General features: G+C 60.7%; 59 protein-coding genes, 1 tRNA gene and 1 pseudogene (1 of these 61 cut by a window edge). 23 read left to right on the top strand and 38 right to left on the bottom strand.

All coding sequences use genetic code 11. The annotated features are described in order from the left end of the window. On the top strand, positions 1-706 hold the 3' portion of the coding sequence (locus tag HX839_RS27635; RefSeq protein ID WP_063033153.1) for an MFS transporter. It extends 512 nt beyond the left edge of the window; 706 of the gene's 1218 nt are visible here — the last part of the coding sequence; the start codon falls outside the window, past its left edge; its stop codon occupies positions 704-706. Positions 707-814: 108 nt separating this feature from the next. Here HX839_RS27635 and HX839_RS31485 read toward each other — a convergent pair. Further along, positions 815-934 (bottom strand): annotated as a pseudogene (locus HX839_RS31485) (RNA polymerase subunit sigma); the annotation flags it as partial. A 124-nt stretch (positions 935-1058) separates the two neighbouring features. Here HX839_RS31485 and HX839_RS27630 point away from each other — a divergent pair. Further along, positions 1059-1283: a hypothetical protein gene (locus tag HX839_RS27630; protein WP_087693771.1), complete on the top strand. Its 225-nt coding sequence runs from the start codon at positions 1059-1061 to the stop codon at positions 1281-1283. Between the two features lie 368 nt (positions 1284-1651). Here the strand turns inward: HX839_RS27630 and ychF are convergent, their stop codons facing one another. The 8 genes from ychF to HX839_RS27590 all read right to left on the bottom strand — a co-directional run bounded on the left by ychF (position 1652) and on the right by HX839_RS27590 (position 8561). Next, on the bottom strand, positions 1652-2752 hold the full coding sequence (ychF, locus tag HX839_RS27625) for a redox-regulated ATPase YchF (protein ID WP_010177033.1): 1101 nt from the start codon (positions 2750-2752) through the stop codon (positions 1652-1654). Positions 2753-2775: 23 nt separating this feature from the next. Beyond that, a complete protein-coding gene (gene pth, locus HX839_RS27620; RefSeq protein ID WP_003208389.1) occupies positions 2776-3360 on the bottom strand; it encodes an aminoacyl-tRNA hydrolase in 585 nt (194 codons plus the stop codon). Positions 3361-3525: 165 nt separating this feature from the next. Next, positions 3526-4125: a 50S ribosomal protein L25/general stress protein Ctc gene (locus tag HX839_RS27615; RefSeq protein ID WP_003208391.1), complete on the bottom strand. Its 600-nt coding sequence runs from the start codon at positions 4123-4125 to the stop codon at positions 3526-3528. Positions 4126-4263: 138 nt separating this feature from the next. After that, positions 4264-5205 carry a ribose-phosphate pyrophosphokinase gene (locus tag HX839_RS27610; RefSeq protein ID WP_003208392.1) on the bottom strand — a complete coding sequence of 314 codons (942 nt, stop codon included), beginning with the start codon at positions 5203-5205 and terminating at the stop codon, positions 4264-4266. A gap of 45 nt (positions 5206-5250) precedes the next feature. Further along, positions 5251-5325, bottom strand: a tRNA-Gln gene (locus HX839_RS27605). 36 nt (positions 5326-5361) lie between these two features. Further along, positions 5362-6213: a 4-(cytidine 5'-diphospho)-2-C-methyl-D-erythritol kinase gene (gene ispE, locus HX839_RS27600; RefSeq protein ID WP_003208395.1), complete on the bottom strand. Its 852-nt coding sequence runs from the start codon at positions 6211-6213 to the stop codon at positions 5362-5364. A gap of 1 nt (position 6214) precedes the next feature. After that, on the bottom strand, positions 6215-6832 hold the full coding sequence (lolB, locus tag HX839_RS27595) for a lipoprotein insertase outer membrane protein LolB (RefSeq protein ID WP_008432261.1): 618 nt from the start codon (positions 6830-6832) through the stop codon (positions 6215-6217). 4 nt (positions 6833-6836) lie between these two features. Next, the gene (locus tag HX839_RS27590; protein ID WP_008432263.1) at positions 6837-8561 is read right to left on the bottom strand and encodes a tetratricopeptide repeat protein; all 1725 of its coding nucleotides are present in this window, start codon (positions 8559-8561) and stop codon (positions 6837-6839) included. Between the two features lie 274 nt (positions 8562-8835). On the opposite strand from HX839_RS27590, the gene hemA reads away from it, so the two are divergent. From hemA to HX839_RS27560, 6 genes are all read left to right on the top strand, one after another. Further along, complete coding sequence (hemA, locus tag HX839_RS27585; RefSeq protein WP_008432265.1) at positions 8836-10125, top strand: glutamyl-tRNA reductase; 1290 nt, start codon at positions 8836-8838, stop codon at positions 10123-10125. After that, the gene (gene prfA, locus HX839_RS27580; protein ID WP_003208405.1) at positions 10122-11204 is read left to right on the top strand and encodes a peptide chain release factor 1; all 1083 of its coding nucleotides are present in this window, start codon (positions 10122-10124) and stop codon (positions 11202-11204) included. The genes hemA and prfA overlap by 4 nt, the downstream gene beginning before the upstream one ends. After that, positions 11205-12032, top strand: coding sequence for a peptide chain release factor N(5)-glutamine methyltransferase (gene prmC, locus HX839_RS27575; RefSeq protein WP_003208408.1), 828 nt, complete (start codon positions 11205-11207; stop codon positions 12030-12032). Then, positions 12029-12784, top strand: coding sequence for a molybdopterin-synthase adenylyltransferase MoeB (locus HX839_RS27570; RefSeq protein ID WP_177068008.1), 756 nt, complete (start codon positions 12029-12031; stop codon positions 12782-12784). The genes prmC and HX839_RS27570 overlap by 4 nt, the downstream gene beginning before the upstream one ends. Further along, the gene (gene murI, locus HX839_RS27565; RefSeq protein WP_003208413.1) at positions 12777-13571 is read left to right on the top strand and encodes a glutamate racemase; all 795 of its coding nucleotides are present in this window, start codon (positions 12777-12779) and stop codon (positions 13569-13571) included. The genes HX839_RS27570 and murI overlap by 8 nt, the downstream gene beginning before the upstream one ends. Positions 13572-13683: 112 nt before the next feature. Then, positions 13684-14202 carry an acyloxyacyl hydrolase gene (locus HX839_RS27560; RefSeq protein WP_003208415.1) on the top strand — a complete coding sequence of 173 codons (519 nt, stop codon included), beginning with the start codon at positions 13684-13686 and terminating at the stop codon, positions 14200-14202. Positions 14203-14339: 137 nt separating this feature from the next. Here the strand turns inward: HX839_RS27560 and HX839_RS27555 are convergent, their stop codons facing one another. The 12 genes from HX839_RS27555 to HX839_RS27500 form a co-directional block, all read right to left on the bottom strand. Further along, complete coding sequence (locus HX839_RS27555) at positions 14340-14645, bottom strand: YkgJ family cysteine cluster protein (protein ID WP_003208416.1); 306 nt, start codon at positions 14643-14645, stop codon at positions 14340-14342. 54 nt (positions 14646-14699) lie between these two features. Further along, the gene (locus HX839_RS27550) at positions 14700-15191 is read right to left on the bottom strand and encodes a DUF2878 domain-containing protein (protein WP_102604721.1); all 492 of its coding nucleotides are present in this window, start codon (positions 15189-15191) and stop codon (positions 14700-14702) included. Then, positions 15184-16455 carry a cyclopropane-fatty-acyl-phospholipid synthase family protein gene (locus tag HX839_RS27545; protein ID WP_087693767.1) on the bottom strand — a complete coding sequence of 424 codons (1272 nt, stop codon included), beginning with the start codon at positions 16453-16455 and terminating at the stop codon, positions 15184-15186. The genes HX839_RS27550 and HX839_RS27545 overlap by 8 nt, the downstream gene beginning before the upstream one ends. Further along, complete coding sequence (locus HX839_RS27540) at positions 16442-17248, bottom strand: DUF1365 domain-containing protein (protein ID WP_087693766.1); 807 nt, start codon at positions 17246-17248, stop codon at positions 16442-16444. The genes HX839_RS27545 and HX839_RS27540 overlap by 14 nt, the downstream gene beginning before the upstream one ends. Then, positions 17245-18492, bottom strand: a complete 1248-nt coding sequence (locus HX839_RS27535) for an FAD-dependent oxidoreductase (RefSeq protein WP_177068007.1) — start codon at positions 18490-18492, stop codon at positions 17245-17247. The genes HX839_RS27540 and HX839_RS27535 overlap by 4 nt, the downstream gene beginning before the upstream one ends. Further along, positions 18489-19271, bottom strand: a complete 783-nt coding sequence (locus HX839_RS27530) for an SDR family oxidoreductase (RefSeq protein ID WP_008432280.1) — start codon at positions 19269-19271, stop codon at positions 18489-18491. The genes HX839_RS27535 and HX839_RS27530 overlap by 4 nt, the downstream gene beginning before the upstream one ends. Next, positions 19268-19690, bottom strand: a complete 423-nt coding sequence (locus tag HX839_RS27525) for a nuclear transport factor 2 family protein (protein ID WP_003208426.1) — start codon at positions 19688-19690, stop codon at positions 19268-19270. Before HX839_RS27525 ends, HX839_RS27530 begins: the two co-directional genes overlap by 4 nt. Beyond that, the gene (gene phrB, locus HX839_RS27520) at positions 19683-21128 is read right to left on the bottom strand and encodes a deoxyribodipyrimidine photo-lyase (protein ID WP_177068006.1); all 1446 of its coding nucleotides are present in this window, start codon (positions 21126-21128) and stop codon (positions 19683-19685) included. The genes HX839_RS27525 and phrB overlap by 8 nt, the downstream gene beginning before the upstream one ends. Beyond that, positions 21129-22058: a MerR family transcriptional regulator gene (locus HX839_RS27515; protein ID WP_177068005.1), complete on the bottom strand. Its 930-nt coding sequence runs from the start codon at positions 22056-22058 to the stop codon at positions 21129-21131. Between the two features lie 3 nt (positions 22059-22061). Beyond that, on the bottom strand, positions 22062-23033 hold the full coding sequence (locus tag HX839_RS27510; RefSeq protein WP_008432288.1) for a DUF523 and DUF1722 domain-containing protein: 972 nt from the start codon (positions 23031-23033) through the stop codon (positions 22062-22064). Positions 23034-23145: 112 nt separating this feature from the next. Next, positions 23146-23361, bottom strand: a complete 216-nt coding sequence (locus HX839_RS27505) for a TIGR02450 family Trp-rich protein (protein WP_008432289.1) — start codon at positions 23359-23361, stop codon at positions 23146-23148. After that, the gene (locus HX839_RS27500) at positions 23358-24344 is read right to left on the bottom strand and encodes an NAD(P)/FAD-dependent oxidoreductase (RefSeq protein WP_003208434.1); all 987 of its coding nucleotides are present in this window, start codon (positions 24342-24344) and stop codon (positions 23358-23360) included. The genes HX839_RS27505 and HX839_RS27500 overlap by 4 nt, the downstream gene beginning before the upstream one ends. A gap of 209 nt (positions 24345-24553) precedes the next feature. On the opposite strand from HX839_RS27500, the gene HX839_RS27495 reads away from it, so the two are divergent. Both HX839_RS27495 and hemH read left to right on the top strand, forming a co-directional pair. Next, positions 24554-25453: a TIGR01777 family oxidoreductase gene (locus HX839_RS27495; RefSeq protein ID WP_177068004.1), complete on the top strand. Its 900-nt coding sequence runs from the start codon at positions 24554-24556 to the stop codon at positions 25451-25453. Positions 25454-25467: 14 nt separating this feature from the next. Further along, positions 25468-26493 (top strand): ferrochelatase, encoded by a 1026-nt coding sequence (gene hemH / locus HX839_RS27490; RefSeq protein ID WP_134325751.1) that lies wholly within the window; start codon positions 25468-25470, stop codon positions 26491-26493. A gap of 752 nt (positions 26494-27245) precedes the next feature. Here the strand turns inward: hemH and HX839_RS27485 are convergent. The 3 genes from HX839_RS27485 to algW all read right to left on the bottom strand — a co-directional run bounded on the left by HX839_RS27485 (position 27246) and on the right by algW (position 31352). Continuing rightward, positions 27246-27965: a DUF4198 domain-containing protein gene (locus tag HX839_RS27485; protein WP_177068003.1), complete on the bottom strand. Its 720-nt coding sequence runs from the start codon at positions 27963-27965 to the stop codon at positions 27246-27248. 12 nt (positions 27966-27977) lie between these two features. Continuing rightward, complete coding sequence (locus HX839_RS27480; RefSeq protein ID WP_177068002.1) at positions 27978-30089, bottom strand: TonB-dependent siderophore receptor; 2112 nt, start codon at positions 30087-30089, stop codon at positions 27978-27980. Positions 30090-30197: 108 nt separating this feature from the next. Beyond that, positions 30198-31352, bottom strand: coding sequence for a Do family serine endopeptidase AlgW (gene algW / locus HX839_RS27475; protein WP_003208442.1), 1155 nt, complete (start codon positions 31350-31352; stop codon positions 30198-30200). Positions 31353-31455: 103 nt separating this feature from the next. On the opposite strand from algW, the gene HX839_RS27470 reads away from it, so the two are divergent. The 3 genes from HX839_RS27470 (at position 31456) to cysN (ending at position 35296) form a co-directional block, all read left to right on the top strand. Then, positions 31456-32214, top strand: coding sequence for a Nif3-like dinuclear metal center hexameric protein (locus tag HX839_RS27470; protein WP_003208444.1), 759 nt, complete (start codon positions 31456-31458; stop codon positions 32212-32214). A 256-nt stretch (positions 32215-32470) separates the two neighbouring features. Continuing rightward, positions 32471-33388: a sulfate adenylyltransferase subunit CysD gene (gene cysD, locus HX839_RS27465; RefSeq protein ID WP_003208447.1), complete on the top strand. Its 918-nt coding sequence runs from the start codon at positions 32471-32473 to the stop codon at positions 33386-33388. A 9-nt stretch (positions 33389-33397) separates the two neighbouring features. Beyond that, positions 33398-35296 carry a sulfate adenylyltransferase subunit CysN gene (gene cysN / locus HX839_RS27460; RefSeq protein ID WP_003208449.1) on the top strand — a complete coding sequence of 633 codons (1899 nt, stop codon included), beginning with the start codon at positions 33398-33400 and terminating at the stop codon, positions 35294-35296. Between the two features lie 169 nt (positions 35297-35465). On the opposite strand, the gene HX839_RS27455 is transcribed toward cysN, so the two are convergent. The 3 genes from HX839_RS27455 to HX839_RS27445 are packed head-to-tail and all read right to left on the bottom strand — an operon-like array spanning position 35466 to position 38864. Then, entirely contained in the window at positions 35466-36365 is a 900-nt protein-coding gene (locus tag HX839_RS27455) for an acyltransferase (RefSeq protein ID WP_177068001.1), read from the bottom strand. Further along, entirely contained in the window at positions 36366-38465 is a 2100-nt protein-coding gene (gene pta, locus HX839_RS27450) for a phosphate acetyltransferase (RefSeq protein WP_177068000.1), read from the bottom strand. A 60-nt stretch (positions 38466-38525) separates the two neighbouring features. Then, positions 38526-38864, bottom strand: a complete 339-nt coding sequence (locus HX839_RS27445) for a DUF3565 domain-containing protein (RefSeq protein WP_003208456.1) — start codon at positions 38862-38864, stop codon at positions 38526-38528. Here HX839_RS27445 and HX839_RS27440 point away from each other — a divergent pair. The 3 genes from HX839_RS27440 to HX839_RS27430 all read left to right on the top strand — a co-directional run bounded on the left by HX839_RS27440 (position 38833) and on the right by HX839_RS27430 (position 41271). Then, positions 38833-39318: a peptidylprolyl isomerase gene (locus tag HX839_RS27440; RefSeq protein WP_003208457.1), complete on the top strand. Its 486-nt coding sequence runs from the start codon at positions 38833-38835 to the stop codon at positions 39316-39318. The genes HX839_RS27445 and HX839_RS27440 overlap by 32 nt on opposite strands. A gap of 135 nt (positions 39319-39453) precedes the next feature. Then, positions 39454-39936: a glutathione peroxidase gene (locus HX839_RS27435; protein WP_003208462.1), complete on the top strand. Its 483-nt coding sequence runs from the start codon at positions 39454-39456 to the stop codon at positions 39934-39936. A 231-nt stretch (positions 39937-40167) separates the two neighbouring features. Beyond that, positions 40168-41271: an NADH:flavin oxidoreductase gene (locus HX839_RS27430; protein WP_177051807.1), complete on the top strand. Its 1104-nt coding sequence runs from the start codon at positions 40168-40170 to the stop codon at positions 41269-41271. Here HX839_RS27430 and HX839_RS27425 read toward each other — a convergent pair. Beyond that, the gene (locus HX839_RS27425) at positions 41240-42442 is read right to left on the bottom strand and encodes a glycosyltransferase family 1 protein (protein WP_008432296.1); all 1203 of its coding nucleotides are present in this window, start codon (positions 42440-42442) and stop codon (positions 41240-41242) included. The genes HX839_RS27430 and HX839_RS27425 overlap by 32 nt on opposite strands. Before the next feature lie 64 nt (positions 42443-42506). Continuing rightward, positions 42507-43262 carry a sulfate transporter CysZ gene (gene cysZ, locus HX839_RS27420; RefSeq protein WP_003208468.1) on the bottom strand — a complete coding sequence of 252 codons (756 nt, stop codon included), beginning with the start codon at positions 43260-43262 and terminating at the stop codon, positions 42507-42509. Between the two features lie 293 nt (positions 43263-43555). Between cysZ and trxB the strand changes: the two genes are divergently transcribed. Continuing rightward, complete coding sequence (gene trxB / locus HX839_RS27415; RefSeq protein WP_003208470.1) at positions 43556-44518, top strand: thioredoxin-disulfide reductase; 963 nt, start codon at positions 43556-43558, stop codon at positions 44516-44518. A gap of 182 nt (positions 44519-44700) precedes the next feature. On the opposite strand, the gene HX839_RS27410 is transcribed toward trxB, so the two are convergent. From HX839_RS27410 to HX839_RS27385, 6 genes are read right to left on the bottom strand one after another with little or no spacing between them, the layout of a single operon-like run. Continuing rightward, positions 44701-45042, bottom strand: a complete 342-nt coding sequence (locus HX839_RS27410) for a HopJ type III effector protein (RefSeq protein ID WP_008432300.1) — start codon at positions 45040-45042, stop codon at positions 44701-44703. Further along, positions 45035-45331 carry a DUF1244 domain-containing protein gene (locus tag HX839_RS27405; RefSeq protein ID WP_008432302.1) on the bottom strand — a complete coding sequence of 99 codons (297 nt, stop codon included), beginning with the start codon at positions 45329-45331 and terminating at the stop codon, positions 45035-45037. The genes HX839_RS27410 and HX839_RS27405 overlap by 8 nt, the downstream gene beginning before the upstream one ends. A gap of 23 nt (positions 45332-45354) precedes the next feature. Continuing rightward, positions 45355-45726 carry a dihydroneopterin triphosphate 2'-epimerase gene (gene folX / locus HX839_RS27400; protein ID WP_003208474.1) on the bottom strand — a complete coding sequence of 124 codons (372 nt, stop codon included), beginning with the start codon at positions 45724-45726 and terminating at the stop codon, positions 45355-45357. A 2-nt stretch (positions 45727-45728) separates the two neighbouring features. Beyond that, positions 45729-46289: a GTP cyclohydrolase I FolE gene (folE, locus tag HX839_RS27395; RefSeq protein WP_003208476.1), complete on the bottom strand. Its 561-nt coding sequence runs from the start codon at positions 46287-46289 to the stop codon at positions 45729-45731. Between the two features lie 20 nt (positions 46290-46309). Further along, positions 46310-47020: a dihydromonapterin reductase gene (gene folM, locus HX839_RS27390; RefSeq protein ID WP_177022707.1), complete on the bottom strand. Its 711-nt coding sequence runs from the start codon at positions 47018-47020 to the stop codon at positions 46310-46312. 57 nt (positions 47021-47077) lie between these two features. Next, positions 47078-47638 (bottom strand): antibiotic biosynthesis monooxygenase, encoded by a 561-nt coding sequence (locus HX839_RS27385; protein WP_008432309.1) that lies wholly within the window; start codon positions 47636-47638, stop codon positions 47078-47080. 215 nt (positions 47639-47853) lie between these two features. Between HX839_RS27385 and HX839_RS27380 the strand changes: the two genes are divergently transcribed. Next, entirely contained in the window at positions 47854-48810 is a 957-nt protein-coding gene (locus HX839_RS27380; RefSeq protein WP_043225723.1) for a MerR family transcriptional regulator, read from the top strand. A 2-nt stretch (positions 48811-48812) separates the two neighbouring features. Here the strand turns inward: HX839_RS27380 and HX839_RS27375 are convergent, their stop codons facing one another. Together HX839_RS27375 and HX839_RS27370 are read right to left on the bottom strand one after the other, a co-directional pair. Then, complete coding sequence (locus HX839_RS27375; protein ID WP_003208483.1) at positions 48813-49418, bottom strand: hypothetical protein; 606 nt, start codon at positions 49416-49418, stop codon at positions 48813-48815. Positions 49419-49476: 58 nt separating this feature from the next. Continuing rightward, on the bottom strand, positions 49477-49944 hold the full coding sequence (locus HX839_RS27370; protein WP_003208484.1) for a PAS domain-containing protein: 468 nt from the start codon (positions 49942-49944) through the stop codon (positions 49477-49479). Positions 49945-50057: 113 nt separating this feature from the next. On the opposite strand from HX839_RS27370, the gene HX839_RS27365 reads away from it, so the two are divergent. Next, a complete protein-coding gene (locus HX839_RS27365; protein ID WP_003208486.1) occupies positions 50058-50513 on the top strand; it encodes a flavodoxin in 456 nt (151 codons plus the stop codon). On the opposite strand, the gene HX839_RS27360 is transcribed toward HX839_RS27365, so the two are convergent. Further along, positions 50494-51390: a LysR family transcriptional regulator gene (locus HX839_RS27360; RefSeq protein ID WP_003208487.1), complete on the bottom strand. Its 897-nt coding sequence runs from the start codon at positions 51388-51390 to the stop codon at positions 50494-50496. The genes HX839_RS27365 and HX839_RS27360 overlap by 20 nt on opposite strands. A 99-nt stretch (positions 51391-51489) precedes the next feature. Here HX839_RS27360 and HX839_RS27355 point away from each other — a divergent pair, with 99 nt between their 5' ends. The 4 genes from HX839_RS27355 (at position 51490) to HX839_RS27340 (ending at position 54386) form a co-directional block, all read left to right on the top strand. Further along, positions 51490-51876, top strand: coding sequence for a CidA/LrgA family protein (locus tag HX839_RS27355; protein ID WP_008432321.1), 387 nt, complete (start codon positions 51490-51492; stop codon positions 51874-51876). Beyond that, positions 51866-52552: an LrgB family protein gene (locus HX839_RS27350; protein WP_102368140.1), complete on the top strand. Its 687-nt coding sequence runs from the start codon at positions 51866-51868 to the stop codon at positions 52550-52552. Before HX839_RS27355 ends, HX839_RS27350 begins: the two co-directional genes overlap by 11 nt. A 149-nt stretch (positions 52553-52701) precedes the next feature. Further along, positions 52702-53484, top strand: coding sequence for a class II aldolase/adducin family protein (locus tag HX839_RS27345; protein WP_003208491.1), 783 nt, complete (start codon positions 52702-52704; stop codon positions 53482-53484). After that, the gene (locus HX839_RS27340; RefSeq protein WP_003208492.1) at positions 53484-54386 is read left to right on the top strand and encodes an alpha/beta fold hydrolase; all 903 of its coding nucleotides are present in this window, start codon (positions 53484-53486) and stop codon (positions 54384-54386) included. The genes HX839_RS27345 and HX839_RS27340 overlap by 1 nt, the downstream gene beginning before the upstream one ends. The last annotated feature ends 143 nt before the right edge of the window (positions 54387-54529 follow it).

Genomic DNA, 54529 nt, shown 5'->3' with positions numbered 1-54529 from the left:
CATCATTCCGTTCGGCCAGGGCAATGTGGCCTGGTTCGGCCTGTTCGCGGTGTTTGCGTTGTTTGTGCTGTATGCGATCAGCCGCTGGTACGCGCACCACTTGAACCTGTTCAAGCTCAAACAAGGCCAGGCGGCCACTCACGGCCTGTCCAAGGGCCGGGTGCTGAGCGCGCTGGTGGTGCTGGGGCTGCTGGTGTTTTCCAAGTACTTCTACATGGCCAGTTTCACCAGTTACTTCACCTTCTACCTGATCGAGAAGTTCGACCTGTCGGTGGCCAGTTCCCAGCTGCATCTGTTCCTGTTCCTCGGCGCGGTGGCGGCGGGCACGTTCTTTGGCGGGCCGATTGGCGACAAGATCGGCCGTAAGGCAGTGATCTGGTTTTCGATCCTCGGCGTGGCGCCGTTCACCCTGATTCTGCCCCATGTGGACCTGTTCTGGACCAGCATCCTGAGCGTGGTGATCGGCTTTATCCTGGCTTCGGCGTTCTCGGCAATTGTGGTGTACGCGCAAGAGTTGGTGCCGGGCAATGTGGGGATGATCGCCGGGGTGTTCTTCGGTCTGATGTTCGGTTTTGGCGGGATCGGTGCGGCGCTGCTGGGGCACCTGGCAGACATCCACGGCATCGAGTACGTGTACACGCTGTGCTCGTTCCTGCCGCTGTTCGGGGTGTTGGCGATTCTGTTGCCGCGTACCAAAAAGGCCTGATACCAGATCAATCGAGTCGGGCAGATATCCCTGCTGCCCAACGCTTGCGTCAAACGGGTAAATCAACTGCTCCTGCAAAGGGTGTCGGCGTTGCGCCGGTGCGCTGATTTACGGTTGTAGCGGGTTGTAGGTGGCCCGCTTGAGCTGTTCTCGCGCCCGGGACAAACGTAGGCGCACCGTGCTAATGGGGATGTCCAAGGTGTCGGCGGTGTATTGGGCGTTTCCATCGGCAAGTGCTTGTTGCTGTACTAAGTCAGCAGGTTCCAGCCGCCGGTAGATATGCTTTCCATGAAAGTGATTCCGAGTGATTAAGGCGTCGGTGCTACGCTTGCTCAAAACACGGAGAGCCGCCATGACGGATATCAAACTGATTGCTAGCTTGTTTGATCGCCTTAATCAGAACCAACTCGCCCTAGGCGCCGCAGTTGAAGAGCTTTCCAAGTGGGTCGAACAACGTGGGTCGGCAGAAATTGCCAACAACGTGCGCGGTGCGCTCGAAACACTGGATGAGAACCTTGTGTTTATTCGTCAGGGAATTGCTGAGCTAACAGTCACAGGGAGTTTAGGAAAGCTGTGACGGTCTGGAGCAGTAGAAGGTCCGGCTGTCTAACATCGAGGCAAGTAGTCCGATTCCGCCCAGGTGCCGTCGTTAGCAGTAACGGCAGGGTAGGCCGCTTACTAGCTTACAACGGCGCCCTATCGCAGGGAGGCGCTTCCCCAGGGGCATGCGCACGTTGGTAGCGAGCTGGACTGCCTACCGGGCTGGTGATTTTTCATATCTACCGAATCGAATTCTGAAGTTCTCGCTGCTAATTTTAGAGATGGGACTGGCTCTAACAATATTGAATACCGAAGTTTTTTTCGGTGGCGGGGAAGTGAGCGCCCACAAAAAAGCCGATGCAGTGCATCGGCTTTTTGTTTTGCGGCATAGGCCGCAGGTAAAGCTTATACGTTGAAGCGGAAGTGCATCACGTCGCCATCCTTGACGATGTATTCCTTGCCTTCCAGGCGCCATTTACCGGCTTCCTTGGCACCGGCTTCACCCTTGAACTGGATGAAGTCGTTGTAGGCGATGACTTCGGCGCGGATGAAGCCTTTTTCGAAGTCGGTGTGGATCACGCCAGCCGCTTGCGGGGCAGTGGCACCGACCTTGACGGTCCAGGCGCGTACTTCTTCAACACCGGCGGTGAAGTAGGTCTGCAGGTGCAGCATTTCGTAGCCGGCACGGATCACGCGGTTCAGGCCAGGCTCTTCCAGGCCCAGGGCCTCGAGGAACATGTCTTTCTCTTCGCCGTCTTCCAGCTCGGCGATTTCCGCTTCGATCTTGTTGCACACTGGAACAACCATCGCGCCTTCTTCTTCGGCAATGGCCATGACCACGTCGAGCAGCGGGTTGTTCTCGAAACCGTCTTCAGCCACGTTGGCGATGTACATCACCGGCTTGGTAGTCAGCAGGTGGAAGCCCTTGATCACCGCCTTTTCGTCGGTGCTCATGTTCTTCATCAGGCTGCGTGCCGGCTTGCCCAGAGTGAAGTGGGCAATCAGTTGCTCCAGCAAGGCTTTCTGGACCACTGCGTCCTTGTCGCCGCCCTTGGCGTTACGCGTGACCTTTTGCAGTTGCTTCTCGCAGCTGTCGAGGTCGGCGAAGATCAGCTCCAGGTCGATGATCTCGATATCGCGTTTCGGGTCGACGCTGTTGGAGACGTGAATCACGTTCTCGTCTTCGAAGCAGCGGACCACGTGGGCGATGGCATCGGTCTCGCGGATGTTGGCGAGGAACTTGTTGCCCAGGCCTTCACCTTTCGACGCGCCGGCTACCAGGCCCGCGATGTCGACGAACTCCATGGTGGTCGGCAGGATGCGCTTTGGATTCACGATGGCCGCCAGGGCGTCCAGGCGTGTATCGGGCATCGGCACGATACCGGTGTTCGGTTCGATGGTGCAGAAGGGGAAGTTCTCCGCCGCAATACCGGATTTGGTCAGGGCGTTGAACAGGGTGGACTTGCCGACGTTAGGTAGGCCGACGATGCCGCAATTGAATCCCATGGTGTTTCCCCTCGGGTAAAGAGTCAGGCCTTCTGGCTGTGCAGGTTTTTCATCGCACGGTTCCATTCACCGGCGAAGATATCCGGCAGCACGCCGAGGGCAAAATCGATGCTGGCATCGAGTTTTTCCTGTTCGGCGCGTGGCGCACGACCCAGGACGAAATTTGAAACCATACTGGCAACGCCCGGGTGGCCAATGCCAAGCCGCAAGCGGTAGAACGTATTCTGATTGCCCAACTGCGCGATGATGTCGCGCAGGCCATTATGCCCGCCATGGCCGCCGCCTTGCTTGAGCTTGGCAACGCCGGGTGGCAGGTCTAGTTCGTCATGGGCCACCAGGATTTCTTCGGGTTTGATCCGGAAGAAGCCCGCAAGCGCCGCGACAGCCTGGCCGCTGCGGTTCATGTAGGTGGTGGGAATCAACAGACGAACATCCTGACCCTGATGCGAAAAGCGTCCGGTCAGGCCAAAATATTTGCGATCGGCCACAAGATTGACGCCTTGGGCGTGGGCGATACGCTCAACAAAAAGGGCCCCCGCGTTATGCCGGGTCTGTTCGTATTCGGCGCCTGGATTTCCCAGGCCAACGATCAGTTTAATGGCAGTCACGACAGGGGCCCTTCCTTTGGAGTTGTGGATAACATCGCCGTTGGTGCGGCGAAAGTGGACGACAAAAACTCATTAACCGTTAGAGGCCAACTTCGCATTCTCGCCCGCTTTCTCGCTACGTTCCGGTCCGCGATGTTTCCTCAAGCTCCGGCATTACAGAGTGAATTACTCTGCAGCGCCTTCTTCAGCTTCTGGTGCAACGCGTGGAGCGTGTACGTTTGCAACAGCTTTGTCGTCACCGTGAGCCAGTGCAACGAACTCAACGCCTTTAGGAGCCTTGAGGTCGGACAGGTGAACGATTGCGCCGATTTCCAGAGCCGACAGGTCGACTTCGATGAACTCAGGCAGGTCTTTCGGCAGGCAGGTCACTTCGATCTCGGCGATAACGTGCGAAACTTCGCCGCCTTTCTTGACCGGAGCTTCTTCACCAACGAAGTGCACAGGCACGATAGCGGTCAGTTTCTGACCAGCTACTACGCGTACGAAGTCAGCGTGCAGCACGTGGCCTTTAGCTGGGTGACGTTGCAGTGCCTTGATGATGACGTTCTGCTTGGTGCCGCCAACGTTCAGCTCGATGATGTGGCTGTAAGCCGCGTCGTTTTCGAGCAGTTTGGCGATTTCTTTAGCCAGCATGCTGATGGATTCAGGGGCTTTTTCGCCACCGTAAACTACAGCTGGAACCAGGCTTGCGAGACGACGCAGGCGGCGGCTCGCACCTTTCCCCAGGTCGGAACGCAGTTCAGCATTCAAAGTAAAATCGTTCATGTTGTATCTCCAAAATAACCACATTCGCCCTAGCGTTTGCGACCAGCGCTAAAGGCGATATGGGCAAAAAAGCCCCGCCCCAACAGAATGCTGGGGCGGGGCGCTTTTCGTCAGGTTGATGCTGCTAAGGTTTGACCCTTAACGGAACATCGCGCTGATCGATTCTTCGTTGCTGATGCGGCGAACCGCTTCGGCAACTACCGGTGCGATATCCAGTTGACGGATACGCGAACAGGCTTGAGCGGCAGCGGACAACGGGATGGTGTTAGTCACCACCAGTTCGTCCAGCATTGAGTTCTCGATGTTCTCGATCGCTCGGCCCGACAGCACAGGGTGTGTGCAGTAGGCGAAGACTTTTGCTGCACCGTGCTCTTTCAAGGCTTTCGCCGCGTGGCACAGGGTGCCGGCGGTGTCGACCATGTCATCAACCAGAATACAGGTACGCCCTTCGACATCACCGATGATATGCATCACTTCAGAGTGATTGGCTTTCTCGCGGCGTTTGTCGATGATCCCGAGATCCACGCCCAGGGATTTGGCAACAGCCCGTGCACGCACGACGCCACCAATGTCCGGGGACACGATCATCAGGTTTTCAAAGCGCTGGTCTTCGATGTCATCCACCAGGACGGGGGAGCCGTAGATGTTATCTACCGGAATATCGAAGAACCCCTGGATTTGGTCAGCGTGCAGGTCAACCGTGAGAACACGGTCGATACCTACCACGGTCAGCATGTCAGCAACGACTTTCGCGCTGATAGCCACACGTGCGGAACGCGGACGGCGATCCTGACGGGCATAACCAAAGTAAGGGATTACAGCTGTGATTCGAGTCGCTGAGGAGCGGCGGAAGGCATCAGCCATCACGACGAGTTCCATCAGGTTATCGTTGGTCGGAGCGCAAGTCGGCTGAATAATGAAGACATCTTTACCGCGGACGTTTTCATTGATCTCGGCTGTAATTTCGCCGTCGGAGAATTTACCGACAGAGATGTCACCGAGAGGGATATGCAGCTGACGTACAACACGCCGAGCCAGATCGGGGTTAGCATTCCCCGTAAAGACCATCATCTTGGACACGCGCAGTACCTAGAGGCTGAGGGTAACCTGGATGAGTATAGAAAATGGCAGGGGCGGCTGGATTCGAACCAACGCATGGCAGGATCAAAACCTGCTGCCTTACCGCTTGGCGACGCCCCTGTATCTGTTGCAACGAGTACCCAGTACTCGGTTCCTTTAGAGCAGACTTTGCAGCTTGCGATGCAACATCGAAACGTTGCTTCCCTTTGCTACAAACCCTGTAAGGGTCTCTGTAAGAAGGGCCGAGACTTTATCAGCTTCAGCTTTGCTTGGGAAGCCCCCAAACACACAACTTCCAGTTCCGGTTAATTTTGCTTCGGTAAAATTACCTAACAAATTCAAAGCGTTACGTACATCTGGATAACGCCTTGCTACAACCGGTAAGCAGTCATTTCGACTGTTTCCCTTGGGAACGGGGCGCACTTTAATGGGAGGAGAGTTACGTGTCAACAGTGGATCTGAAAAAATTTCTGCTGTACTTACAGATACTTGCGGAACAAGCACGACATACCACGGCTCTTCGGGGTCTACAGGGGTGAGTTTCTCCCCCACGCCTTCGGCAAAAGCGGCGTGCCCACGCACGAAAACCGGGACGTCCGCGCCCAGTGTCAGGCCCAGCGCCGCCAGGCGATCGTGGTCCCAACCCAGTTGCCACAAGTGATTCAGGCCGAGCAATGTCGTTGCGGCATTTGAGCTGCCGCCACCGATGCCGCCGCCCATGGGCAGGATTTTTTCGATCCAGATGTCGATGCCCAATGGGCAACCGGATTGTTCCTGGAGTTTTTTCGCGGCCTTCACAATCAGGTTGCTGTCGTGAGGCACGCCGTCGAATTCGGTGTGCAACTGGATCACGCCGTCATCGCGAACGGCGAAGGTCAGCTCATCGCCGTAGTCGAGAAATTGAAAAATCGTCTGCAACTCGTGATAGCCGTCTTCACGGCGACCGAGAATGTGCAGCATCAAATTCAGTTTGGCCGGGGAGGGCAGGGTCAGGCGTTGCTCGTTCATCTCACTGCCCCAGCTTGCGCGGTTGCCAGTCCTTGATCACCAGCGTGACGTCAAGGTCGGTGCCATGCAGCTTGATGCGCTCGGGCAGCCAGTAACCGTTCTGTTGCACATAGCTCAGGTATTCGACCTGCCAGCCATCCTGTTCCAGCGAAGCCAGGCGGCTGTCGCCATTGAGGCTCAGGCGGCTCTTGCTGTCTGGCGCAGGAAGACCGCGTACCCACCACACCAAGTGCGATACGGGGAGTTTCCAGCCCATCTGTTCTTCCAGCAGGGCTTCCGGCGTTGGCGCTTCATAGCGGCCCTGATTGGCCACTTCCAGGCTGACTTGCCCCGGCCGGCCGGTCAGGCGAGCCGCACCGCGGCCCAGCGGGCCAGACAGGCGAATGTCGTAATAGTCCTGGCGTTGCAGCCAGAACAAGGTGCCGCTGCCCGAATCTTTCGGGGCGCGAATGCCCACCTTGCCCTCGATCTGCCAGCCATCAAGGCTGCTCAGTTGATCCTTGTGCTGCTGCCACTGCGCCGGGTTGCCCGGGCCTTCGACAGATTCACGGGTGCCAAGACCGGAACAGCCGGCAAGCAGGGCAATAAAGCTGAAAACGATAACGTGGCGCAAAAACATAAAATTAAAGGGTCTCGGATCCGGTCAGGCGCTTGATGGTGCTGCGCAGGATTGGGCTTTCGGGCTGTTCCTTGAGGAACTTCTCCCAGATTTGTCGCGCTTCACGCTGCTTGCCATTGGCCCAGAGCACTTCGCCCAGGTGTGCGGCGACTTCCTGGTCGGGGAAGCGCTCCAGCGCCTGGCGCAGCAAGCGTTCGGCTTCGTCCAGGTTGCCCAGGCGGTAATTCACCCAGCCGAGGCTGTCGAGTACGGCCGGGTCTTCCGGGTTGAGCTGGTGAGCCTTTTCAATCAGCTCCTTGGCTTCGGCGTAACGCGTTGTACGGTCGGACAAGGTGTAACCCAGGGCGTTCAGTGCCATGGCATTGTCCGGATCGCGCTTGATGATCAGGCGCAGGTCTTTTTCCATCTGCGCCAGGTCATTGCGTTTTTCCGCCTGCATGGCGCGGGTGTACAGCAGGTTCAAGTCGTCCGGATATTGCAGCAAGGCTTGCTGGAGGATTTTCCAGGCGCGATCGCCCTGCTTGTTGGCCGACAAGGTCTCGGCCTGGATCAGGTACAGCTGGATCGCGTAGTCCGGTTCGGCATCCCTTGCGGCAGCCAGGCGTTTTTCCGCCTCGTCGGTGCGGCCGTTGTTCATCAGGATATCGGCCTGGCGCAGTTGCGCCGGCAGGTAGTCATTGCCGGCGCCGACCTGGGCGTATTCAAGCAATGCAGCCTGCGGGTCGTTACGCTCTTCAGCGATACGGCCCAGGTTCAGGTGCGCCGAATCCACGTGGCTCTCGCGGGCGATCAGGTCTTCCAGGTAACCCTTGGCCTCATCCCAGGCCTTGGCTTCCAGGCACACCAGCGCCAGGGAGTAGCGCAATTCGTCATCGTCCGGGTATTGCTGCACGAGGTTGGCGAACTGCACCTTGGCGTCTTCCATGCGGTCCTGTTCGACCAGCATGCGGGCATAGGTCAGCAGCAGGCGCTTGTCGCCCGGGTACTTCTTGATGCTTTTTTCCAGCAGCGGAATCGCTTCCTTGCCGCGGTTGAGGTTTTGCAGCAGGCGGGCACGCAGCAGGATCGGCGCGATCTCGCCCTCTTCCGGCGGGTGTTGCTCCAGCAGCTTCAGCGCAGCCTCGGGCTCATCATCCTGTTGCAACAACAGCGCCTTGCCGAAAATCAGCTGGCTGTTGTTCGGGTGTTTTTGCAGCAGGCGGTCGAAACTCTTCATCAGGCCGTTGCGGGTGTCCTGATCGGTGTCGGCGGCCGACAGCGCGAGGAAGTCGAAATGCGTGTCGCCCTTGCCCTGCAGGACCTTCTCCATATACACCATGGAGTCGTCATAGCGCCCGGCGCGGGCCAGTTGAATGGCCGCTGCCCGTTGCGCCTCGAGATCGTCCGGGGCGTTTTTCGCCCAGATCAGCGAGGAGTCCAGGGCCGCCTGATCGGCGCCCAGGTACTCGGCGATGCGAAACGCCCGCTCCGAAATCCCCGGATCCTGAGTATTGATGGCCTGGGTCACGTAGTTATCCAGGGCAATGTCGAAACGATTGCGCTGGCCGGCCAGCTCCGCGCTCAGCAGGCTGAAGATCGTCTCTTCACTGAACGAGGAATAAACCTTGGGCTTTTCAGGGGCGGGGGTGCTGTCTTCTACCGGCGGCGTACCGTCCGGCGACACGGGTGCCATGGCCTGGCAGCCGCTGAGAAAGACAAAAGCAAGGAGCAACGCGGAAGATCTATTCATATAGGAAGAGGACGACTAACCTGCGGTCGGATCATCATGACACAAGCCTTCGGCCAAACATAACCGTGTAGGAGCGAGCTTGCTCGCGAAGAACCAGAGGACAACGCGTTTTATCCCGTAAGCCAGCGTTATCGTTAACGACCATCGCGAGCAAGCTCGCTCCTACAGATGGCCTTTATAGGCGTAAGCTACTAGGACAATAGCCTACGGTGGTTGTTCTGAATCATTCGAAGTAGGACAATTGTCGGCTTCCCGACATCATCAGCGATATTGAATGGCCTTCCTTGCACTCGGTATTAACCACAAGACTGCTTCTGTAGACGTCCGCGAGCGCGTGGCTTTTACTCCCGAGCAGTTGGTTGAGGCCTTGCAGCAGCTCTGCCGGCTCACCGACAGTCGCGAAGCTGCGATCCTTTCGACCTGTAATCGCAGCGAGCTCTATATAGAGCAGGAACATCTTTCAGCGGATGTGGTGCTGCGCTGGCTGGCCGATTACCACCATTTGAGCCTCGATGAGCTGCGCCAAAGCTCATATGTGCACGAAGAGGATGCGGCAGTTCGTCACATGATGCGCGTCGCCTCCGGGCTGGATTCGCTGGTGTTGGGCGAACCGCAGATTCTCGGCCAGATGAAGTCCGCCTACGCCGTGGCCCGCGAGGCCGGCACCATCGGCCCGCTGCTGGGGCGCCTGTTCCAGGCCACCTTCAACTCCGCCAAGCAGGTGCGCACCGACACCGCCATCGGTGAAAACCCGGTGTCCGTGGCGTTTGCCGCCGTCAGCCTGGCCAAACAGATTTTCAGTGACTTGCAGCGCAGCCAGGCCCTGCTGATCGGCGCCGGCGAGACCATCACCCTGGTCGCCCGCCACCTGCACGAGCTGGGCGTAAAGCGCATCGTCGTCGCCAACCGTACCCTGGAACGCGCCAGCATCCTGGCCGAGCAGTTCGGTGCCCACGCGGTGTTGCTTTCCGACATCCCGGCCGAGCTGGTGCGCAGCGACATCGTCATCAGCTCTACTGCCAGCCAGTTGCCGATCCTCGGCAAGGGCGCGGTGGAAAGCGCCCTGAAACTGCGCAAGCACAAGCCGATCTTCATGGTGGATATCGCCGTTCCCCGGGATATCGAGCCTGAAGTCGGCGAGTTGGACGATGTTTACCTCTACAGCGTCGACGACCTGCACGAAGTGGTCGCCGAAAACCTGAAGAGTCGCCAGGGCGCTGCCCAGGCTGCCGAGGAAATGGTCAGCACCGGTGCCGACGATTTCATGGTGCGCCTGCGTGAACTGGCGGCAGTGGACGTGCTCAAGGCCTACCGTCAGCAAGGCGAACGCCTGCGGGACGAGGAATTGATCAAGGCCCAGCGTATGCTCGCCAACGGCAGCAGCGCCGAAGACGTGCTGATGCAGTTGGCGCGCGGCCTGACCAACAAATTGCTGCATGCTCCCAGTGTCCAGTTGAAAAAGCTTACCGCCGAAGGCCGCCTCGATGCGCTGGCCATGGCCCAGGAACTCTTTGCCCTCGGTGAGGGCGCGACAGAAAGCTCTTCGGATAAAAAACCGCAATGAAAGCGTCACTGCTCAATAAACTGGACGTCCTTCAGGACCGTTTCGAAGAACTGACCGCCTTGCTCGGCGATGGCGAGGTCATCTCCGATCAGACCAAGTTCCGCACCTATTCCAAGGAGTACGCGGAAGTTGAGCCGATCGTGGGCACCTATAAACAGTTGCTCAAGGTTCAGGCTGACCTCGAAGGCGCCCAGGCGCTGCTCAAGGACAGCGACCCGGACATGCGCGAAATGGCCGTTGAAGAAGTGCGAGAGGCCAAGGACAAGCTGATCGAACTGGAAGGCGACCTGCAACGCATGCTGTTGCCCAAGGATCCGAACGACGGGCGCAACGTATTCCTTGAAATCCGCGCCGGCACCGGCGGTGACGAAGCGGCGATTTTCTCCGGCGACCTGTTCCGCATGTATTCGCGCTATGCCGAGCGTCGCGGCTGGCGTGTGGAGATTTTGTCCGAGAACGAAGGCGAACACGGCGGCTATAAAGAAGTCATCGCCCGGGTTGAGGGCGAGAATGTCTACGGCAAACTGAAGTTCGAATCCGGCGTGCACCGCGTGCAGCGGGTGCCGGCCACGGAATCCCAGGGCCGTATCCACACCTCGGCGTGCACCGTGGCCGTGTTGCCCGAGCCCGACGAGCAGGAAGCCATCGAGATCAACCCCGCAGACCTGCGGGTCGACACCTACCGCTCATCGGGCGCCGGTGGCCAGCACGTCAACAAGACTGACTCGGCGATCCGTATCACTCACTTGCCTTCGGGCATCGTGGTGGAGTGCCAGGAAGAACGTTCCCAGCACAAGAACCGTGCGCGGGCCATGTCCTGGCTGTCGGCCAAGCTGAATGACCAGCAGACCAGCGCCGCCGCCAATGCGATTGCCAGCGAACGTAAGTTGCTGGTGGGCTCGGGCGACCGTTCCGAGCGCATTCGTACCTACAACTTTGCCCAGGGCCGGGTCACCGACCACCGCGTCAACCTGACGCTGTACTCCCTGGACGAAATCCTCGCCGGTGGCGTCGATGCGGTAATCGAGCCGTTGTTGGCCGAATACCAGGCCGACCAGCTTGCGGCGATAGGTGAATAAATGACCATTATTGCCAGTTTGTTACGCGCCGCCGACCTGCCGGACTCGCCGACTGCGCGCCTGGACGTGGAATTGTTGCTGGCCGCTGCCTTGGGCAAGTCCCGCAGCTACCTGCACACCTGGCCGGAAAAAATCGTCAGCAGTGAACACGCGCTGACCTTTGCCGACTACCTGCAACGCCGTCGTGCCGGCGAGCCCGTGGCCTACATCCTCGGCCAGCAAGGCTTCTGGAAGCTCGACCTGGAAGTGGCACCGCACACGCTGATCCCGCGTCCGGAAACCGAGATGCTGGTGGAAGCCGCCCTGGAATTGCTGCCTGCCACACCGGCCAAGGTCCTGGACCTGGGCACCGGCAGCGGCGCGATTGCCCTGGCCCTGGCCAGCGAACGCCCGGCCTGGCAAGTCACGGCGGTCGACCGCGTGCTGGAAGCCGTGGCCCTGGCCGAACGCAACCGCCAGCGCCTGCACCTGAACAACGCCACGGTGCTGAACAGCCATTGGTTCAGTGCCCTCGAAGGCCACACTTACAACCTGATCATCAGCAACCCACCTTATATAGCCGACACCGACCCGCACCTGGTGGCCGGTGACGTGCGCTTTGAACCGGCCAGCGCGCTGGTATCCGGGCATGACGGCCTGGACGACCTGCGGCTGATCATCGCCCAGGCGCCTGCGCACCTCGACGCCGCGGGTTGGTTGCTGCTGGAACACGGTTACGACCAGGCGCCCGCCGTGCGCGACCTGCTGCTGGGGGAAGGCTTTGAAGAAGTCCACAGCCGCATCGACCTGGGCGGCCACGAACGCATTACGTTGGGACGCCGCCCGTGATGAACGACCAGGAGCTGTTGCGCTATAGCCGGCAGATTCTGTTGCAGCATGTCGACATCGAAGGTCAGTTGCGCCTGAAAAACAGCCGCGCGCTGATCGTCGGCCTGGGTGGCCTCGGTTCGCCGGTGGCGCTGTACCTGGCGGCGGCGGGGGTGGGTGAGCTGCATTTGGCGGATTTCGACACTGTCGACCTGACCAACCTGCAACGCCAGATCATTCACGACACCGACAGCGTCGGCCTGAGCAAGGTCGACTCGGCGATTCGCCGCCTGAGCGCGATCAATCCTGACATACAGCTGGTTGCCCATCGCAGCGCGCTGGATGAGGATTCCCTCGCGGCCGCCGTGGCGGTGGTCGATGTGGTACTGGATTGCAGCGACAACTTCTCCACCCGCGAAGCGGTCAACGCTGCGTGTGTCGCTGCCGGCAAGCCTTTGGTGAGCGGTGCGGCGATTCGCCTCGAAGGCCAGCTGTCGGTGTTCGACCCTCGTCGCGCCGAAAGCCCCTGCTACCACTGTTTATACGGGCACGGCAGCGACGCCGAACTGACCTGCAGCGAAGCCGGTGTCATCGGCCCGCTGGTGGGTTTGGTCGGCAGCCTGCAAGCCCTGGAAGCCTTGAAATTGCTGGCCGGTTTCGGCGAGCCGCTGGTGGGGCGGCTGTTGTTGATCGACGCCCTGACCACGCGTTTTCGCGAGTTGCGGGTCAAGCGCGATCCCGGCTGCAGCGTCTGCGGTAGCCAACATGGTTAAGGATGCGCCGATTGGTGTGTTCGACTCCGGTGTCGGCGGCCTGTCGGTGCTGGACGAAATCCAGCGCCTGCTGCCCCATGAGTCGCTGCTGTACGTGGCGGATGGCGGGAATATCCCCTACGGCGAGAAAACCCCGGCGTTCATCCTCGATCGTTCGCGACAGGTGGCGGCGTTCTTCCGTGAGAAGGGCGCCAAAGCGTTTGTGATTGCCTGCAACACGGCGACCGTTGCGGCGGTTGCCGATTTGCGCCAGGACTATCCCGACTGGCCATTGGTGGGCATGGAACCGGCAGTCAAACCCGCGGCTGCCGCGACCCGCAGTGGCGTCGTCGGCGTGCTGGCGACCACCGGCACCCTGCAAAGCGCCAAGTTCGCCGCCTTGCTCGACCGCTTCGCCACCGATGTGCGGGTGATCACCCAACCCTGCCCGGGCCTGGTGGAGCTGATCGAAACCGGCGACCTGGACAGCCCGGCCCTGCGCCTGCTGTTGCAAGGCTACGTGGAGCCGCTGATTGCGGCCGGTTGCGACACCATCATCCTCGGCTGCACCCACTACCCGTTCCTCAAGCCCCTGCTCGCCGAGATGCTCCCGCCGACGATCATTTTGATCGACACCGGGGCGGCAGTAGCGCGTCAATTGCAGCGTCTTTTGAGTGATCGCGAACTGCTGGCCACTGGCAATCCGCCGCCTGTACAGTTCTGGACCAGCGGCGATCCGCAGCATCTAAGAAATATCCTACCGACCCTATGGAAATCTCCCGGAGTTGTGCGTAGTTTTGGCGTGTGAAAAAAACGTGAAATAACGCCTTTATCCGCTGAACTTCTGGCTATACGGCAGCTTCTATAGCAAGTTAGCCGGTACAAAATCATACAACTTCGTTCGGAAGGGATGTTTCTCTATGAAGCGCTTGTTCTGTTTGGCTGCGATTGCGGCCGCAATGTTGGGGCACTCTTTTTCCGCACAGGCGGCAGGCCTGGAACTTGGGGTGGGAAGTACGAGCGATTCGACCATGACCTATCGGTTGGGGCTGACCTCGGACTGGGATAAAAGCTGGTGGCAGACCGATACGGGGCGCGTGACCGGGTACTGGAGCGGCGCCTACACCTACTGGGACGGTGACAAGCGGGCCAGCGTCAGCAGCCTGTCGTTCTCACCCGTGTTTGTGTATGAGTTTGCCGGGGAGAGGGTGAAGCCGTACATCGAGGCCGGCGTGGGTGTGGCCGTGTTCTCCCGCACGCGGGTAGAAGACAACAATATCGGCCAGGCTTTCCAGTTTGAAGACCGGCTGGGCTTTGGCTTGCGCTTTGTCGGTGGCAGTGAAGTGGGGATTCGGGCCACCCATTACTCCAATGCCGGGATCAGCAGCAATAACGATGGTGTAGAGAGTTATTCGCTGCACTACACGCTGCCGTTGTAGTTTTTTAAGCACACTGCAAAACCATTGTGGGAGCGGGCTTGCTCGCGAAAGCGGTATATCAGCCACGAATCAGTTGACTGACACACCGCTTTCGCGAGCAAGCCCGCTCCCACATTTGCTACTCATTGGTTCCGAAATCAGCGATACACCGTCGCAATCCCCTGGCGCTCATCGATGCACTCCGGCGCGCCCATCTCGAATTCCCGGCAGATCAGCGGCCGCTTCTCGTAAATCGTGCACATCATCGTGTCGCGGTCCAGCGCCGCGCACCAGCCGTCATCCAGGCGCAGCATGACTTCGCCGCCCCAATCGTCGGTATCGATAAAGCGATCGGGCACGCCGGTGTCGGTGATCAGCATGACTTCCAGCTGGCAGCAGCACGCGGCGCAGGTGGAGCAGGTGACGGCAGGTTCGGCGATTTGGGTATGGGGGATGTTGGTCATAGGCGCGCAGTGTAAGGCAAGCGGCTCATAGGTGTGTGAAAGGCCTGACGGACGTCAATGTGCCAACTGCCTGGCGACCCAATGCAACAACGGAAAAATCATCCCCCAGAGTAACGCCAGGCCGATGACGGTCGGCACGGTGCCATAGCCGAAACTCACCCCCGCCAGTTGGCTGCCCGCGTAATAGGACAACGGCCCGCCCACCGCCCCCAACAAGCTCGCACGCCACCAGGGCTGCGCGCTCCAGGCCAGGCAATGGCGCAGCGTAGTCGCCAGCAATGCCCACAACAGGATCAGCCACAATGGCGCCAACGGCCCGGGCAGGCTGAAATGAAACACGCCGAATGCACGTAGCACGGTGTCGATCACGGTGCCCAACAAGGTGACGGCAACAATCACCTGGCCTTCCGCTGACCACGAACTTATCCACAGCAGGTGGATTACCAGCACCGCCAACCCCACCAACAGCCACAGACTGTCGCCGCCCAGCACACAGGCAAACCAGCCGCACTGGAACAGCACGGCATTTGCCAGTGGTTTAAGCATCAAAGCGCCCGAGCAGTGGCTGGGTCAGCGCCGCCGGCTTGGCCAGCAGCATCTGCGCGGTGCCGATGGTGCGCTCCATAAAGCCGCCTTCGCAGTAGCACAGGTAAAACTCCCACAGCCGCAGGAAGTATTCGTCGTAGCCCATTTCCGTCAGGCGGCTGTGGGCGCGACGAAAGTTCTCATGCCACAGGCGCAGGGTTCGCGCGTAGTGCAGGCCGAAGTCCTCCATGTGCAGCAGGTTCATGTCAGTGTCGCGGCTGACGACCTCCAGCATCTTCTGTACACAGGGCAGGGCGCCGCCGGGGAAGATATAGCGCTGGATAAAATCCACGCTGCTCTTGGCTTGTTCGTAGCGCTGCTCGCGAATGGTGATCGCTTGCAGCAACATCAGGCCGTTGCTCTTGAGCAACTGCGCGCACTGTTTGAAATAGGTCGGCAGGAAGCGGTGGCCCACGGCTTCGATCATCTCGATCGACACCAGCTTGTCGTACTGCCCGGTCAGGTCGCGGTAGTCCTCCAGCAGCAACGTCACCTGATTCTGCAAACCCAGGGCCTCGATGCGTTTTTCAGTGTAGGCAAACTGCTCTTTGGACAGGGTCGTAGTGGTGACCTTGCAGCCGTACTGCTGCGCGGCATAAATCGCCATGCTGCCCCAGCCGGTGCCGATTTCCAGCAGGTGGTCGGACGGTTTCAGCGCGAGCTTCTGGCAGATGCGTTCCAGTTTGTTCAGTTGTGCCTGTTCCAGTGTGTCATCGGCGGTGAGGAACTGCGCGGCCGAATACATCATGGTCGGGTCGAGGAATTCCTCGAACAGGTCGTTGCCCAGGTCGTAGTGGGCGGCAATGTTTTTCTGCGAGCCCTTGCGCGTATTGCGGTTGAGCCAGTGCAGGCCCTGGGTGAAGGGCCGCGCCAGTTTGGCCAGCCCACCTTCCAGCGCATCCAGCACGTCGAGGTTGCTGACCATCACCCGTACCACGGCGGTCAGGTCCGGGCTGCTCCAGTAACCATGGATAAATGCCTCGCCGGCGCCGATGGAGCCGTTGGCCGCCACCAGCCCCCACACGGCTGAATCGAGGATCTGGATCTCCCCCAGCAGGTGCGCTTCCCGTGCGCCGAAGACTTGCCGTTCGCCGTCCTCGATCACCACCAACTGGCCGTGGCGCAGTTGGCCGAGCTGGCGCAGCACGGCTTTGCGCAGCAGCGCGGCGGTCATGCCGTTGACGTTCAAGCGGTTGGATTTGACCGATAAGCTAGGGGATTTCATGGCGGCGATCCTTGGTGTAACCGACTGCGGTGCGAGAAGCGCCTTCGGCGGCGTGATGGGAAAAAATCGGCGTGCGTTTAAGCAAGAGGCGCAAGGCCTGCCAATAAATGGCCAGGCAGGTCTTGGCGGTCATCCACGGGAAGCGCCACAGGTAGCGGTGCAGGCTGGCGCGGTTCAGGGCTTCGCGTTGCAGGCTTAAGGTGGCGTCAAAGACTTTCAGTTCGCCCTGCCAGTCGGCCATGTGCACGCCGAGCCTGGCGGCGGGCGGGCTGAAGCTCATGCGGTATTCCAGGTCCCGGGGCAAGAACGGCGACACATGAAACGCCTTGGCCACGGCGAAGTGCTGATGCTCACCGGCAGGCAGCGCCTGGGCCGGCAGCACGTAGTGATAGCGCTCGCGCCACGGGGTGTTGGTCACTTCACAAAGGATCGCGGCCAGCGTTCCGTCGGCCTCGAAGCAGTAGAAGAAACTCACCGGGTTAAAGGCCAGGCCCCAACTGCGGGCCTGGGTCAGCAGGCAGATAACGCCCGAGGGGATGCGCCCCAGGGCCTTGCCGACTTCTTGGCGTACGGCATCGGTCAAGCTCATGCCGTGACGGGTCAATTCACGCAGGTAATCCTGCTGGCGAAACGCGAACGGCGCCCAGCGCTCGCCCGCCAATGGCGACAAGCCGAACACTTCGTCCTGTTCGCTGAGGTCCAGGTACAGCAGGCCGATCCGGTACCGAAAGGCATGGCCCTTTGGCGTAAACCGCCGATGGGCGATCCAGCCGCTGTACAGGGCGCTGTTCACAGGATTTCCCCGAACGCCTTGGCCACGCGCAATGCGCTGACCACGCCGTCTTCGTGGAAACCGTTGGCCCAGTAGGCGCCGCAATAATAGGTGTGCTGCGCGCCGTGCAGTTCTTCCCAGCGCGCTTGGGCGGCCACAGCGGCCAGGCTGTATTGCGGGTGGGCGTAGGTGTAGCGGGCGAGGACTTTGAGCGGGTTGATCAGCGCCGTTTGGTTGAGGCTCACGCAAAAGGTGGTGGTGCTGTCGATGCCTTGCAGGATGTTCATGTCGTAGGTCACCGCCGCCTGTTTTTGCGCGCGGCCATCCAGGCGGTAATTCCAGCTGGCCCAGGCCAGTTTGCGGTCGGGCAGCAGACGGGTATCGGTGTGCAGGACGACGTCATTGTCGGCGTAGGGCAGGGCGCCAAGGATCTGTTGCTCGGCCAGGCTCGCATCCCCCAGCAAGGCCAGGGCCTGGTCGCTGTGGCAGGCGAACACCACCTTGTCGAATGCCTCGCTGCCGGCGGCGCTGTGGATAACTGCGCCGATGGCTGAACGCTCAACCCGGGTGACCGGGCAATTGAGGCGGATATTTTCGCGGAAGGACTGGGTCAGCGGTTCGATATAGCGGCTGGAACCGCCTTCGATCACGCACCACTGCGGCCGGTTGCTCACCGACAACAAGCCATGGTTCTTGAAGAACCGCACGAAGAATTGCAGGGGAAACCCGAGCATGTCAGCCAGGGACATCGACCAGATCGCCGCGCCCATCGGCACGATGTAGTGCTGGATAAATCGCTGGCCGTAGCCGCCCGCTTGCAGGTACTCGCCCAGGGTCATCTCGGCGCTGATGCGTTGCTCTTGCAGGTCCAGGGGCGCGTGGCGGTTGAAGCGCAGGATATCGCGCAACATGCCCCAGAACCCCGGCGACAGAATATTCCGGCGCTGGGCAAACAGGCTGTTGAGGTTGTTGCCGTTGTACTCGAACCCGGCGTTCGGGTCGCACACCGAAAAGCTCATCTCGGTGGGTTTGTACGTCACGCCAATTTGCCCCAGCAGCTTGATGAAGTTGGGATAGGTCCAGTCGTTGAACACGATAAAGCCGGTGTCCACCGCATGGCTTTTGCCTTCCACCGTGACATTCACCGTGTGAGTGTGCCCGCCGATGCGGTCGCCCGCTTCGAACAGGGTGATGTCGTGGCGGCGACTGAGCAGGTAGGCGCTGGTCAGCCCGGCAATGCCGCTGCCGATAATGGCGATCTTCACAGGTCGTCCTTTCTCGGCGGCGGGCTGCGCAGCATGCGTTTGCCAATGATCAACTGGACGCGGTTCGGCAGTTTCGACAGTGGCCACAAGGCGGCAATAAACAGGGCAGGGAAGGCAATTTCCAATGGGCGGTTTTGCAGCTTGGCGAAGATATGTCGCGCGGCCTTGTCCGCCGGCCAGCTCAAGGGCATCGGGAAGTCATTGCGGGCGGTCAGCGGCGTGTCGACAAACCCCGGGCTGACCACGGTGACGTCGATCCCTTCAGGCGACAGGTCGATACGCAGGGACTCGAACAGGTAACGCAGGCCGGCCTTCGACGCACCATAGGCTTCCGCCCTGGGCATCGGCAGGTAGGTCACGGCACTGGCCACACCGACCAGGTGCGGTGTATGACCGGCACGCAACAGTGGCAGCGCGGCCTCGATGCAGTAACTGCTGGCCAGCAGGTTGGTGCGCACCACGTGCTCGATGATCGAGGCGTCGAATTGCCTGGCATCCACGTATTCGCAGGTGCCGGCATTCAGGATCACCGTATCCAGCGAACCCCAGGCCACCGCGATGTGTTCACCGATCTCGCGTACGGTCTGGCTGTTGGTCAGGTCGCCGGCCACCACCAGCACTTGCCCGGGATATTGCTGGGCAAGCTGTTCCAGGGGCGCCTTGGAGCGGGAACTGAGGGCCACATGGGCACCGCTTTCGAGCAGCGTCTTGGCCAGTTCGGCACCGATGCCGCTGCTGGCACCGGTCAACCAGTAACGACGTGGAAGGTTAAGGCTCATCCCATTCTCCTTTTCAGCCAGCTGACCACACCGCCAAGGACCGGCACGTGTTCATACAGCAACTGTCCAGCGTCAAAATAATCCCGGTGGCGATACACCTTGTCGCGCCACAGCAGGTGCGAGCAGCCTTCCACACGAATCACTTCGCCCTTGGCCAGGCGCGGGTGGCAGAAGCTCATTTTCCAGCGCAGGTAGCCTTCGCCTTCCGCCACTTGATCAAAGCCATGGAAGTCAAAGCGCAACTGGGTAACGTTGTCGTACAGCTCGGCGAAGTAGCGGTGCAACGCCGGCAGCCCGTGCACCTCGTGCAGTGGGTCGGTGAAACTGATGTCCTGGCTGTACAGGCCGTCGAGCAGGTGCAGGTTGTGCTTGTCCACACTGGCGAACACCTGGGCGAAGCGGCGCAGGAAATCACTCATAAGCACCTCCGACCGCCTGGCGTGAAGGCAGGCTGCGGAAAGCGGCGAGGGCGCGCTCGCGGGATTTTTTCAAATCGACGATAGGACGAGGATAGTCGGCCACACCAAACAGGCCGCCCACGGCGTCGGGGTTGTGCACTTCCTTTTTGTTCAGCGCCGCCAGTTGCGGCAGCCAGTGCTTGATAAACACACCTTCGCCGTCGAATTTTTCCGATTGGCTCAAGGGGCTGAAAATCCGGAAGTACGGGGCCGAGTCGGTGCCGGTGGACGAGCTCCACTGCCAGCCACCGTTGTTGGCTGCCAGGTCGCCGTCGATCAGGTGACGCATGAAAAAGCGCTCGCCTTCGCGCCAGTCGATCAGCAGGTTTTTGGTCAGGAACATCGCCACCACCATGCGCAGGCGATTGTGCATCCAGCCGGTTTCCAGCAGCTGGCGCATGGCGGCGTCGATGATCGGCAGGCCGGTGCGTGCTTCCTGCCACGCTTTCAAGTCTTCCGGGCTGTTGCGCCAGGCCACAGCTTCGGTCTCCGGGCGGAATGCGCGGTGGCGCGAGACCCGTGGGTAGCCCACCAGAATATGTTTGTAGAACTCGCGCCACAGCAGCTCGTTGATCCAGGTAATCGCGCCGATGTCGCCGCTTTCGAATTCACCCTGGTTGCTTTGCAGCGCGGCATGCAGGCATTGGCGCGGTGAGACCACGCCTGCTGCAAGGTAGGCCGAAAGCTGGCTGGTACCGGGCTTGGCCGGGAAGTCGCGTTCGTCCTTGTAGTAGCTGATTTGTGCGTCGGCGAACTGGTCGAGACGGCGCCGGGCTTCGGCTTCGCCGGCAGGCCACAGGGCGCGCAAGGCTTCGCTCGGGGTAGCGAAGCCCTCGACGTGATCCGGAACCTCGTCGCTTTTGAGTGTGAGCGGTGCCTGCGCCTTGGGAGTGGCGACCAAACGCGGCAAGGCGCCATGCAGGCGGCTGTAGCAGACCTTGCGGAACTGGCTGAATACCTGGAAGTAGGTGCCGGTCTTGGTCAGCACGCTGCCGGGCTGGAAAAACAACTGGTCCAGATAGGTGTGGAACGTGATGCCTTGAGCTTCGAGGGCCTTGGCCACGGCGGCGTCGCGGCGCTCTTCGTGGATGCCGTATTCGTCATTGACGTGCACCGACTCCACCGACAGTTCCTGGCACAGGCCTGCCAGGACTTCAGGTGCTTGATCCCAAGTGTCGGCATGGCGGATCAATAACGGAATGTTCAACTCGCGCAGCGCTGAGCTCAAGCGCTGCAGGTTGCGCAGCCAGAAATCGACCTTGCACGGCGCGTCATCGTGGGCCAGCCATTGCCCGGGGCTGATCAGGTAGACGGCCGCTGTCGGGCCACGCTGTGCGGCGGCGGCGAGGGCGGTGTTGTCATGTAGGCGCAGGTCGGTGCGCAGCCAGATCAAGTGCATTTAAATAAGTCCACGCTGGATCAGTACCTGATGGGCCGACAACGGGTCTTCGGCCAGGAGCAATTCAGGAATCTCTTGGGTTAATACGGACAGCTCCGCCTGGTGGATGCATACCGTTGGTCCGGTTATCAGTTTTGGGCAACTGAAGCCGCTCAACAGTTTGCCCAGCACCGAGGTATGGAGTGCCTTGCTCGAATACAGCAGTACCGCACGGGGTTGCAGATGCTCGACGGCCAGGGCCAGTTCGCCCACCGGCAATGGCCAGTCGAAAACTTCCACCGGGCAATCGGCGCTGCTGGCGAGCCAGGCGGTGAGCCACAGGTGCGGCTCCAGCGGCATGTCGGAATGGTTGATCAGCAGCAGGGGGGCGCCGTTGAGCTGGCGGTTGTTGTGATACATCCGCGCACCGAATTTGCTGCGCAGCCAGGAATAGAAAAATACCCGTTCCATTTGCGCGCCGAACTGGCCTTGCCAGCGCAGCTCAAGCTCCTTGAGTAACGGCAATAACAGTTGCTCGCACAAGGTGCGCGGCGGGTACAGCGCCATGGCCTGGTTGAAGGCATCATCCACCCGGCGCTCGGCCAGTTCGCTGATGGCCTGCACCAGGTGCTGGCGGCGGTTGTGCCATTCGTTTTCCACCGGCGGCTCGCTGGTGGCTTGCGCGGTGTCGATCAGGCTCTTGACCTGGCTGACCGGCACACCGCGGTTGAGCCAGGTCAGGATGGTATGGATGCGTTGCACGTGCTCGGCACTGAACAGGCGGTGCCCCTTGGGCGTGCGCTGGGGCACGATCAGGCCGTAGCGGCGCTCCCAGGCGCGCAAGGTCACGGCGTTGACGCCGGTCTGGCGCGCCACTTCGCGGATCGGCAGCCAGCCTTGGTCGATGGCCTCGGCGATGTCTTCGCCAGGTTCTTGCAGGGGAAAAGTCATAGGTTAAATCGCATTACGCAGGCTGAGGTTTTCCGGGTGCGGTTGCAGGTAGGCCTGCTGCGCGATATAGCGGTCCGGATGCTGGCGAAAGTGGTGCTTGAGCAGCGTCAGCGGTACCACCAGCGGCACGATGCCCTGGCGGTATTGGCTGATGATGGTCTGCATTTCCTGTTTGTCTTCGGCGCTGATGGCTTGCTTGAGGTAGCCGCTGATGTGTTGCAGCACGTTGGTGTGGGTGCCGCGTGTGGCGCACTGGGTCAGGGCGCTCATCAGTTCGCTGAAGTAGCCGGCGGCCAAGGCGCCCAGGTCGACGTCCCTGGGCATGCTGCCCAGCAAGTTGCCGAGGCTTTTGTAATGCACCGGGCTGTGGGCCATCAGCAGGTATTTGTAGCGCGAGTGAAATTCCAGCAGGCGGTGACGGGTCAGGCCTTCGGCGAGCAGTTGCTGCCAGGTGGCGTAGACGAACACCCGGGTCAGGAAGTTTTCCCGCAGCACCGGGTCATTCAGCCGACCGTCTTCTTCCACCGGCAGGTTGGGGTGGCGCGCACAAAATGCCTGGGCGTAGATGCCGCGCCCGCCGCCGTCGATGGGCATGCCGTTGTCCTGATAGACCTTGACCCGCTCCAGGCCGCAGGACGGGGATTTCTGCATGAAGATGTAACCGCAGAGGTCGGTGTGTTCAGCAGCCATTTGCTGGCCGTAATCGTCCAGCGGCTGGGTCACGTTAAGTTCGCGGTTTACGGTGCCAACGGCCTGTGGATTGAGCGGGTCGCCCACCAGGCGAATCGGTTCGCGGGGGATGCCCAGGCCAATGGCGACTTCAGGGCACAGCGGCACGAAGTCGAAATAATCGGCCAGGGTCTGGCTACACAGCTGGGATTGTTTATGCCCGCCGTTGAAGCGCACGTTCTCGCCCAACAGGCAGGCGCTGATGGCGATTTTCGGTTTGCCGGTGGCGGGCAGGGTGCTGGACATGGCCAAACCTCGATGAAATTCCTGTACAGAGTTAAATTTCTGTACAACTTAATCTCATCATAGGTTTGAAGCTGTACAAGTCAAATAATTTGTACAGGTATTTGCGGAATGGCTATTTCCAGCCGATTTTCCAGTCTTCGGCGTTTTGCAGGGTTTGCCAGGCCAGGCGCTGCACGCGATGGCTCATCACGGCTTCCAGCTCGATTTCCTGCACATCGCCTTCGTCATCACGCAGCAGTTTGGTCACCAGAAAATGTTTTTCCTTGTACTGCGGGCGGGCTGCTGTCCACTTCGACAGCAGCAGCTTGGCGGGATTGATGCGGTTCATCGCAGGTGCTCGATCAACCGCCGCGCCGCCTCCTGGCCGCTGAGCCACGCACCTTCCACGCGGCCTGACAGGCACCAGTCGCCACATACATACAGGCCCAGGTCGGCGTCGGCCAGCACGCCAAATTCATGGCTGGTGGACGGCCGCGCGTACAGCCAGCGGTGGGCGAGGGTGAAGGAAGGCGCCGGCATGGCGCTGTGCAGCAGTTCGGCGAAGGCGCCGTGCAGGTGTTCGATCACGGCTTCCTTGGACAGGTCCAGGTGTTGCTTGCTCCAGGTGCTGGTGGCGTGCAAAACCCAGGTGTCGAGGGTGGTGTCGCGCCCCGGTTTGCTGCGGTTGCGCGCCAGCCAGTCCAGCGGGCTGTCCTGGACGAAGCAGCCTTCCATGGGCGTATCCAGCGGCTTGTCGAAGGCCAGGGCAATGGCCCAGGTCGGGTCCATCTTGACCCCGGCGGCGACACTCGCCAGCTTGGGCGCAGCGGCCAGCAAGGCAGTGGCCTGGGGCGCCGGGGTGGCGATGATCACGTGGCTGAACGGGCCGTGGCTTTCGCCGTCGGCGTCCAGCAGGTTCCAGTGATGTTTACCCTGGAACACTTCGGTGATGCGGCAACCGAACTGCACCGGCAAGTCATCGAGCAGGGCGCGGGTGATCGCACTCATGCGCGGCGTGCCGACCCAGCGGATCTGTTCATCGGGGGAGGGCGTCAGTTGGCCGGACTTGAAGTTGTACAGCTGTGGCTTCCATTGCTCGGCGCAACCATTGGCCTGCCAGCGTTGCACCTCGTTGACGAAGCGCCGGTCGCGGGCGGTGAAGTACTGTGCGCCCATGTCCAGCGAGCCCGCATCGCTGCGCTTGCTGGACATGCGACCGCCACTGCCGCGGCTTTTATCGAAGAGTTGTACAACGTGCCCCGCGTCTTTCAACGCTCGGGCGGCGGAGAGACCGGCGATGCCGGTGCCAATGATCGCGATGGGAACAGTCATGGGAGGCCTCGTTTTACCGTTGGGTACAGACTACGCCGACACCAATAGCTGTACAATATTGTTTTTTGGTATAAGTTTTGGCGTACCTGATCGTTTGGCGTGACCTATGGTTAAACCTGAAGGTTTAACCAGCGTTGCGCCCGATTAAAACATCCCTGTTTATAAAATAGACTAACGGTGGTCGGCGAACGTTACACGAGGAACAACTCATGCACATTTTGCTGACCGGCGGTACCGGTTTGATCGGCCGTCAACTTTGCCAATACTGGCTTGCCAAGGGCCATCGCCTCACGGTCTGGAGCCGCCATCCCGAACAAGTGGCTAAATTGTGCGGCGCCCAGGTGCGTGGCGTCGCCCGCCTGCAAGACATAAACGAGGCGGTGGACGCGGTGGTCAATCTGGCCGGCGCGCCGATTGCCGACCGGCCCTGGACGCATAAACGCAAGGCGCTGTTGTGGAGCAGCCGTATCGGCCTCACCGAAACGCTGCTGGCCTGGCTTGAGGGCCTTGAACACAAACCGGCGGTGTTGATCTCCGGTTCCGCGGTGGGCTGGTACGGCGACGGTGGTGAGCGCGAGCTGACCGAAGACAGCGGCCCGGTGCAGGACGATTTCGGCAGCCAGTTATCCATTGCCTGGGAAGAAACCGCCCAGCGTGCCGAGGCATTGGGCATCCGCGTGGTGCTGGTGCGTACCGGGCTGGTGCTGGCGGCGGAGGGCGGCTTTTTGTCGCGGCTGTTGCTGCCGTTCAAACTGGCGCTGGGCGGGCCTATCGGCAATGGTCGGCAGTGGATGCCATGGGTCCATATAAAGGATCAAATCGCCCTGATTGATTTTCTTCTGCACAAGACCGATGCCAGCGGTCCTTATAATGCCTGCGCGCCACACCCGGTACGCAACCTGGAGTTCGCCAAGACCCTGGGCAAGGTGCTGCACCGCCCGGCGTTCATGCCCATGCCGGCGTTTGCATTGCGTATCGGCCTGGGCGAGTTGTCCGGTTTGTTGCTGGGTGGCCAGCGGGCTTTGCCGCAGCGGCTGTTGGCGGCCGGTTTCACTTTCCAGTTCACTGAGTTGCATGCGGCCCTGGACGACTTGTCCAGCCGCCTCTAGAGATAGGATGTTGCATGACGGATCACGCGTTGTTACTGGTCAACCTGGGTTCACCGGCGTCCACTTCGGTGGCGGATGTGCGCAGCTACCTCAATCAGTTCCTGATGGACCCTTACGTCATTGACCTGCCATGGCCGGTTCGGCGTTTGCTGGTGTCGCTGATCCTGATCAAGCGCCCGGAGCAATCGGCCCATGCCTACGCCTCGATCTGGTGGGACGAAGGCTCGCCGCTGGTAGTTCTTAGCCGTCGCTTGCAACAACAGATGACTGCACAGTGGACCCAGGGGCCGGTGGAGTTGGCCATGCGCTATGGCGAGCCGTCGATTGAAAGCGTACTGACCCGGCTGGCGTCCCAAGGCATCCAGAAAGTGACCCTGGCGCCGTTGTACCCGCAGTTTGCCGACAGCACCGTGACCACGGTAATCGAAGAGGCCCGGCGCGTGGTGCGGCACAAAAAGCTGGCGATCGAGTTTTCGATTCTGCAGCCGTTCTACGATGAACCGGAGTACCTGGACGCCTTGGCCAACAGCGCCAGAGCCTATGTGGAAGAGGATTTCGATCACCTCCTGCTGAGCTTTCATGGGTTGCCCGAGCGCCACCTGAAAAAGCTCGACCCTACGGGGCAACACTGCTTCAAGGACGCCAACTGCTGCCAGAACGCCTCTCCCGAGGTGCTTGCCACGTGCTATCGCGCGCAGTGTTTCAGCGTTGCGCGGGATTTTGCCGAGCGCCTTGGCTTGCCGGATGGCAAATGGTCGGTGGCGTTCCAGTCGCGGCTGGGCCGGGCCAAGTGGATCGAACCGTACACCGAGGCACGCCTTGAAGCGTTGGCTCAGCAGGGCGTGAAGAAGCTGCTGGTGATGTGCCCGGCGTTTGTTGCGGACTGCATCGAGACACTGGAGGAAATTGGTGATCGCGGCCTGGAGCAATTCCGCGAGGCGGGGGGCGAGGAGTTGGTGTTGGTGCCGTGCCTGAACGATGACCCGCAGTGGGCGGCGGCGCTCAATACCCTGTGTGAAAGAGCGCCGGTCGCGCTGTAGTCAAGCCGGGTGAGGCCTGAGTGTGGGAGCGGGCTTGCTCGCGAAGGCGGTGGGTCAGTGAATGAAGATGGCGACTGACACACCGCCTTCGCGAGCAAGCCCGCTCCCACATTGACTGTGCCCACTTTGGATTTGCGGTGTTACTCGTGATGCGGCTCGCCCAGGAAGGTCAGGGAGCTGGAAGGAGCGCTGGTTGCGCTGTAATCAAGCCGAGTGAGGACTGAATGTGGGAGCGGGCTTGCTCGCGAAGACGGTGGGTCAGTTAATGAAGATGGCGACTGACACACCGCTTTCGCGAGCAAGCCCGCTCCCACATTGACTGTGCCCACTTTGGATTTGCGGGGTTACTCGTGATGCGGCTCGCCCAGGAAAGTCAGGGAACTGGAAAGAGCGCCGGTTGTACTGTAATCAAGCCGAGTGAGGACTAAATGTGGGAGCGGGCTTGCTCGCGAAGACGGTGGGTCAGTTAATGAAGATGGCGACTGACACTCCGCCTTCGCGAGCAAGCCCGCTCCCACATTGACGGTGCCCACTCTGAATTTTCGGTGTTACTCGTGATGCGGCTCGCCCAGGAAGGTCAGGGAGCTGGAAGGAGCGCCGGTTGCACTGTAATCAAGCCGAGTGAGGACTGAATGTGGGAGCGGGCTTGCTCGCGAAGACGGTGGGTCAGTTAATGAAGATGGCGACTGAAACACCGCTTTCGCGAGCAAGCCCGCTCCCACATTGACTGTGCCCACTTTGGATTTGCGGGGTTACTCGTGATGCGGCTCGCCCAGGAAAGTCAGGGAACTGAACAGTCCGCGAGTCGCGACATCAGCATTGTCTTTGAGCTGGATTTCCACCTGCGCCGCAATCACATTCAATCCTTCATTTCTCACCAGCACCCGGGCGCGACCGTCTTTATCGGTCTCGGTGCTCAGGGTGTTCGGTGCGTTGCGATAGTCTCCGATCAGCTTGACTCCTGCCGCCGGCTTGCCATCCAGCAGCACCCGTACCGGCAGTGATTTACCCGGGCCGACCGTCAGCGGATCAACTTCCGGCAAGATCAGTAGCTTGATCTGATCCAGCTGCGGCAACTTCGCCCCCGGCTGGTAGATCGCCAGGCTGTACTTGAAGGTCTGGGTCGACTCAATCGCCCCCGGCACCTTGCTGCGGCCCTCGTTGATCCACTTCTTGTCAGGCGTCTGTGACCACATCCCGTTATCCAGGGCGACCGCCAGTACAGCCGGCGATTTGAGCGGCTTCAGGCGCGCATGGTCGGGCAGACGTTCCACGGTCACCGGGATCATTTTGCCGCTGGCGTCGTAGGCCCAGGCGCCGCTGATTTTCTGCGCCTTGAACGCGTTGTCTTCGGCGCCGTGGCCGTAGATCACTTCGATATTGCCGCGCCGTTGTTCGGTCCACAGCCCGTGGGCCGAGACTTGGGTGGCAAACAGCAGGCCGAGCACGGCCAGGGATTTGAAGGCTTGCATGGAGACGTCCTTTTACAGGTTGAGGGTCAGGCTGACGGTGAAGTTGCGCGGCTCGCCGGGATTGACCCAGTAATTGCTGTAGGAGCGCTCGTAGTACTTTTCGTCGAACAGGTTGTTGAGGTTCAGGCCCACGGTGACGTTGTCGCTGGCCTTGTAATGGGCCAGCAAATCGACGGTGTGGTAGGCCGGTAATTCAAAGCTTTTGCCGGCTTCACCGGAGCGATCGCCGACGTAGGTGAAGGCTGCGCCAAGGTCGGAGCCGCGCAGCAGGCCGTCCTGGAATTCATACACGCCGAGCAAGCTGGCGCTGCGTTTGGCTACGCCGAGAATCCGGCTGCCAGTGGGGATGGCTTTGTCGCCTTTGGTCACTTCGGCGTCGATGTAGGCAAAGGCGCCGATCACCCGTACGGCGTCAGTCACCTGGCCGGTCAGTTGCAGGTCAAAACCCTGGCTGCGGGCCTTGCCCATGGCGCGCTGTGTGTCGGTAGCCGGGTCCAGGGCCAGGACATTTTCTTTCTCGATATGGAAGGCGGCGAGGGTGGTGCTCAGGCGGTCGTCGAACAGCTCGCTCTTGATCCCGATTTCATACCCCACGCCTTCTTCCGGCTTGAAGGATTTGCCGCCGGCGTCCAGGCCATTGTTGGGTTTGAACGAGGTGGAGGCGTTGGCGAACAGGCCCACTTCAGGCGTCAGTTGGTAGAGCAGGCCGGCGCGTTGGGTCAGGGCGTCGTGGGTCTGCCGGCTTTTGGCATGGTTGCGGCTGAAGTCGTCGGTGCGCTGCTCGAAGTGTTCGAACCGCGCGCCGATCATCCCGCGCAGGCGGTCGGTGAAGATGATCTGGTCCTGCAGGTTCAGCGCCTGGCTTTTCACCTGTTCGAAAAAGTCAGTGCCGGAGCGCTTGCCGTTCGGTTTGGGCTGCCCATAGACCGGGTCATAGATGTCGATGGCGTAATCGCCGCCGGCGATGGCGGTCACCCGTTCTTTCTTGCGGTAGTCCTCGTACTCGGTGCCGATCAGCAATTCGTGCTGCCAACTGCCGATGTCGAACCGACCGCGCAGTTCGAGCTGGGTGATGCTGTCATGCCAACCGGTGGAGCGCTCGCGGTAGCGGCGGCTGAGGGTGTGGCCATCGGCATCCAGCGTGCGGTTTTCCGAGGCGTTGCCCCATAGGCTGCCTTGTTTGTAATGGCTGGCCAGTCGCAGTTGCCAGGCATCGTTGAGGTGATGCTCGAGGCTGGCTTGCAGGCGGTTGTTGTGGTTGCGGATATCGCCGTCGTCGGGTTCGCCGAGAAAGGTCGAGCGGGAGACGCCGCTCCAGCGGTTGTTGGGCGCGACGATGCCGCGGTCGAAAGTGGAGCGGTGACGCACGAATTCACTTTCCACCAGCAGGTGTGTGTCCGGGTCCAGTTGCCAACTGATGGAGGGCGCGACGAAGACCCGTTTGGCCTCAACGTGGTTGCGGAAGCTGTGGTTGTCTTCCACCGCCAGGTTGACCCGCGATAACACGTTGCCCTCGCTGTCCAGCGGCGTGTTCACGTCCAGCGCGGTGCGGTAGCGGTCCCAACTGCCGGCGCTGGTCTGCAGTGTGGTGAAGGCCTCGTGCTGCGGCTTTTTGCTGACGATATTCACCGTACCGCCTGGGTCACCACGGCCATACAGGCTGGCGGCGGGGCCCTTGAGCACCTCGATGCGCTCGATATTCGCCGCGTCCGGCGTGCTCGGGTAACCGCGGTTGGCGCTGAAACCGTCCACGTAAAACTCTGACGTGGTGAAGCCGCGAACGCTGTATTCGTAGAGCGTCAGGCCGCCGAAGTTGTTCTGTTTGGACACGCCGCCGGCAAACTCAAGGGCACGCTCGACGTTGGTGCTGCCCAGGTCGTTGAGTACCGAAGCGGGAATCACGCTGATGGACTGTGGGATATCCCGCAAGGCGGTGTCGGTTTTTGTGGCGCTGGCGGAGCGGGTGGCGCGATAGCCCTTGACCGGGCCGGTGGCTGATTCGTACGCCTCGCTGGTGATGCGGGTGGCTTCCAGTTCAATGGTCGCGGTGTCTTCGGCGTAGGCCGGGTCCACCAGCAAACCCAGGGCGATTCCCGCCAGCGGGGCAAATCTTCGAGACGGCATGATAGAGCGTTCCAATAGCGATATTGAAACAATATAACATGACTAATGAGAATGAATTTCTTTTGAAATATTAGGTAACAGGAGCCCGCGAACGGGCTCCCGAAGCCGTTATTCCTCTTCTTTCACCGGTGCAGGCGGCGGACGCAGGCCGATTTCAGCCGACAGCTTGATTTCCTTGCCATTGCGCATCACCTGGATCGCCACCTTGTCGGTGGGTTTGATCCGCGCCACCTGGTTCATCGACTTGCGACCATCCCCGGCCGGCTCGCCGTCGATGCTGAGGATCACATCCCCCAGTTGCAGGCCGGCTTTCTGCGCCGGGCCGTCGCGGAAGATCCCGGCGACCACGATGCCAGGGCGCCCGGTCAGGCCAAACGACTCGGCCAGTTCCTTGGTCAGCGGCTGGACTTCAATCCCCAGCCAGCCACGAATCACCTGGCCATGCTCGATGATCGACTTCATCACTTCAGTGGCCAGCTTCACCGGAATCGCGAAACCGATGCCCTGGGAGCCGCCGGACTTGGAGAAGATCGCGGTGTTGATGCCGGTCAGGTTGCCGTTGGCATCCACCAGCGCGCCGCCGGAGTTGCCCGGGTTGATCGCCGCGTCGGTCTGGATGAAGTCTTCGTAGCTGTTGAGGCCCAACTGGTTACGCCCGGTGGCGCTGATGATGCCCATGGTCACGGTCTGGCCGACGCCGAAGGGGTTGCCGATGGCCAGCGCCACGTCACCTACGCGCAGCCCTTCGGAGCGCCCGATGGTGATCGAGGGCAGGCCTTTCAAATCGATTTTCAGCACCGCGAGGTCGGTTTCCGGGTCGCTGCCGACCACGCGGGCCAGGGTTTCCCGGCCATCACGCAGGGCCACCACAATCTGGTCGGCGCCGGTGGTCACGTGGTTGTTGGTGAGGATGTAGCCTTCCGGGCTCATGATCACACCGGAGCCGAGGCTGGATTCCATGCGCCGCTGCTTGGGCGAGTTGTCGCCGAAATAGCGACGAAACTGTGGGTCTTCAAACAGCGGGTGCGCCGGTTTGTTGATGACCTTGGTGGTGTACAGGTTGACCACGGCGGGGGCGGCGATCACCACTGCATCGGCGTAAGTCACCGGGCCTTGTACCACCGCGCTGGTTTGCGGTGCCTGTTGCAGGTTGACATCAAGGGTCGGCAGGCCGACCAGTTGTGGATAACGCTGAATAATCAGCATCGCGATCAGCACGCCAGCCAACAATGGCCATCCAAAAAAACGCAGTGCCTTGAGCATGAAGAAAAATCCTGACAGGTTGCAGGGGGCGGGAGAGCGCCCATAATGTCGCGCATTATACGAGGCCGTGAGCGCCTCTGAACGGGATATTTAGGAGTCTTTTATGGCCGTTGCCCTGAGCACCTTAGTCGAGGAAGCGGACCGCTACCTTAATAGTGCCAAAATCGCCGATTACTGCCCCAACGGCCTGCAGGTCGAGGGCCGACCGCAAGTGCTGCGCATCGTCAGCGGCGTGACCGCCAGCCAGGCATTGCTGGACGCGGCGGTCGAAGCCCAGGCCGACCTGGTGCTGGTGCACCACGGTTATTTCTGGAAAGGCGAAAGCCCGTGCATCACCGGCATGAAGCAGCGCCGCCTGAAAACCCTGCTCAAGCACGACATCAGCCTGCTGGCCTATCACTTGCCGCTGGACCTGCACCCTGAGGTCGGCAACAACGTGCAACTGGCCCGGCAACTGGACATCACCGTCGAAGGCCCGCTGGACCCGGACAACCTCAAGGTCGTCGGCCTGGTGGGTTCCCTGGCCGAGCCGGCGTCGCCCCGTGATTTTGCCCGCCGCGTGCAGGAAGCCATGGGCCGCGAGCCGCTGCTGATCGAAGGCAGCGAGATGATCCGCCGCGTGGGCTGGTGCACCGGTGGTGGCCAGGGCTATATCGACCAGGCGGTGCTCGCCGGGGTTGACCTGTACCTGAGCGGCGAAGCCTCGGAGCAGACCTTCCACAGCGCCCGGGAAAACGACATCAGCTTCATAGCGGCCGGGCATCACGCCACCGAACGGTATGGTGTACAGGCGTTGGGTGATTACCTGGCGCGACGCTTCGCCCTCGAACACCTCTTCATCGACTGCCCAAACCCGATCTAACGAACACCACCGGATACATGTGGGAGCGGGCTTGCTCGCGAATGCGGTGCATCAGTCGCCATATGCATTGACTGACACACCGCATTCGCGAGCAAGCCCGCTCCCACATTTGATCGAGTCGGGCCAAACCCAGCGGTATATTGATATACCGTTTCGATCTAGCCAGCCCCCTCAATAGAATCAGGCGCTGTGCTAGCATGCCCCGCTCGAACACGGCCCGCTGGCCGTCCATAAGATCGTTTTTCCGTGAGTAACCATGGTCGACAAACTGACGCATCTGAAACAGCTGGAGGCGGAAAGCATCCACATCATCCGCGAGGTCGCCGCCGAGTTCGATAACCCGGTGATGCTCTACTCGATCGGTAAAGACTCCGCCGTGATGCTGCACCTGGCACGCAAGGCCTTTTTTCCGGGCAAGCTGCCGTTTCCGGTGATGCACGTCGACACCCGCTGGAAATTCCAGGAGATGTACAAGTTCCGCGACAAGATGGTCGAAGAGCTTGGTCTTGAGTTGATCACTCACGTCAACCCGGACGGTGTGGCGCAGGGCATCAATCCGTTCACCCACGGCAGCGCCAAGCACACCGACATCATGAAGACCGAGGGCCTGAAACAGGCGCTCGACAAGTATGGTTTCGACGCTGCATTCGGCGGTGCCCGTCGCGATGAAGAGAAATCCCGTGCCAAAGAGCGCGTGTACTCGTTCCGCGACAGCAAGCACCGCTGGGACCCGAAAAACCAGCGCCCGGAGCTGTGGAACGTCTACAACGGCAACGTCAACAAAGGCGAGTCGATCCGTGTGTTCCCGCTGTCCAACTGGACCGAGCTGGATATCTGGCAGTACATCTACCTGGAAGGCATCCCGATTGTCCCGTTGTACTTCGCCGCCGAACGCGAAGTGATCGAGAAGAACGGCACGTTGATCATGATCGACGACGACCGCATCCTCGAGCACCTGTCCGACGAAGACAAAGCCCGAATCGTCAAAAAGAAAGTACGTTTCCGTACCCTTGGCTGCTACCCGTTGACGGGCGCGGTGGAGTCCGAAGCCGAGACGCTGACGGACATCATTCAGGAAATGCTCCTGACGCGAACTTCCGAGCGCCAGGGCCGTGTCATCGACCACGATGGTGCAGGCTCGATGGAAGATAAAAAACGTCAAGGCTATTTCTAAGGGGCTGTCATGTCGCATCAATCTGATTTGATCAGCGAGGACATCCTCGCCTACCTGGGCCAGCACGAGCGCAAGGAAATGTTGCGCTTCCTGACCTGTGGCAACGTCGACGACGGCAAGAGCACCCTGATCGGGCGCCTGCTGCACGACTCCAAGATGATCTACGAAGATCACCTGGAAGCCATCACCCGCGATTCGAAAAAATCCGGCACCACCGGTGACGACATCGACCTGGCGTTGCTGGTCGACGGCCTGCAGGCCGAGCGTGAGCAGGGCATCACCATCGACGTTGCCTACCGCTACTTCTCCACCGCCAAGCGCAAATTCATCATCGCCGACACCCCCGGCCATGAGCAGTACACCCGCAACATGGCCACCGGTGCCTCCACCTGTGACCTGGCGATCATCCTGATCGACGCCCGCTACGGCGTGCAGACCCAGACCCGTCGCCACAGCTTCATCGCCTCGTTGCTGGGCATCAAGCACATCGTGGTGGCCGTCAACAAGATGGACATCAATGGCTTTGACCAAAGCGTGTTCGAGTCGATCAAGGCTGATTACCTGAAGTTTGCCGACGGTATCGCGTTCAAGCCGAGCACCCTGGCCTTCGTGCCGATGTCGGCCCTCAAGGGCGACAACGTGGTGAACAAGAGCGAGCGTTCGCCCTGGTACACCGGGCAGTCGCTGATGGAGATCCTCGAGACCGTCGAGATCGCCAACGACCGCAACTACACCGACCTGCGTTTCCCGGTGCAGTACGTCAACCGTCCGAACCTGAACTTCCGTGGTTTTGCCGGCACCCTGGCCAGCGGCATCGTGCACAAGGGCGACGAAGTCGTGGTGCTGCCGTCGGGCAAGAGCAGCCGCGTCAAATCCATCGTCACCTTTGAAGGTGAACTGGAAAACGCAGGTCCCGGCCAGGCCGTGACCCTGACCATGGAAGACGAAATCGACATCTCCCGTGGCGACCTGCTGGTGCATGCCGATAATGTGCCGCAAGTGACCGACGCTTTCGACGCCATGCTGGTGTGGATGGCTGAAGAACCGATGCTGCCGGGCAAGAAATACGACATCAAGCGCGCCACCAGCTACGTGCCGGGTTCCATCACCAGCATTGTGCATCGCGTGGATGTGAACACCCTGGAAGAAGGCCCGGCGAGCGCCTTGCAGTTGAACGAGATCGGCCGGGTCAAGGTCAGCCTCGACACGGTCATCGCCCTGGACGGTTACGCGAGCAACCGCACCACCGGTTCGTTCATCGTCATCGACCGTTTGACCAACGGCACCGTGGCTGCGGGCATGATCATCGCGCCGCCGGTGACCCATGGCAGCGCGGCGCAGCACGGCAAACTGGCTCACGTGGCCACCGAAGAACGCGCCCAGCGCTTCGGCCAGCAACCGGCGACCGTGTTGTTCAGCGGCTTGTCGGGCGCCGGCAAAAGCACCCTGGCCTACGCGGTTGAACGCAAGCTGTTCGACATGGGCCGTGCGGTGTTTGTGCTGGACGGCCAGAACCTGCGCCACGACCTGAACAAGGGCTTGCCGCAGGACCGTGCCGGGCGTACCGAGAACTGGCGTCGTGCCGCGCATGTGGCGCGTCAGTTCAACGAGGCCGGCTTGCTGACGTTGGCGGCGTTTGTTGCCCCGGATGCTGAAGGGCGTGAACAGGCCAAGGCGCTGATCGGCGGTGATCGTTTGCTGACTGTGTACGTGCAGGCTTCGCCGCTGGTGTGTGCCGAGCGTGATCCGCAAGGTTTGTACGCGGCGGGCGGCGATAACATCCCGGGTGAGTCGTTCCCGTATGACGTACCGTTGAATGCGGACCTGGTGATCGACACCCAGGCGTTGTCGCTGGAAGACAGCGTCAAGCAAGTGCTGGACCTGCTGCGCCAGCGCGGCGCGATCTAAGCTTCACGCGCGCAAAAAAGCCCGCCATGTTGGCGGGCTTTTTTTATGGGGCCTTGGAAACAACTCGGTCAAATGGGGGAGCGGGCTTGCTCGCGAAAGCAGAGTGTCAGCCGCCACATGTATAGGCTGGCACACCGCATTCGCGAGCAAGCCCGCTCCCACATTTTGATCAGTGACTGGCGGGATAATCTGTGTGCAATTTGGCGAGCAACACATCCTTCTCTTCCCACAACCGGTTGATCCAGCCCTGGAACGCCAACCGATACTCCCCATCCTGCTCATAATTCTTGCCGATAAACTCGGCCGGAATCTGCACCTCTTCAAACTGCACGACAACGTCCTTCACATTCCCGCACAGCAAATCCCAATAACCGGGGCGCCCACCAGGATAGTGAATGGTCACGTTCACCAGCGACTTCAGCTGTTCACCCATGGCATCCAGCACAAAGGCAATGCCGCCGGCCTTGGGCTTGAGCAGGTAGCGAAACGGTGACTGTTGCTGTGCATGCTTGCCCAGGGTAAACCGCGTGCCTTCGGCAAAGTTGAAAATGCCCACCGGGTTGTGGCGAAACTTCGCGCAGGTCTTGCGGGTAGTTTCCAGGTCCTTGCCTTTCTTTTCCGGGTGCTTTTCCAGGTACGCCTTGGTGTAGCGCTTCATGAACGGGAAGCCCAGCGTCCACCACGCCAAGCCAATCACCGGGACCCAGATCAGCTCTTGCTTGAGGAAGAACTTCAGCGGGCGAATGCGCCGGTTGAGCACGTATTGCAGCACCATGATATCGACCCAGCTCTGGTGGTTACTGGTCACCAGATATGAGTGTTCATAGTCCAGGCCTTCCAGGCCTTTCAGGTGCCAGCGGGTGCGTCGCACCAGGTTCATCCAGGCCTTGTTGTTGCTGATCCAGGCCTCGTGGGTCTGGTTCATCAGCCATTCACTGAAGCGTTTGGCAAACGGCAGCGCCTTGAACAGCGCCACGATAAACAGGAACGAGCACAGCAAAATCGTATTCAACGCCAGCAACAGCGAGGCGATCACCCCGCGCACGGCGGCAGGTAGAAAATCCAGCATTTAGACATCCATAGGTCGGTTGGCGGCTTGAATCGCGGTCAATGCGATCGTGTACACGATGTCGTCCACCTGCGCCCCGCGGGGCAGGTCGTTCACCGGTTTGCGCAGGCCTTGCAGCATTGGGCCCAGGCTGACGCAATCGGCACTGCGCTGCACGGCCTTGTGGGTGGTGTTGCCGGTGTTGAGATCCGGGAACACGAACACCGTGGCCTTGCCCGCCACCAGGCTGTTGGGCGCCAGTTGCCGGGCCACGCTTTCGTTGGCGGCGGCGTCGTACTGCAACGGGCCGTCGATCAGCAGCGAGCTTTGGGCTTCGTGGGCCAGCAGGGTGGCTTCGCGGACCTTCTCGACCTCCTCGCCCGTGGCCGAATCACCGCTGGAGTAACTGATCATCGCCACCCGTGGCGTGATACCGAATGCGGCGGCCGAGTCGGCGCTTTGCAGGGCGATTTCCGCCAGCTCCGCCGCGCTGGGGTGCGGGTTCATCACGCAGTCGCCGTATACCAGCACTTGCTCGGGGAACAGCATGAAAAATACCGACGAGACCAGGGTGCAGCCCGGCGCGGTCTTGATCAGTTGCAAGGCCGGGCGAATGGTATTGGCAGTGGAGTGGATGACGCCGGAGACCAGGCCGTCCACTTCATCCAGGGCGAGCATCATGGTGGCGATCACCACGGTGTCTTCCAGTTGCTGCTCGGCCATCGGCGCGTTGAGGCTTTTGGTTTTGCGCAGGGCCACCATCGGCTCCACGTAGCGCTCGCGAATCAGGTCGGGGTCGAGAATCTCCAGGCCTTCGGGCAGCTCGATGCCATGGGCGCGGGCTACGGCTTCCACGTCCGCCGGCTTGGCCAGCAGTACGCAACGGGCGATCCCGCGTGCCTGGCAGATGGCGGCGGCCTGCACGGTCAGCGGCTCGCTGCCTTCGGGCAACACGATGCGCTTGTTGGCCGCCTGGGCGCGCTGGATCAGTTGATAACGGAACACCGCCGGCGACAGGCGCATCTCCCGCGGCGTGCCGCAGCGTTGGTGCAGCCAGCGGGCGTCGAGGTGGCTGGCGACGAAGTCGGTGATGATCTCCGCACGTTCGCGGTCATCAATCGGGATTTCCTTGTTCAGGCTGTTGAGCTGGTTGGCGGTGTCATACGAGCCGGTGCTCACCGACAACACCGGCAGCCCGGCCTGGAACGCGCCACGGCACAGGTCCATGATCCGTGGGTCGGGCAGGGTGTCGCTGGTCAGCAACAGGCCGGCCAACGGCACGCCGTTGATGGCGGCCAGGCTGACGGCGAGGATGATGTCGTCGCGGTCGCCGGGTGTCACCACCAATACGCCGGGCTTGAGCAGCTCCACGGTGTTGCGCATGGTACGGGCGCAGATGATGATCTTGGTCATGCGCCGGGTTTCGTAATCACCGGCATTGAGGATCTGCGCGCCCATCAGGTCGGCCACGTCGCGGGTGCGTGGGGCGTTGAGTTCCGGTTGGTAGGGGATGCAGCCCAACAGGCGGAAATCGCCGCTGCGCAACAACGGCGAATGCTCTTTGAGCCGCGCCGAGAAGGCTTCCATGCTTTCGTCGGTGCGCACCTTGTTGAGGATCACACCCAGCACTTTTGGGTCTTTCGGGCCGCCGAACAGCTGGGCCTGCAATTCCACGCGGCCGGAGAGTTCGGTCAGCACTTCGTTTTCCGGAGCCGAGACCAGGATCACCTCGGCGTCCAGGCTCTTGGCCAGGTGCAGGTTGACCCGGGCCGCATAGCTGGCGCTGCGGGTCGGCACCATGCCTTCGACGATCAGCACGTCCTTGCCCACGGCGGCTTGCTGGTAAAGGGTGATGATTTCTTCCAGCAGCTCGTCGAGCTGGCCGTCGCCGAGCATCCGTTCGACATGGGCCAGGCCCAGAGGCTGGGGCGGTTTCAGGCCGTGGGTGCGGGCCACCAGCTCGGTGGAGCGCTCGGGGCCGGTGTCGCCGGGGTGCGGCTGGGCAATCGGTTTGAAGAAGCCGACTTTCAGCCCGGCCCGTTCAAGGGTGCGCACCAGCCCAAGGCTGATGGAGGTCAGACCCACACCAAAATCGGTGGGCGCGATAAAAAAAGTCTGCATGCGAATTCTCTGGAGGTGCATGGCTTCGGTGGCGGCCTATGGCTGGCTGCCTACCGGGAATCAGGTGCCAAGGTTATCTTTATCTGAGCCTTGCGCACACCAGCCGCACGTAAAGGGCTTGTCTATTTTTTCAAGGCGTTGCGCCGGGTCCGTGACCCAGGCCCGGGATTGCCAGGGTGGCTGGTGGCGCAGGTGCTGGGTGTGGCCGCAGGAAAGCTCGACGACCCAGTGCCGGTCTTCGTCCTGGTGAAATCCGACGACCGTCGGGTCAGTTGTTCGACCCCGTCCGTCCGGGTTGTGTTCGCTTTCGGGCAAATCCTTGTTTAGACTTGTCCGTTCTTCATTCTTCTGCAAAAGGTCTCGCCCCATGCCGATCGCCGCCAATAAGGCTGTCTCCATTGACTATACCCTGACCAACGACGCTGGTGAGGTCATCGACAGTTCTGCCGGCGGCGCGCCGCTGGTCTACCTGCAAGGTGCAGGTAACATCATCCCGGGCCTGGAAAAGGCCCTGGAAGGCAAAGAGGTCGGTGACGAACTGACCGTTGCCGTAGAACCTGAAGATGCCTACGGCGAATACGCTGCCGAACTGGTCAGCACCCTGAGCCGCAGCATGTTCGAAGGTGTCGACGAGCTGGAAGTGGGCATGCAGTTCCACGCTTCCGCTCCGGACGGCCAGATGCAAATCGTCACCATCCGTGACCTGGACGGCGACGACGTGACCGTCGACGGCAACCACCCGCTGGCTGGCCAGCGCCTGAACTTCCAGGTGAAGATCGTCGCTATCCGTGACGCTTCCCAGGAAGAAGTGGCCCACGGCCACGTGCACGGCGAAGGTGGTCACCACCATTAATTGACTGAGCGACGCTCTGTCAGTTGGAAAAAGGCGCCTTCGGGCGCCTTTTTCATTTGGCGGCTATTCTTGCCGACTTGGCGGCTGTAATCTCGAATGGCCGTTACGAAGAACATGGGATATCTGGAGTTCGTCATGAGTGCTTTCCACGACCTTAAACTCAAAGCCCTGGATGGTCAGGAGCTGCCTCTGGCGCCCTTCAAGGGGCAAGTCGTGCTGGTGGTCAACGTCGCCTCCAAATGTGGGTTGACCCCACAGTACGCCGCGCTGGAAAACCTCTATCAGCAATACAAAGACCAGGGTTTCACCGTACTCGGGCTGCCGTGCAATCAATTTGCCGGGCAGGAACCGGGTACTGAAGAAGAAATCCAGGAATTCTGCAGCCTCAACTACGGCGTGACCTTTCCCCTGGGCAGCAAGCTTGAGGTGAATGGCCACGATCGCCACCAGCTGTATCGATTGCTGGCGGGCGAGGGCGCCGAATTTCCCGGGGACATCACCTGGAACTTCGAGAAATTCCTGTTGGGCAAGGACGGCCGGGTGCTGGCGCGTTTCTCGCCGCGTACACCGCCGGATGACCCCTCCATTATTCAGGCGATCGAAAAAGCATTGAGCTGATACTTTCAGCATTGTCGAGTGAGTTTCTGTGGCAAGGGAGCTTCCTGTGGCAGGGAGTTTCCTATGGCAAGGGAGCTTGCTGTGGCGAGGGAGCTTGCTCCCGCTGGGCTGCGAAGCAGCCCCATGCCCTCCCGCTTTTACCCCTTAATCACCCCAATCAATAGTGCTATCCAACACGCTGCACACTCCATATTATCCACATCATAAATTCCTTTCCGATGGAGTGCTCCCATGCCTGTCCAAGCTTTGTTCAAACCGTTCCAGCTCGGTGCACTGCAACTGCCGAGTCGCGTGGTCATGGCGCCGATGACCCGTTCCTTTTCTCCGGGTGGCGTGCCCAACTCCAAAGTGATCGAGTACTACCGCCGCCGCGCCGCCGCCGGTGTCGGCCTGATCATCACCGAAGGCACCGTGGTCGGCCACCCGGCTTCCAACGGCTACCCGAACGTCCCGCACTTCTACGGTGAAGCCGCCCTGGCCGGCTGGAAGAAAGTAGTCGACGCGGTACATGCCGAAGGCGGCAAGATCGTTCCGCAACTGTGGCATGTGGGCAGCGTACGGCGCATCGGCACCGAGCCGGATGCCAGCGTGCCGGCTTACGGCCCCACCGAAAAACTCAAGGACGGCAACGTCGTCGTCCACGGCATGACCGTGCAAGACATCAAGGACGTGATCGCCGCGTTCGCCCAGGCTGCCAAGGATGCCCAGAGCATTGGCATGGACGGCGTTGAAATCCACGGCGCCCATGGTTACCTGGTGGACCAGTTCTTCTGGGAAGGCACCAACCAGCGCACCGACGAATACGGCGGCAGCCTGGCCAATCGTTCGCGTTTCGCCATCGAATTGATCCAGGCCGTCCGCGCCGCCGTGGGGCCGGACTTTCCGATCATCCTGCGTTTCTCCCAGTGGAAGCAGCAGGACTACACCGCGCGCCTGGTGCAAACCCCGGAAGCCTTGGGTGGATTCCTCAAGCCGCTGTCTGACGCCGGCGTGGATATTTTCCACTGCTCCACCCGCCGTTTCTGGGAGCCGGAATTCGAAGGCTCCGAGCTGAACCTGGCCGGCTGGACCCGCAAGCTCACCGGCAAGCCGACCATCACCGTGGGCAGCGTCGGCCTGGACGGCGAGTTCCTGCAGTTCATGGTCAACACCGATAAAGTGGCGCAACCCGCCAGCCTGGAAAAACTGCTGGAGCGCCTGAACAACGACGAGTTCGACCTGGTCGCTGTGGGCCGTGCGCTGCTGGTGGATCCGGATTGGGCACTGAAGGTTCGCGAAGGCCGTGAAGGCGACATCCTGCCTTTCAGTCGTGAGGCGTTGACGACGTTGGTGTAAGGGGCGACAGGGCGGGCACCGGTTGCTCGTCCTCGCACACCCCGCGTAATTGGCGCTCAAACTGCTCGATAATCGCCGGCCAACCCTGACGGCTGGCGTGTTGCCGGGCATTGAGCCGCACCCGGCGCAAGCTCTCGCGCTCTTCCAGCAGCCAATTGGCCGCATCGCAAAACGCTTCTTCATCCCCCGGCATCGCCAGCACGCCGCTGTAGCCATGGCGAATGTGCTGGGTTGCGGCCGCCTGGTCGTATGCCACCACGCCCAACCCTGAAGCCATGGCCTCCAGCACCACGTTGCCGAAGGTTTCGGTCAGGCTGGGAAACAGGAACACATCCCCGGACGCGTAATGCCGGGCCAGTTCCTCACCGCGCAAGGTGCCGCAGAAAATCGCCTCCGGCAGTTCCTTTTCCAGCATCGCCCGTTGCGGGCCATCGCCGACGATGATCAGTTTCATCTGGCGCAGTGGATACGTGTCCTGCAGCGTCTCGAAACAGCGCTTGAGTAACCCGAGGTTTTTTTCCTGGGCCAGGCGGCCGACATGCAGCACGGCAGTTTGCTCACTGGTCAGTGCCCAGCTTTCACGCAACGCATTGTCGCGTTTGGCCGGGTGAAACAGCTGGCTGTCGACACCGCGCGCGAGCATGCCCAGGCGCTCGAAATGGCGCCGCTCCAGCTCCAGTCGCTGGCTGGCGCTGGGCACCAGGGTCAGGGTCGAGCGGTTATGGAACCAGCGCAGATAGTGGGTCAGCACCCGGCTCAGCATGCCCAGGCCGTACTGGTTGGAATACTGCTGGAAATTGGTGTGGAAACCACTCACCACGCTGATCCCCAGGCGCCGCGCCGCCCGCAACGCCGACAAACCCAGCGGGCCTTCCGTGGCGATATACAACACATCCGGGCGCTGGCGGGTCCAGCGCCGCAACAGCTTGTGCATCGACGACTGGCCCCATTGCAGCCCCGGATAACCCGGCAAAGGCCAGCCGCGGCAAAGCATCAGGCCATCGTCACTGGGCCGGCTCTGGTCGCTGCCCTGGCGCGGGCGAACCAGTTCGACTTGATGCCCGCGCGCGCGCAAACCGTCACACAGGCGGCCAAGGGTATTGGCCACCCCGTTGATCTCTGGCGGGAAGGTTTCGGTGATCAGGGTGATGTGGAGCGAAGCTGTCGTCATGACCCACAGTGTCGGCGTGGGCCATGTCGTCATTGTGTCTTTTGGATGATGGATTTGTGACGGCTCAGGCCTTTTTAATGGCCATGGCCTCGGCGCCTTGCTCACGCACCCAGAACAACGTCGCCCCGGCCACCGCTGCCGGCATCATCAGCAGGTTGACCACCGGCACCAGCAGCACCAGGTAGACGATGCCGCCGAAGCTCATGCTCTGCCAGCGCTTCTGGCGCAGCCAGGCGAGCATTTCGTTCCAACCCAGCTTGTGGTTGTCGGCCGGGTAGTCGATGTACTGGATCGCCATCATCCACACACCAAACAGCAGCCACAGCGGTGCTGCCACCAGATTGACCACCGGGATGAACGACAGGATAAACAGGCCGATGGCCCGGGGCAGGAAGTAACCCAGTTTGCGCATTTCCCGGGCCAGGGTGCGCGGGACCATGGCCGCCAGTTCGCCCCAGCTGAACGCCGGGAAATCATCGGTGCCGCGCACCACCACTTCAACCTTTTCCGACAGAAAGCCGTTGAACGGCGCGGCGATGATGTTGGCAAGCATGGTGAAGGTGAAAAACACCATCAGCACCACCAGCACCACGAACAAAGGCCACAACAGGTAATTGAGGAAGCTCAGCCAGCTCGGCAGCGTCGGCATGAGTGTGTCGACCCACAGGCTGAACTGATGGCCGGCGAAGTAGATCAATCCGACGAACAGGATCAGGTTGATTGCCAGCGGCAGCAGCACAAACAGCCGCAGGCCGGGGCTGAGTACCAGTTTGAGACCTTCGCGCAGGTACTGTGGGCCTGAAAGAACGGGGGCGGGCATGGATAACTCCGGGCAATAGGGGCGAACGCGCCGACCTTACCGGCTTTGGGAGTACCGGGAAAGCACGGCCCGCATCGCGACATTAACGGTAACAAAGGTGTCGATTAATAGAAGGCATGGGATAGAGACCACCTATGAGCTGGATTGTTAATCCGTATTTCCTTAATCTTGCCTCCCTCTATACGCTGCACCCATTATTTTCAGGATCTGCGAGTTCAAGCCTTCCCCAAGTGCTTCGCGGTCCTTTTTTATTCCAGCCGTTCTGTAGTCCGGGCGGTCGATAGGAGTGAGTCATGTCTGATACCCGTCATTCGCGAGTGATTATTCTCGGTTCCGGCCCTGCCGGTTACAGCGCTGCCGTCTACGCTGCCCGGGCCAACCTCAAGCCGTTACTGATCACCGGCATGCAAGCGGGCGGTCAGTTGACCACCACCACTGAAGTCGACAACTGGCCGGGCGACGTCCACGGCCTGACCGGCCCGGTGCTGATGGAGCGCATGAAAGAGCACGCCGAGCGTTTCGAAACCGAGATCGTGTTTGATCACATCAACAAGGTCGACTTCTCCAAGAAGCCTTACAGCCTGACCGGCGACAGCGGCGTGTACACCTGTGACGCGCTGATCATCGCCACCGGCGCCAGCGCTCGTTACCTGGGCCTGCCGTCGGAAGAAGCGTTCATGGGCAAGGGCGTTTCCGCCTGCGCAACCTGCGACGGTTTCTTCTACCGCAACAAGCCAGTGGCTGTGGTCGGTGGCGGCAACACCGCGGTGGAAGAAGCGCTGTACCTGGCCAACATCGCCAGCACCGTGACCCTGGTTCACCGCCGCGAGACCTTCCGCGCCGAGAAGATCCTGATCGACAAGCTGCATGCCCGCGTGGCCGAAGGCAAGATCATCCTCAAGCTCAACGCCACCCTGGATGAAGTCCTGGGCGACAACATGGGCGTGACCGGTGCTCGCCTGAAGAACAACGACGGCAGCTTCGACGAGCTGAAAGTCGACGGCGTGTTCATCGCCATCGGCCACACTCCGAACACCTCGTTGTTCGAAGGCGTGCTGGATGCCAAAGACGGTTACCTGATCGTGCAGGGCGGCCGTGAAGGCAATGCGACAGCCACCAATATCGAAGGTATCTTCGCTGCCGGTGACGTGGCCGACCACGTGTACCGCCAGGCGATCACCTCCGCCGGCGCCGGCTGCATGGCGGCCCTGGATGCCGAGCGTTACCTCGACGGTTTGAAGGACGCTTCGTTCTAAACCGCAGAAACAAAAAAACCGGCTGCGAGGCCGGTTTTTTTATGCACGGGATTTGATGATCACCGCAGTCCAAATGTGGGAGCGGGCTTGCTCGCGAAAGCAGAGTGTCAGTCATCCGATGTATTGACTGACACTCTGCTTTCGCGAGCAAGCCCGCTCCCACATTTTGATCTATGTCTGACTCAGGATTTGCGGGTCAGTGGCTGTGCGGCAAACTTCACACCCGCCAACCCATGCTCGATCAGCGCACGAATGTTGCCATGGTCACTGCCTTCAGGCGTGGCCAGCACCGAACGGTAATGCTCGCCAAACGCCAACAGCGCTTCCTGGTCGCTCAAGCCTTCCAGCAGCGCCAGGCCCAGGGTCTTGCACGAACCTTCGTTCTGCCCGGCGGCGTTTTCCACGCTGCCATTGGTGAACGCTTGTGGCTGGTAGTCGTAACCCGCAGCTACAAAGGCCAGGGTATCGGCAAAAACATGTTCGCCACTGTTGAGGCTGGCGCGCAGGGTGTTCAGGTCAGTCATGGGTTTTTCCTTTGGCGAATGCCGCTTGCTGTTCGGCACTGGCTTCTTGCTGGTATTGGGCTTTCCACTCGGCGTACGGCATGCCGTACACCACTTCACGGGCGTCATCGAGGCTCAGCTCGATCTGGCGCTCGTCGGCCTCGGCCTTGTACCACTTGGACAAGCAGTTGCGGCAGAAGCCCGAGAGGTTCATCAGGTCGATGTTCTGCACATCCTTGCGGCTGTCCAGGTGGGCCACCAGCCGGCGGAAGGCGGCGGCTTCGAGTTCGAGGCGTTGTTGATCGTTCATGATGCTCACTGCAAAGGTAAGGGTTAGCGACTGGCCGCCAGGGTGATCGACACCGATTCGGCAAAACGCAACGCATGGGGTTTGTCGACTTCGACTTCGGCGTACAGCACCGATGTATTGCTCATCACCAGGTCGAGGATCTCCTGGGTCAGGCGCTCCAGCAGGGCAAAGCGATTGCCTTCCACATGGGCGATGATCGCCTTGGTGATGGTGCGGTAGTTCAGCGCGTGGTCGATGTCGTTGTCGCGCACGGCTTCCTGGGCGGCATACAGGATGGTCAGGTTGATCAACACATCCTGCTTGTTGAGGATTTCATCCTCGTTGATCCCGATAAACGTGCGCAGGCACAGGTCCTTGACCCGGATGCGCGCCATGCCTGGCTGAAGTTGTGGCATTGCTACTTGCTCCGTCCAATCAGTTGCAGGAACTCCATGCGCGTGGTGTTCGACTCGCGGAAGGCGCCGAGCATCACCGAGGTGTTCATGGTTGAATTCTGTTTTTCGACACCGCGCATCATCATGCACATGTGCCTGGCTTCGATCACCACCGCCACGCCGGCGGCCTGGGTCACCGTCTGGATGGCGTCGGCAATTTCCCGCGTGAGGTTTTCCTGGATCTGCAGGCGACGGGCGAACATGTCGACGATACGCGCCAGCTTCGACAGGCCGAGCACCTTGCCGGTCGGAATATAGGCCACATGGGCCTTGCCGATAAAGGGCAGCAGGTGATGCTCGCACAGCGAATACAGCTCGATGTCCTTGAGGATCACCATCTCGTCGTTGTCGGAGGAAAACAGCGCACCGTTGACGATTTCTTCCAGGTTCTGCTCGTAGCCGTGACACAGGTACTGCATGGCCTTGGCGGCACGCTTTGGCGTGTCGAGCAAACCCTCGCGCTCGGGGTCTTCACCCAGGCCCTTGAGGATCTCGCGGTAGTGGTGGGGCAGGGACAAAGTCATACAACATCCTCGCAAACGGCTTACTTGATATGCCGCCCGCCGTTGACGGTCAGGGTGGTACCGGTGACATACGGGTTATCCAGCAGGTAGCGCACGCTCTGGTAAATCACCTCGGGGCCGGGCTCGATGCCCAGTGCCGCCTTGGCCAGGACCTTGGCGCGGTAGGCCGCGTCGTCGCCCTCGTTGAACATCACCATTGCCGGGGCAATGCCGTTCACCTTGATATCCGGTGCAAGCTGCGCGGCAAACGACAAGGTCAGGCTGTCGAGCCCGGCCTTGGTGGCGCAGTAGGCAATGTGCTGGCGGCTGCCCTTGCGGGTCACGTCATCGCTGATGTGCACGATATCCGCAGGCGTGGAGCGTTGCAGCAGGTAAGCACAATGCAGGTTGATCAGGTACGGCGCAAGCATGTGCACGCTGAACATGTCGGTAAAGGCGCGGCTCTCGTCGCCGGGCGCTTCCGCCACCCAGGCCGAGGCATTATGAATGATCGCCCGCAGGCTTTGGGTGTGCGTCTTCAGTTCGTCGATGAAGGCGAGAATACCGGTCTCGTCGGAGAAGTCGGCAAACACACCGATCGCACCGCGTTCGCGCAAGGCTTGCACGCCGGGACGTTCGGTGCGGTAGCTGAAAATCACTGGCTGCCCTTCGTCCAGCAGGCGCTGGGCGCAATGCAGGCCGACGCGCTGGCCGGCACCGGTGATCAGGATCGGGGCGGGTGTTGAAGACATGGGAGGCTCGAATCGCTGGCAGGCTAAAACTATACCAGCGAGCGGCCTCCCTTGTACTCAAGCAGCGGCTTCGGTGGCCTTTACCCGGGCTGGCGCCGGATGCAGCCAACCGGCCAGCAGGTGGGTCGACAACGGGATAAAGAAGTAAACCATCAATGGCGTGAGCGCGAGGGTGCTGACCAGCACACGGCTCAGCAACCCCAACTCGCTGAGCAGCGGCTCAAGGCCGAAGTTGAACAGCAGCGACACCGGGAAAAATGCCAGCCAGATGGCCACGGCCTGCTTCCAGCGCGGCGGACGTGCGGCGGCGGCGCCAAACCAGCCGTCGATACCGCGTACGCGATGCTCCGACGGCGCAGCAAACAGCTCACTGCCACGCCCGAGCCATGCACCACGGGAGGCGGAAAACTCCCACGCATGCAGGGTTTTTTCGTCGGCGAAGCGGAAAATAATCTGGAATTCGTCATCGTTGGGCGGCGGTGCAAGCACGCCTGAACCCAGGTAACCGGGGAAGTCCGTGGCCAATTGCTCGCCTTCGCGCAGCCAGGCCATCAACTCTTCATAGCGACCCTTGGCCACGCGGCGCGCGACCATCAGGGTGACGGGGGAGGTAGACATTGTGTATCTCCATAAGGATCAGGTGCACTGGGCCGGGTAGGCGGCGCACGAACGAAGCTGCGGGGTAAGCAGCCACGTTGAAAAAACAGGCAAGGATTATTCCTGTTTTGCAGAAATACACCAGCGACATTGGTCGGCTTGTCGAAGACCTTGAATCGGACAGCTGTATGGGCGTTAAATGGGATCCAAGTTCCTGACAGTATATTGATGCCCTGATGTCTGTAATGACTGCTCCACGTCCCGAAATGGCCCTTGGCAACCCTGCCGATTCCGATGAGCTGTTTCCGATTCGCGAAGTCGCGAGATTGACAGGCATCAACCCTGTCACCTTGCGTGCCTGGGAACGGCGTTACGGGCTGATCCACCCGGTTCGCACCGAAAGTGGGCACCGCCTGTATTCGCGCACCGATATCGAGACCGTTCATCGCATTCTTGACTGGATCGAGCGTGGCGTGGCCGTGAGCAAGGTCGGCAAGATCCTCGCGCGCGACGATCATCAAGTCGAAGCGGCGGCTGCTTCGCCGGCAGGTGCAGAGCATGAATGGGCCCAATGGCAGGCGCAGTTGCGAACGGCCGTCGGTGCCTTCGACGACCGGCAACTGGACCGGTTGTATGGCCAGATTTTCGCTGCCTACCCGGTCGCGGTGGTGTTCCAGGACATCCTGATGCCCCTCTGGCAGCAACTGTTGCGACATCAGGGGTTGTTTGGACAAACCAGTGAATGGCTGTTTTTTGATGGATTTCTGCGCAGCCGAACCTGGAAACGCCTGCAGATAGGCTGTGCCTCAGCGGCGCCACGGGTATTGCTGGCGGCCATTGCGGGGGAGTGCCGAGAGCTGGAGTTGTTGGTCGCAGGCCTGTTGATGAGCGGTGACGAGTTGGCGGTCAAGGTTCTGGCTGTGGGCCAGCCGATGGATGAATTGACCCTTGTCTGTGAAAAAACCAGGCCACAAGCCCTTGTGGTGTTCTCCAATCACTCTCCGGCCAATGGCTTGCCTCGGCGCCTTGAACGGCTGGCCCTGACCCTGGATTGCCCGCTGTTGCTGGCCGGCGATGCGGCGGAGTTGGCGCAGGAACAACTGGCGGGTTCATCCGTTGGCTGCCTGGGTAACGAAGGGCGATTGATGCAGCGCCGCTTGCAGCAGTTTCTGCGCGGTAACCTGGATACCTGACTTCAGGCGTGGACTTCGGGGTGAAACAGGCGATGTTGCTGCAGGATAAACTGGCGCAGGCGCTCGGTCTCATCCACATCGTTCTGGCTCAGGCGGTAGGCGAACAATCCTCGGGCAGTTTCCCGTTCCAGCGTGCCCCGCACCGAAATGCGCTCGTACCCGGACGGACTGAACCACAGCGAAAAGGTTCTTGGCGCCTTGATCCGCCCGCGAATTTCCACCAGCAATCCCTTGAATGACACCTCATGCACCCACAGCGCACCGGGCTGGCCCTTGATGTTTTCCAGGGGTACCGGCTCTTCGAGCGCCAGGCGCCACGGGCGGATCATCGGCCCGTCTTCGAAAATACTCGGTACACCCAGCCGCAGATGCACGGCATGAAACTCGTCTTCCACCAATTGCAGCGGAAACGTCATTTGCTGGTTGTCGAATTGGGCCTGGAGGGTGACATGGTCATGGGCGGCCAGGCGGGTGAGCAGATCACGAATCTGCGCACCGCCATTGACCGTCAGGCTCGACGACGCGTCCCGCACATTGAGTTGCGGGTTATGGTGCATGGTCTGAATAAAATCCAGCTCGTCCTGCGTCAAAAGCGCGTCGCGTTGCATTGATCTTGCTCAAGAAAAAGGTATTAAAACGCCATTATCTCTTTAAAGACCGCGTTTTCTAGTTTTTGTTAGATCCGCTCGTCGCCTTGAGTGCCGCAAGCTCCGCCTTGAGGTCAGCCAACTGGGCTTCCAGTTGCGCGACACGCTGCTGGGCCTTGACCTGAACGGTCACATCCTTCTGCACACCGACAAAGTAGGTCTGCTTGTCGGCCGGGTTATAAACCGTCGATAACGACAGCTCGTTCCAGAAATGCGTGCCGTCCTTGCGGTAATTGCGCAGGATTTCCCGGCAGGCGCCGCCACTCTCCAGGGCTTCGCGAATCGCCATCAGCCCCGGCTGGTCACGATCGCCCGATTGCAGGAAGCGGCAGTCCTGATAGAGGATTTCGTCGAGGGTGTAGCCAGTCATGCGCTCGAAGGCCGGGTTCACATAAATCAGTGGCTTGTCCTTGCCTTCGCGCTCGGCGATAACGATGCCGTCGTTGGAAGCGTTGATCACCAGTTGCATCAGCTTGGCGTTAATCATTGAGCGGTCCATGGCTTGTAGTTGGAGTTTGCAGTTTAAGACATGCCGGCAGCCTGTCCATGGGCCCCAGCTGTTAATATCCCAGGCTTTTAGTCAGCTACAGGATCAGATTGATGAAAGTCGCCATCCTTTCCGGCTCGGTGTACGGCACGGCTGAAGAAGTCGCCCGTCATGCTGCAAGCATCCTCAACGCTGCCGGCTTCGACGCCTGGCACAACCCGCGGGCAACCCTCGCCGACGTACAGGGCTTTGCTCCGGAAGCCTTCCTGGCCGTGACGTCCACCACTGGCATGGGCGAACTGCCCGACAACCTGCAGCCGCTTTACTCGACCATTCGCGACCAACTGCCGGCCGCCTGGCGAGGCTTGCCCGGCGCGGTGATCGGCCTGGGCGACGCCAGCTATGGCGACACGTTCTGCGGCGGCGGCGAGCAAATGCGCGAGCTGTTTGCCGAGTTGGGCGTGCACGAAGTGCTGCCGATGCTGCGCCTGGACGCCAGCGAAAGCGTGACCCCGGAAGCCGACGCCGAGCCGTGGCTGGCCGAGTTGGTCACTGCACTGCGCGGTTGACCGGGAACTCGCGCAATAACGCCAGCCAGGCCTGGGCGGCTTTCGACAGGTAGGCACCCTCACGCCAGATAAAGGCAATGTCCCAGCGCAGGTAGTCCGGCGCCTTGAGCGTCAGGCGCACCACGCCGGGCCTTATCAGGCCCCGGGCTACTACGCTGGGCAGCAGCACCACGCCTTGGCCGGCGGCCACCAATGCGGCGAGAAAATCCGCCTGGCCACTGCGCCCGCTTTCCTTCGGGGTGAAGCCCAATTGCTGACAGGCCTGTAGCAGGCGGTCGTTCAACACAAAACTGCGCTGATACATCAGGAACGGCGTGTCAGCCAACTCCTCCAGGCGGATCTGCGCGTTATCGGCCAATGGATGGTCCATCGGCAGCAGGGCATCCAGCGGTTCATCGCAGAATGCCTGCCAGGCGAATGCCGGGTCGCTGGGCATCAGGCTGCCGCCCACTTCCAGCTCTCCGCTCAAGATCGCCTGCTCGATATTGCGGCTGCCGCCTTCCAGCAACTGGATGGTGACGTTCGGATAACGGCGGCGGTATTCGGCAAACAGCCCGGCGAACAACGTGTCGCCGCCCAACTGCGGCAGGCCCATGCGCAACTCGCCACGGGTCAACTGATTCAAGTCATCCAGCTCACTGAGCAATTCGGTTTGCTGGCGCAGCATGGCCTCCGCCCGCTGCAGCACCACTTGTCCGGCAGCCGTCAGGCGAATCTGCGAACCCAGGCGATCCAGCAGCGGCGTGCCCAGGCTTTGCTCCAGTTGTGCCACCTGCTTGCTGACGGCGGATTGGCTGATGTGCAGGGTTTTGCCGGCCTGGGTAAAGCCGCCGCGGTGGATCACTTCGACAAAACTGCGCAGTTGTTTAAATTCCATCGACATGATTCCAGTTTGGAATAGCTTGCAGTCTAACAATTCGCTGTGGGGATGCCAGGGGCCTCTTTAAAATGGGAGCCCTGCGAGGACCCAAAGCTCATGAAACGTTTCACCTTCAAAGTCGTCGGTCGGTTGTTGACTGAACTGATTGTGCTGCTGGCCATATATTTTCTGGGCTGCCAATTGGCCGCCTGGCTGAGCTGGCCTATTCCCGGTGGTGTGATCGGCCTGGGCCTGTTGTTGCTGACCTTCGCCACCGGCCTGGTAAAACCGGCGGCCCTGCAACTGGGCGCCGGTGTACTGATGGCGGAGATGCTGCTGTTCTTTATTCCTGCGTTGATGAGCCTTTTGGACTACGGCGGCCTGGTAAAGCACGACGGCTGGCGGATCATGTTGGTGATCGGCTTCAGCACCTTGTCGGTGATGCTGGTGACTGCGTTTACCGTGGAATTCGTCTGCCGCTGGAAGCTGCGCCATGAAGCTTGAGCTGATGCCGATGTTCTGGCTGGCGCTGACCCTCGGTGCCTACGGCTTCAGCCGCTGGATCTACCGGCGCACCGGGCGCTACCTGCTGTCGCCGCTGATTCTGGTGCCGGCGCTGCTGCTGGCGGTGGCCGTGCCGATGAAAACCGCCTATGCCGAATACGCCACCGACACCCACTGGCTGATGCTGGTGCTGGGCCCGGTGACCGTGGCGTTCGCGATTCCGATCTGGCAACAGCGCCAATTGCTGATGCGCCACTGGTCAGCGTTATTGCTGGGGATGGTCGCGGGCAGCGCGGCGTCCATCGCCACTTCGTATGGCCTGGCCAAGGCCCTCGCTCTCGACAGCTCGGTGACGATGTCGTTGGTGCCCCGTTCGATCACCACCCCGTTCGCGATGCCGGTGTCTTCCGACCTGGGCGGCGTGCCGGAACTGACGGCGGTGTTCGTGATGTTCACCGGGGTGTTTGGCGCCATGCTCGGCGGCGTACTGCTCAAGTGGTTGCCGTTGCGCACGCCATTGGCCCGTGGCGCATTGTTTGGCGTGGGCGCGCATGGCGCGGGTGTCAGCCGGGCTCATGAGGTGGGCGGTGAGGAAGGCTCCGTGGCGGGCCTGGTAATGGTGCTGACCGGGTTGCTCAACCTGTTCGCCGCGCCTTTATTGGCGTCGCTTCTCTGACACGCGCAGAACAAAATCGAACTATCCTCAGGACTGACCCGTTCGGTCATCAAGCTGGCTGCCAATGCAACTACGGCGGCCTCGAGGTCTGACTAGACTGCCTCTGCACTCAAAAAAACAATAATAAGCGCGCCAAGGAGGTCATTGCCGTGAGCCTAGCCACTGTTCAATCGACACACAGTGTAAAAGACCAGGTCAGCGCGGCCGAATGGCAGGCCCGCGTCGACCTCGCCGCGTGCTATCGCCTGGTGGCGATGCATGGTTGGGACGACCTGATTTTCACCCACATCTCGGCCAAGGTGCCGGGCACCGAAGACTTCCTGATCAACCCCTACGGGCTGATGTTCCACGAGATCACCGCGTCGAGCCTGGTGAAGGTCGACCAGGCCGGCAACAAGCTGATGGACAGTCCCTACGAGGTCAACCCTGCCGGGTACACCATTCACAGTGCGGTGCACGAAGTACGGCACGATGTGGTCTGCGTGCTGCACACCCACACCGCTTCCGGTATTGCCGTCTCCGCGCAGAAACAGGGCGTGCTGCCCATCAGCCAGCAATCACTGTTTGTGCTGTCCAGCCTGGCCTATCACGCCTACGAAGGTGTGGCGCTGAACCACGAGGAAAAGGCCCGTTTGCAGGCCGACCTTGGCGAAAACAATTTCCTGATGCTGCACAACCACGGTCTGCTGACCTGTGGCGGCAGCATCGCCGATACGTTCCTGATGATGTTCATCTTCCAGCGCACCTGCGATATCCAGGTGATGGCGCAGAACGGTGGCGCTGAACTGATCAGCATTGCGCCGCAGATATTGGCCGGTGCCCGGGCGATGATCGCCGGGGTCACCAAAAGCGCTCAGGGCATGGGCGGCGCGCTGGCGTGGCCGGCGTTGCTGCGCAAACTCGATGCACTCGACCCCGGGTATAAAAGCTGATGCCACTCGCCGAGATCCCGCTGCGCATCTGGCGCCAGCGTGCCCAGAGCTTTGAGTTTCGCGGCCGCACCATTCGGTACTGGGTGGCGGGGCAGGGCGAGCCGTTGCTGCTGATCCATGGTTTTCCCACGGCCAGTTGGGATTGGCATTACCTCTGGCAGCCGTTGGCCCAGCGCTATCAAGTGATTGCCTGCGACATGCTGGGGTTTGGCGATTCGGCCAAGCCGCTGGACCACACCTATTGCCTGCTGGAGCAGGCGGACTTGCAACAGGCGTTGCTGGAGCATCTTTGGGTGCAGCAGCCGGTGCATGTGCTGGCCCATGATTACGGTGACAGTGTTGCGCAGGAGTTGTTGGCGCGGCATTACGAAGGCCGGTTTCGGATGGGCAGTTGTGTGTTTCTCAACGGTGGGTTGTTTCCGGAGACGCATCGTCCGGCGTTGGTGCAGAAGCTGTTGCTGAGCCCATTGGGTTGGATGATCGGGCGGGCGTTTGGGCGTAATGCCCTTGCTAACAGTTTTGGGCAGATTTTCGGGCCGGCGACTCGGCCCAGTGAGAGTGCGCTGGATGATTTCTGGAGCTTGATCGAGAGCCAGGATGGGCCGCGGATTTTGCACAAGTTGATTGCGTATATTCCTCAGCGTAGGCAGCAGCGGGATCGATGGGTGGCGGCCATGCAGCGGGGGGAGGTGCCGTTGCGGGTGATCGATGGGGAGGTTGATCCGATTTCCGGGGGGCATATGGTTCAGCGTTATCGTGAGCTGGTGCCGCACGCGGATACGGTGTTGCTGGCGAATATTGGGCACTACCCGCAGATTGAGGCGCCGGTGCAGGTGTTGAAGCATTATTTGGCGTTTCGGGAGGGGCTTGGGGTTGGGGCTGCTCGGGTGGCTTATTCTTGATTGGGGGGGAGTACATATCCGTTATTTAGGTAACGGCGGCTTATGGTTCCGCTCTTACAGCGGGTCACTTTTGGCAAACGCCCGGAATGCCGGCCCAGCCAAAAGTAACCAAAAGGTCTTTGCCCCACCACTCGGTGCCTCGC

This window comes from Pseudomonas sp. I8001, assembly GCF_013385345.1.
Taxonomy (GTDB): domain Bacteria; phylum Pseudomonadota; class Gammaproteobacteria; order Pseudomonadales; family Pseudomonadaceae; genus Aquipseudomonas.
This window is presented reverse-complemented; position numbering and strand designations above follow the sequence as displayed.

Excerpts from the sequence above, each read along its gene's own strand:
- HX839_RS27630 (WP_087693771.1), top strand. The coding sequence starts at position 1,059 with ATGACGGATATCAAACTGATTGCTAGCTTGTTTGATCGCCTTAATCAG.
- ychF (WP_010177033.1), bottom strand. The coding sequence starts at position 2,752 with ATGGGATTCAATTGCGGCATCGTCGGCCTACCTAACGTCGGCAAGTCC.
- HX839_RS27615 (WP_003208391.1), bottom strand. The coding sequence starts at position 4,125 with ATGAACGATTTTACTTTGAATGCTGAACTGCGTTCCGACCTGGGGAAA.
- ispE (WP_003208395.1), bottom strand. The coding sequence starts at position 6,213 with ATGAACGAGCAACGCCTGACCCTGCCCTCCCCGGCCAAACTGAATTTG.
- lolB (WP_008432261.1), bottom strand. The coding sequence starts at position 6,832 with ATGTTTTTGCGCCACGTTATCGTTTTCAGCTTTATTGCCCTGCTTGCC.
- HX839_RS27590 (WP_008432263.1), bottom strand. The coding sequence starts at position 8,561 with ATGAATAGATCTTCCGCGTTGCTCCTTGCTTTTGTCTTTCTCAGCGGC.
- hemA (WP_008432265.1), top strand. The coding sequence starts at position 8,836 with ATGGCCTTCCTTGCACTCGGTATTAACCACAAGACTGCTTCTGTAGAC.
- prfA (WP_003208405.1), top strand. The coding sequence starts at position 10,122 with ATGAAAGCGTCACTGCTCAATAAACTGGACGTCCTTCAGGACCGTTTC.
- prmC (WP_003208408.1), top strand. The coding sequence starts at position 11,205 with ATGACCATTATTGCCAGTTTGTTACGCGCCGCCGACCTGCCGGACTCG.
- murI (WP_003208413.1), top strand. The coding sequence starts at position 12,777 with ATGGTTAAGGATGCGCCGATTGGTGTGTTCGACTCCGGTGTCGGCGGC.
- HX839_RS27560 (WP_003208415.1), top strand. The coding sequence starts at position 13,684 with ATGAAGCGCTTGTTCTGTTTGGCTGCGATTGCGGCCGCAATGTTGGGG.
- HX839_RS27555 (WP_003208416.1), bottom strand. The coding sequence starts at position 14,645 with ATGACCAACATCCCCCATACCCAAATCGCCGAACCTGCCGTCACCTGC.
- HX839_RS27550 (WP_102604721.1), bottom strand. The coding sequence starts at position 15,191 with ATGCTTAAACCACTGGCAAATGCCGTGCTGTTCCAGTGCGGCTGGTTT.
- HX839_RS27545 (WP_087693767.1), bottom strand. The coding sequence starts at position 16,455 with ATGAAATCCCCTAGCTTATCGGTCAAATCCAACCGCTTGAACGTCAAC.
- HX839_RS27530 (WP_008432280.1), bottom strand. The coding sequence starts at position 19,271 with ATGAGCCTTAACCTTCCACGTCGTTACTGGTTGACCGGTGCCAGCAGC.
- HX839_RS27525 (WP_003208426.1), bottom strand. The coding sequence starts at position 19,690 with ATGAGTGATTTCCTGCGCCGCTTCGCCCAGGTGTTCGCCAGTGTGGAC.
- phrB (WP_177068006.1), bottom strand. The coding sequence starts at position 21,128 with ATGCACTTGATCTGGCTGCGCACCGACCTGCGCCTACATGACAACACC.
- HX839_RS27515 (WP_177068005.1), bottom strand. The coding sequence starts at position 22,058 with ATGACTTTTCCCCTGCAAGAACCTGGCGAAGACATCGCCGAGGCCATC.
- HX839_RS27510 (WP_008432288.1), bottom strand. The coding sequence starts at position 23,033 with ATGTCCAGCACCCTGCCCGCCACCGGCAAACCGAAAATCGCCATCAGC.
- HX839_RS27505 (WP_008432289.1), bottom strand. The coding sequence starts at position 23,361 with ATGAACCGCATCAATCCCGCCAAGCTGCTGCTGTCGAAGTGGACAGCA.
- HX839_RS27500 (WP_003208434.1), bottom strand. The coding sequence starts at position 24,344 with ATGACTGTTCCCATCGCGATCATTGGCACCGGCATCGCCGGTCTCTCC.
- HX839_RS27495 (WP_177068004.1), top strand. The coding sequence starts at position 24,554 with ATGCACATTTTGCTGACCGGCGGTACCGGTTTGATCGGCCGTCAACTT.
- hemH (WP_134325751.1), top strand. The coding sequence starts at position 25,468 with ATGACGGATCACGCGTTGTTACTGGTCAACCTGGGTTCACCGGCGTCC.
- HX839_RS27485 (WP_177068003.1), bottom strand. The coding sequence starts at position 27,965 with ATGCAAGCCTTCAAATCCCTGGCCGTGCTCGGCCTGCTGTTTGCCACC.
- HX839_RS27480 (WP_177068002.1), bottom strand. The coding sequence starts at position 30,089 with ATGCCGTCTCGAAGATTTGCCCCGCTGGCGGGAATCGCCCTGGGTTTG.
- algW (WP_003208442.1), bottom strand. The coding sequence starts at position 31,352 with ATGCTCAAGGCACTGCGTTTTTTTGGATGGCCATTGTTGGCTGGCGTG.
- HX839_RS27470 (WP_003208444.1), top strand. The coding sequence starts at position 31,456 with ATGGCCGTTGCCCTGAGCACCTTAGTCGAGGAAGCGGACCGCTACCTT.
- cysD (WP_003208447.1), top strand. The coding sequence starts at position 32,471 with ATGGTCGACAAACTGACGCATCTGAAACAGCTGGAGGCGGAAAGCATC.
- cysN (WP_003208449.1), top strand. The coding sequence starts at position 33,398 with ATGTCGCATCAATCTGATTTGATCAGCGAGGACATCCTCGCCTACCTG.
- HX839_RS27455 (WP_177068001.1), bottom strand. The coding sequence starts at position 36,365 with ATGCTGGATTTTCTACCTGCCGCCGTGCGCGGGGTGATCGCCTCGCTG.
- pta (WP_177068000.1), bottom strand. The coding sequence starts at position 38,465 with ATGCAGACTTTTTTTATCGCGCCCACCGATTTTGGTGTGGGTCTGACC.
- HX839_RS27440 (WP_003208457.1), top strand. The coding sequence starts at position 38,833 with ATGCCGATCGCCGCCAATAAGGCTGTCTCCATTGACTATACCCTGACC.
- HX839_RS27445 (WP_003208456.1), bottom strand. The coding sequence starts at position 38,864 with ATGGAGACAGCCTTATTGGCGGCGATCGGCATGGGGCGAGACCTTTTG.
- HX839_RS27435 (WP_003208462.1), top strand. The coding sequence starts at position 39,454 with ATGAGTGCTTTCCACGACCTTAAACTCAAAGCCCTGGATGGTCAGGAG.
- HX839_RS27430 (WP_177051807.1), top strand. The coding sequence starts at position 40,168 with ATGCCTGTCCAAGCTTTGTTCAAACCGTTCCAGCTCGGTGCACTGCAA.
- HX839_RS27425 (WP_008432296.1), bottom strand. The coding sequence starts at position 42,442 with ATGACGACAGCTTCGCTCCACATCACCCTGATCACCGAAACCTTCCCG.
- cysZ (WP_003208468.1), bottom strand. The coding sequence starts at position 43,262 with ATGCCCGCCCCCGTTCTTTCAGGCCCACAGTACCTGCGCGAAGGTCTC.
- trxB (WP_003208470.1), top strand. The coding sequence starts at position 43,556 with ATGTCTGATACCCGTCATTCGCGAGTGATTATTCTCGGTTCCGGCCCT.
- HX839_RS27410 (WP_008432300.1), bottom strand. The coding sequence starts at position 45,042 with ATGACTGACCTGAACACCCTGCGCGCCAGCCTCAACAGTGGCGAACAT.
- HX839_RS27405 (WP_008432302.1), bottom strand. The coding sequence starts at position 45,331 with ATGAACGATCAACAACGCCTCGAACTCGAAGCCGCCGCCTTCCGCCGG.
- folX (WP_003208474.1), bottom strand. The coding sequence starts at position 45,726 with ATGCCACAACTTCAGCCAGGCATGGCGCGCATCCGGGTCAAGGACCTG.
- folE (WP_003208476.1), bottom strand. The coding sequence starts at position 46,289 with ATGACTTTGTCCCTGCCCCACCACTACCGCGAGATCCTCAAGGGCCTG.
- folM (WP_177022707.1), bottom strand. The coding sequence starts at position 47,020 with ATGTCTTCAACACCCGCCCCGATCCTGATCACCGGTGCCGGCCAGCGC.
- HX839_RS27385 (WP_008432309.1), bottom strand. The coding sequence starts at position 47,638 with ATGTCTACCTCCCCCGTCACCCTGATGGTCGCGCGCCGCGTGGCCAAG.
- HX839_RS27380 (WP_043225723.1), top strand. The coding sequence starts at position 47,854 with ATGTCTGTAATGACTGCTCCACGTCCCGAAATGGCCCTTGGCAACCCT.
- HX839_RS27375 (WP_003208483.1), bottom strand. The coding sequence starts at position 49,418 with ATGCAACGCGACGCGCTTTTGACGCAGGACGAGCTGGATTTTATTCAG.
- HX839_RS27370 (WP_003208484.1), bottom strand. The coding sequence starts at position 49,944 with ATGATTAACGCCAAGCTGATGCAACTGGTGATCAACGCTTCCAACGAC.
- HX839_RS27365 (WP_003208486.1), top strand. The coding sequence starts at position 50,058 with ATGAAAGTCGCCATCCTTTCCGGCTCGGTGTACGGCACGGCTGAAGAA.
- HX839_RS27360 (WP_003208487.1), bottom strand. The coding sequence starts at position 51,390 with ATGGAATTTAAACAACTGCGCAGTTTTGTCGAAGTGATCCACCGCGGC.
- HX839_RS27355 (WP_008432321.1), top strand. The coding sequence starts at position 51,490 with ATGAAACGTTTCACCTTCAAAGTCGTCGGTCGGTTGTTGACTGAACTG.
- HX839_RS27350 (WP_102368140.1), top strand. The coding sequence starts at position 51,866 with ATGAAGCTTGAGCTGATGCCGATGTTCTGGCTGGCGCTGACCCTCGGT.
- HX839_RS27340 (WP_003208492.1), top strand. The coding sequence starts at position 53,484 with ATGCCACTCGCCGAGATCCCGCTGCGCATCTGGCGCCAGCGTGCCCAG.